50 protein-coding genes and 1 tRNA gene (1 of these 51 running past the window's edge) are annotated in these 57,671 nt (G+C 67.7%); 25 read left to right on the top strand and 26 right to left on the bottom strand.

Features of this window, described 5'->3' with window-relative positions:
- Window positions 1–33 precede the first annotated feature (33 nt).
- Window positions 34–477: a pyridoxamine 5'-phosphate oxidase family protein gene (locus AC5WS7_RS33305; protein WP_495958586.1), complete on the top strand. Its 444-nt coding sequence runs from the start codon at window positions 34–36 to the stop codon at window positions 475–477.
- A gap of 27 nt (window positions 478–504) precedes the next feature.
- On the opposite strand, the gene AC5WS7_RS33310 is transcribed toward AC5WS7_RS33305, so the two are convergent.
- Together AC5WS7_RS33310 and AC5WS7_RS33315 are read right to left on the bottom strand one after the other, a co-directional pair.
- On the bottom strand, window positions 505–1,425 hold the full coding sequence (locus AC5WS7_RS33310; protein ID WP_495958587.1) for an MBL fold metallo-hydrolase: 921 nt from the start codon (window positions 1,423–1,425) through the stop codon (window positions 505–507).
- A 306-nt stretch (window positions 1,426–1,731) separates the two neighbouring features.
- Complete coding sequence (locus tag AC5WS7_RS33315; protein ID WP_495958588.1) at window positions 1,732–2,994, bottom strand: cytochrome P450; 1,263 nt, start codon at window positions 2,992–2,994, stop codon at window positions 1,732–1,734.
- Between the two features lie 176 nt (window positions 2,995–3,170).
- Here AC5WS7_RS33315 and AC5WS7_RS33320 point away from each other — a divergent pair, with 176 nt between their 5' ends.
- The 6 genes from AC5WS7_RS33320 (at window position 3,171) to AC5WS7_RS33345 (ending at window position 10,945) form a co-directional block, all read left to right on the top strand.
- Window positions 3,171–4,283: an ABC transporter substrate-binding protein gene (locus AC5WS7_RS33320; protein ID WP_495958589.1), complete on the top strand. Its 1,113-nt coding sequence runs from the start codon at window positions 3,171–3,173 to the stop codon at window positions 4,281–4,283.
- 3 nt (window positions 4,284–4,286) lie between these two features.
- Window positions 4,287–5,414: a spirocyclase AveC family protein gene (locus AC5WS7_RS33325; protein ID WP_495958590.1), complete on the top strand. Its 1,128-nt coding sequence runs from the start codon at window positions 4,287–4,289 to the stop codon at window positions 5,412–5,414.
- Window positions 5,411–7,081, top strand: a complete 1,671-nt coding sequence (locus AC5WS7_RS33330) for a nitric oxide reductase activation protein NorD (protein WP_495958591.1) — start codon at window positions 5,411–5,413, stop codon at window positions 7,079–7,081. The genes AC5WS7_RS33325 and AC5WS7_RS33330 overlap by 4 nt, the downstream gene beginning before the upstream one ends.
- A gap of 63 nt (window positions 7,082–7,144) precedes the next feature.
- Window positions 7,145–7,933 (top strand): CbbQ/NirQ/NorQ/GpvN family protein, encoded by a 789-nt coding sequence (locus AC5WS7_RS33335; RefSeq protein ID WP_495958592.1) that lies wholly within the window; start codon window positions 7,145–7,147, stop codon window positions 7,931–7,933.
- 45 nt (window positions 7,934–7,978) lie between these two features.
- On the top strand, window positions 7,979–9,463 hold the full coding sequence (locus tag AC5WS7_RS33340) for an aldehyde dehydrogenase family protein (protein WP_495958593.1): 1,485 nt from the start codon (window positions 7,979–7,981) through the stop codon (window positions 9,461–9,463).
- 360 nt (window positions 9,464–9,823) lie between these two features.
- A complete protein-coding gene (locus AC5WS7_RS33345; RefSeq protein WP_495958594.1) occupies window positions 9,824–10,945 on the top strand; it encodes a PucR family transcriptional regulator in 1,122 nt (373 codons plus the stop codon).
- Here the strand turns inward: AC5WS7_RS33345 and AC5WS7_RS33350 are convergent.
- Window positions 10,897–12,162: a TetR/AcrR family transcriptional regulator gene (locus tag AC5WS7_RS33350; protein WP_495958595.1), complete on the bottom strand. Its 1,266-nt coding sequence runs from the start codon at window positions 12,160–12,162 to the stop codon at window positions 10,897–10,899. The two genes, AC5WS7_RS33345 and AC5WS7_RS33350, sit on opposite strands and share 49 nt — an antisense overlap.
- A gap of 175 nt (window positions 12,163–12,337) precedes the next feature.
- On the bottom strand, window positions 12,338–13,624 hold the full coding sequence (locus AC5WS7_RS33355; protein WP_495958596.1) for an amidohydrolase family protein: 1,287 nt from the start codon (window positions 13,622–13,624) through the stop codon (window positions 12,338–12,340).
- Window positions 13,625–13,805: 181 nt separating this feature from the next.
- On the opposite strand from AC5WS7_RS33355, the gene AC5WS7_RS33360 reads away from it, so the two are divergent.
- Together AC5WS7_RS33360 and AC5WS7_RS33365 are read left to right on the top strand one after the other, a co-directional pair.
- The gene (locus AC5WS7_RS33360; RefSeq protein WP_495958597.1) at window positions 13,806–14,690 is read left to right on the top strand and encodes an SDR family oxidoreductase; all 885 of its coding nucleotides are present in this window, start codon (window positions 13,806–13,808) and stop codon (window positions 14,688–14,690) included.
- A gap of 202 nt (window positions 14,691–14,892) precedes the next feature.
- Window positions 14,893–15,897, top strand: a complete 1,005-nt coding sequence (locus AC5WS7_RS33365; protein WP_495958598.1) for an ABC transporter substrate-binding protein — start codon at window positions 14,893–14,895, stop codon at window positions 15,895–15,897.
- Window positions 15,898–16,350: 453 nt separating this feature from the next.
- Here the strand turns inward: AC5WS7_RS33365 and AC5WS7_RS33370 are convergent, their stop codons facing one another.
- A complete protein-coding gene (locus AC5WS7_RS33370; RefSeq protein ID WP_495958599.1) occupies window positions 16,351–17,388 on the bottom strand; it encodes an epoxide hydrolase family protein in 1,038 nt (345 codons plus the stop codon).
- Window positions 17,389–17,426: 38 nt separating this feature from the next.
- Between AC5WS7_RS33370 and AC5WS7_RS33375 the strand changes: the two genes are divergently transcribed.
- Together AC5WS7_RS33375 and AC5WS7_RS33380 are read left to right on the top strand one after the other, a co-directional pair.
- Window positions 17,427–17,987, top strand: coding sequence for a TetR/AcrR family transcriptional regulator (locus tag AC5WS7_RS33375; protein WP_495958600.1), 561 nt, complete (start codon window positions 17,427–17,429; stop codon window positions 17,985–17,987).
- Window positions 17,988–18,268: 281 nt separating this feature from the next.
- On the top strand, window positions 18,269–19,687 hold the full coding sequence (locus tag AC5WS7_RS33380) for a wax ester/triacylglycerol synthase family O-acyltransferase (protein WP_495958601.1): 1,419 nt from the start codon (window positions 18,269–18,271) through the stop codon (window positions 19,685–19,687).
- On the opposite strand, the gene AC5WS7_RS33385 is transcribed toward AC5WS7_RS33380, so the two are convergent.
- Window positions 19,672–20,502, bottom strand: coding sequence for an HpcH/HpaI aldolase/citrate lyase family protein (locus AC5WS7_RS33385; RefSeq protein WP_495958602.1), 831 nt, complete (start codon window positions 20,500–20,502; stop codon window positions 19,672–19,674). The genes AC5WS7_RS33380 and AC5WS7_RS33385 overlap by 16 nt on opposite strands.
- A gap of 191 nt (window positions 20,503–20,693) precedes the next feature.
- On the opposite strand from AC5WS7_RS33385, the gene AC5WS7_RS33390 reads away from it, so the two are divergent.
- The gene (locus AC5WS7_RS33390) at window positions 20,694–21,350 is read left to right on the top strand and encodes a GntR family transcriptional regulator (RefSeq protein WP_495958603.1); all 657 of its coding nucleotides are present in this window, start codon (window positions 20,694–20,696) and stop codon (window positions 21,348–21,350) included.
- A 169-nt stretch (window positions 21,351–21,519) separates the two neighbouring features.
- Here AC5WS7_RS33390 and AC5WS7_RS33395 read toward each other — a convergent pair whose 3' ends face one another.
- The gene (locus AC5WS7_RS33395; protein WP_495958604.1) at window positions 21,520–22,149 is read right to left on the bottom strand and encodes a TetR/AcrR family transcriptional regulator; all 630 of its coding nucleotides are present in this window, start codon (window positions 22,147–22,149) and stop codon (window positions 21,520–21,522) included.
- A 133-nt stretch (window positions 22,150–22,282) separates the two neighbouring features.
- Between AC5WS7_RS33395 and AC5WS7_RS33400 the strand changes: the two genes are divergently transcribed.
- Window positions 22,283–23,422, top strand: a complete 1,140-nt coding sequence (locus AC5WS7_RS33400) for a VOC family protein (RefSeq protein ID WP_495958605.1) — start codon at window positions 22,283–22,285, stop codon at window positions 23,420–23,422.
- Window positions 23,423–23,618: 196 nt separating this feature from the next.
- Here the strand turns inward: AC5WS7_RS33400 and AC5WS7_RS33405 are convergent, their stop codons facing one another.
- A complete protein-coding gene (locus tag AC5WS7_RS33405) occupies window positions 23,619–24,980 on the bottom strand; it encodes an amidohydrolase family protein (protein ID WP_495958606.1) in 1,362 nt (453 codons plus the stop codon).
- On the bottom strand, window positions 24,977–26,149 hold the full coding sequence (locus AC5WS7_RS33410; protein WP_495958607.1) for a nitrate ABC transporter substrate-binding protein: 1,173 nt from the start codon (window positions 26,147–26,149) through the stop codon (window positions 24,977–24,979). Before AC5WS7_RS33410 ends, AC5WS7_RS33405 begins: the two co-directional genes overlap by 4 nt.
- 136 nt (window positions 26,150–26,285) lie before the next feature.
- Here AC5WS7_RS33410 and AC5WS7_RS33415 point away from each other — a divergent pair, with 136 nt between their 5' ends.
- The 8 genes from AC5WS7_RS33415 (at window position 26,286) to AC5WS7_RS33450 (ending at window position 34,382) form a co-directional block, all read left to right on the top strand.
- A complete protein-coding gene (locus tag AC5WS7_RS33415; RefSeq protein ID WP_495958608.1) occupies window positions 26,286–27,221 on the top strand; it encodes an ABC transporter ATP-binding protein in 936 nt (311 codons plus the stop codon).
- Window positions 27,218–28,072, top strand: a complete 855-nt coding sequence (locus tag AC5WS7_RS33420; RefSeq protein WP_495958609.1) for an ABC transporter permease — start codon at window positions 27,218–27,220, stop codon at window positions 28,070–28,072. The genes AC5WS7_RS33415 and AC5WS7_RS33420 overlap by 4 nt, the downstream gene beginning before the upstream one ends.
- A complete protein-coding gene (locus tag AC5WS7_RS33425) occupies window positions 28,069–29,136 on the top strand; it encodes an isopenicillin N synthase family dioxygenase (protein ID WP_495958610.1) in 1,068 nt (355 codons plus the stop codon). The genes AC5WS7_RS33420 and AC5WS7_RS33425 overlap by 4 nt, the downstream gene beginning before the upstream one ends.
- Before the next feature lie 36 nt (window positions 29,137–29,172).
- Window positions 29,173–30,165 carry an isopenicillin N synthase family dioxygenase gene (locus tag AC5WS7_RS33430; RefSeq protein ID WP_495958611.1) on the top strand — a complete coding sequence of 331 codons (993 nt, stop codon included), beginning with the start codon at window positions 29,173–29,175 and terminating at the stop codon, window positions 30,163–30,165.
- Between the two features lie 41 nt (window positions 30,166–30,206).
- Window positions 30,207–30,860: a GntR family transcriptional regulator gene (locus AC5WS7_RS33435; protein WP_495958612.1), complete on the top strand. Its 654-nt coding sequence runs from the start codon at window positions 30,207–30,209 to the stop codon at window positions 30,858–30,860.
- A 90-nt stretch (window positions 30,861–30,950) separates the two neighbouring features.
- Complete coding sequence (locus tag AC5WS7_RS33440; RefSeq protein ID WP_495958613.1) at window positions 30,951–32,540, top strand: circularly permuted type 2 ATP-grasp protein; 1,590 nt, start codon at window positions 30,951–30,953, stop codon at window positions 32,538–32,540.
- Window positions 32,541–32,548: 8 nt separating this feature from the next.
- Complete coding sequence (locus AC5WS7_RS33445; protein WP_495958614.1) at window positions 32,549–33,523, top strand: alpha-E domain-containing protein; 975 nt, start codon at window positions 32,549–32,551, stop codon at window positions 33,521–33,523.
- A gap of 13 nt (window positions 33,524–33,536) precedes the next feature.
- Window positions 33,537–34,382 (top strand): transglutaminase family protein, encoded by an 846-nt coding sequence (locus AC5WS7_RS33450; RefSeq protein WP_495958615.1) that lies wholly within the window; start codon window positions 33,537–33,539, stop codon window positions 34,380–34,382.
- A gap of 26 nt (window positions 34,383–34,408) precedes the next feature.
- Here AC5WS7_RS33450 and AC5WS7_RS33455 read toward each other — a convergent pair whose 3' ends face one another.
- From AC5WS7_RS33455 to AC5WS7_RS33470, 4 genes are read right to left on the bottom strand one after another with little or no spacing between them, the layout of a single operon-like run.
- On the bottom strand, window positions 34,409–35,509 hold the full coding sequence (locus AC5WS7_RS33455; protein WP_495958616.1) for an ABC transporter substrate-binding protein: 1,101 nt from the start codon (window positions 35,507–35,509) through the stop codon (window positions 34,409–34,411).
- A 49-nt stretch (window positions 35,510–35,558) separates the two neighbouring features.
- Window positions 35,559–36,347, bottom strand: coding sequence for an ABC transporter permease (locus AC5WS7_RS33460; RefSeq protein WP_495958617.1), 789 nt, complete (start codon window positions 36,345–36,347; stop codon window positions 35,559–35,561).
- The gene (locus AC5WS7_RS33465; protein WP_495958618.1) at window positions 36,344–37,093 is read right to left on the bottom strand and encodes an ABC transporter permease; all 750 of its coding nucleotides are present in this window, start codon (window positions 37,091–37,093) and stop codon (window positions 36,344–36,346) included. Before AC5WS7_RS33465 ends, AC5WS7_RS33460 begins: the two co-directional genes overlap by 4 nt.
- Complete coding sequence (locus AC5WS7_RS33470; protein WP_495958619.1) at window positions 37,090–37,926, bottom strand: ABC transporter ATP-binding protein; 837 nt, start codon at window positions 37,924–37,926, stop codon at window positions 37,090–37,092. The genes AC5WS7_RS33465 and AC5WS7_RS33470 overlap by 4 nt, the downstream gene beginning before the upstream one ends.
- Before the next feature lie 1,178 nt (window positions 37,927–39,104).
- On the opposite strand from AC5WS7_RS33470, the gene AC5WS7_RS33475 reads away from it, so the two are divergent.
- The gene (locus AC5WS7_RS33475) at window positions 39,105–39,314 is read left to right on the top strand and encodes a hypothetical protein (RefSeq protein ID WP_495958620.1); all 210 of its coding nucleotides are present in this window, start codon (window positions 39,105–39,107) and stop codon (window positions 39,312–39,314) included.
- Between the two features lie 105 nt (window positions 39,315–39,419).
- On the opposite strand, the gene AC5WS7_RS33480 is transcribed toward AC5WS7_RS33475, so the two are convergent.
- The 6 genes from AC5WS7_RS33480 to AC5WS7_RS33505 form a co-directional block, all read right to left on the bottom strand.
- A complete protein-coding gene (locus AC5WS7_RS33480; RefSeq protein WP_495958621.1) occupies window positions 39,420–39,785 on the bottom strand; it encodes a hypothetical protein in 366 nt (121 codons plus the stop codon).
- A gap of 210 nt (window positions 39,786–39,995) precedes the next feature.
- Window positions 39,996–40,574 (bottom strand): class IV adenylate cyclase, encoded by a 579-nt coding sequence (gene cyaB, locus AC5WS7_RS33485; protein ID WP_495958622.1) that lies wholly within the window; start codon window positions 40,572–40,574, stop codon window positions 39,996–39,998.
- Entirely contained in the window at window positions 40,571–41,941 is a 1,371-nt protein-coding gene (locus tag AC5WS7_RS33490; protein WP_495958623.1) for a class I SAM-dependent methyltransferase, read from the bottom strand. Before AC5WS7_RS33490 ends, cyaB begins: the two co-directional genes overlap by 4 nt.
- A 182-nt stretch (window positions 41,942–42,123) precedes the next feature.
- Window positions 42,124–42,321 (bottom strand): hypothetical protein, encoded by a 198-nt coding sequence (locus AC5WS7_RS33495; protein WP_495958624.1) that lies wholly within the window; start codon window positions 42,319–42,321, stop codon window positions 42,124–42,126.
- Entirely contained in the window at window positions 42,318–42,629 is a 312-nt protein-coding gene (locus AC5WS7_RS33500; protein ID WP_495958625.1) for a hypothetical protein, read from the bottom strand. The genes AC5WS7_RS33495 and AC5WS7_RS33500 overlap by 4 nt, the downstream gene beginning before the upstream one ends.
- Entirely contained in the window at window positions 42,626–42,973 is a 348-nt protein-coding gene (locus tag AC5WS7_RS33505; protein WP_495958626.1) for a hypothetical protein, read from the bottom strand. The genes AC5WS7_RS33500 and AC5WS7_RS33505 overlap by 4 nt, the downstream gene beginning before the upstream one ends.
- 241 nt (window positions 42,974–43,214) lie before the next feature.
- Between AC5WS7_RS33505 and AC5WS7_RS33510 the strand changes: the two genes are divergently transcribed.
- On the top strand, window positions 43,215–44,579 hold the full coding sequence (locus tag AC5WS7_RS33510; RefSeq protein ID WP_495958627.1) for an NsdA family TPR-like regulatory protein: 1,365 nt from the start codon (window positions 43,215–43,217) through the stop codon (window positions 44,577–44,579).
- Here AC5WS7_RS33510 and AC5WS7_RS33515 read toward each other — a convergent pair.
- The 5 genes from AC5WS7_RS33515 to AC5WS7_RS33535 form a co-directional block, all read right to left on the bottom strand.
- A complete protein-coding gene (locus tag AC5WS7_RS33515) occupies window positions 44,563–45,099 on the bottom strand; it encodes an NUDIX domain-containing protein (protein ID WP_495958628.1) in 537 nt (178 codons plus the stop codon). The two genes, AC5WS7_RS33510 and AC5WS7_RS33515, sit on opposite strands and share 17 nt — an antisense overlap.
- Window positions 45,100–45,231: 132 nt before the next feature.
- Window positions 45,232–45,666: a hypothetical protein gene (locus tag AC5WS7_RS33520; RefSeq protein ID WP_495958629.1), complete on the bottom strand. Its 435-nt coding sequence runs from the start codon at window positions 45,664–45,666 to the stop codon at window positions 45,232–45,234.
- A gap of 75 nt (window positions 45,667–45,741) precedes the next feature.
- Entirely contained in the window at window positions 45,742–46,050 is a 309-nt protein-coding gene (locus tag AC5WS7_RS33525) for a hypothetical protein (protein ID WP_495958630.1), read from the bottom strand.
- A gap of 256 nt (window positions 46,051–46,306) precedes the next feature.
- Window positions 46,307–46,780: a hypothetical protein gene (locus AC5WS7_RS33530; RefSeq protein ID WP_495958631.1), complete on the bottom strand. Its 474-nt coding sequence runs from the start codon at window positions 46,778–46,780 to the stop codon at window positions 46,307–46,309.
- Window positions 46,781–46,834: 54 nt separating this feature from the next.
- Window positions 46,835–46,907: transfer RNA gene (locus tag AC5WS7_RS33535), tRNA-Lys, on the bottom strand.
- A gap of 250 nt (window positions 46,908–47,157) precedes the next feature.
- On the opposite strand from AC5WS7_RS33535, the gene AC5WS7_RS33540 reads away from it, so the two are divergent.
- Window positions 47,158–48,357: a L,D-transpeptidase gene (locus AC5WS7_RS33540; protein WP_495958632.1), complete on the top strand. Its 1,200-nt coding sequence runs from the start codon at window positions 47,158–47,160 to the stop codon at window positions 48,355–48,357.
- Window positions 48,358–48,996: 639 nt separating this feature from the next.
- Here AC5WS7_RS33540 and AC5WS7_RS33545 read toward each other — a convergent pair.
- On the bottom strand, window positions 48,997–49,965 hold the full coding sequence (locus tag AC5WS7_RS33545) for an acyltransferase domain-containing protein (RefSeq protein ID WP_495958633.1): 969 nt from the start codon (window positions 49,963–49,965) through the stop codon (window positions 48,997–48,999).
- Window positions 49,962–53,030, bottom strand: a complete 3,069-nt coding sequence (locus tag AC5WS7_RS33550) for an MMPL/RND family transporter (protein WP_495958634.1) — start codon at window positions 53,028–53,030, stop codon at window positions 49,962–49,964. Before AC5WS7_RS33550 ends, AC5WS7_RS33545 begins: the two co-directional genes overlap by 4 nt.
- Before the next feature lie 256 nt (window positions 53,031–53,286).
- Here AC5WS7_RS33550 and AC5WS7_RS33555 point away from each other — a divergent pair, with 256 nt between their 5' ends.
- Window positions 53,287–57,671: the 5' portion of an SDR family NAD(P)-dependent oxidoreductase gene (locus AC5WS7_RS33555; protein WP_495958646.1), read on the top strand. 2,014 nt of this gene lie beyond the right edge of the window; the window shows 4,385 of its 6,399 coding nt (coding positions 1–4,385); the start codon lies at window positions 53,287–53,289; its stop codon lies beyond the right edge, outside the window.

A 57,671-nucleotide genomic window follows, 5' to 3' on the forward strand; every position in this document is an offset into this window, starting at 1 on the left:
CCGCCGGCGCGGAATTCGCCTAGACTGCCGCAGGTGACCGATCTCGCGGATTTCGCCCGGCTGATCGCCGGTGATCATGGGCTCAGTGTGGTGTCGACCGCCCGGGCGGACGGCACGATCCATTCCTCGCTCGTCAACGCGGGCGTGCTGAAACATCCGCTGACCGGCGAGGATGTGGTCGGTATGGTGCTGCGCGGCGGCACCCGCAAGCTGCGGAACCTGCGGGCGCGGCCGCGGATGACGGCCGTCGTGCGGGTCGGCTGGGAGTGGGCAGCGGCCGAGGGGCCGGTGTGGATCGCCGGGCCCGACGACCCGGTCCCGGGCATCGACGCCGAACGCCTGCGCCTGCTGCTGCGCGAGGTGTTCACCGCGGCCGGCGGTACCCACGAGGATTGGGACGAATACGACCGGGTGATGGCCGCCGAACGGCGTGCGGTCGTCCTCATCGTCCCGGACCGCGTGTACGCCAACGGCTGAGCCGCTGCCCGGACGCGGCTGGAGAAGTCAGCTCGGCTCGCCGTGCGGATCGGTGGCTTCCCAGGCGACCGGCAGCACCACGTCCACGGTGTCGCGCTCGGCCAGTAACAGCACCATCTCCATCGTCGCGTCGAATCGATCCGCGAAGTACGGCAGCGGACGCAGCGGCTTGTCCAGTCCGATGAAGAAATCGTCCCAGTGCACCAACACGACTCGTCGCGCGCCGACCGCGCCGACGACCTCGTCCCAGTACCGCCGCACGAAGTCGCGCGATTGCCTGCCCAGGCCCCCGATGCCCAGGTAGACGACCTCGGCGCTGCGCCCGGCCAGCATCCCGGGGCGATGATTCGCGCTGGCGTGCAAGAGAATTCGCCCCGCCGGATGCTCGATGAGCACCGAGTGGGCGGTGCCGGTCTTCCATGCGCGGGTCCGCGCGGGCGGAACCAGCGGGCGCGTCACGACCCCCGGGTACCGATCGCCCGGACTGTGCACCGAATCCAGGAAGGTCAGCGTGAACCGCCCGTAGTCGAGCGTGTCGCCGTCACCCACCACTCGCAGCGAGGTCTCGGCGAGGCCGAGCCCGCGCCCGATGTTCGCGGTGGACTCGGATCCGACCAGCTCCGCACCGGTCTGCAGGCACCACACCGGGGCGTCGAGGGCGTGATCGTAATGCGAGTGCGCGCAGAACACCGCGTGCAGGGTCGCCACGTTCAGCCGCTCGATCGCGGCACGGACCAGCCCGGCGTCCGGCGCGATCCGCCCCAGCCCGACCCGCATCAGCCCCGGACGCGTGACGAATCCGTCGCACAGCACAGTGGTCGTACCGTCCGACAGCAGCAGCGAGCTCGTGCCCAGGAAGTGCGCGGTCAACCCGCCGGGCCGCACACCGGCGCGTTGCTGGTAGGCGCGGTAGGGCGAGAGATCGGGCCGACCCAACGGAGTTCTCACCCCGTCATCCTGCACCCGTGACCGGTCGATCGGGCACAGGGGGCGGCGGCCGGACTCGGGGGAGCGCCTGTCGGCGATCTTCGGCGGTACCCGCCGGTGAATCCGCAGCGACGGCTGGGTGAACTATCGGCCCGCGCCGGTCTGCGCCACCCGGAGGTACCGATCGCTTCTGCCGAGCAGCTGAATTGCGGTACCGGTGAGCATTCGCCGTGTCGGCGAGCCCGGACTTCGCCGGACTGGCCGGTCAGCCGCGCAATCATACGGGAAGTTCCGAAGCTGCTGCGGCGGTGGAAAATTCGCGGTCGATTAGCCGAACAGTACGGGCAGGGCGGTGGGGGAGCGGAAGACCTGGCCGCGGATGTGCGGATCGTTCGCTTCGGGGTCCAGCCGCAGATTCGGCAGTTCGTCCAGCAGTTTCTCCAGGGCCAGCCGCATTTCGGTGCGAGCCAGGTGGATGCCGAGGCAGTTGTGCGGGCCCTGCCCGAAGGACATGTGCGGACGCGGCGCGCGGAAGATGTCGAAGTCGTCCGGGTCGTTCCAGCGGCTCTCGTCGCGGTTGGCCGCGGCCAGCATGAGCATCACCGTCGAACCCTTCGGAATGGGCACATCGTGCAGGACCGTACTCGTGGTCGCCAGACGGGTGATGTTCAGCAGCGGTGTCTCGTACCGGACCGCCTCCTCGACCGCGCGCGGGATCAGCGCCCGATTGTCCCGTAGCGCATGCAGCTGATCCGGACGAGACAGCAAGGTGTACAACATATTTCCGGTCGAACGATAGGTCGTCTCGATCCCGGCGGGCAGCAGCAGCCGCAGGAAGGAGAAGATCTCCTCGTCGCTCAGCCGTTCGCCGTCCAGTTCGGCGCGGGACAGATCGCTGATGAGATCCTCGCGCGGTTCGCGGCGACGTTCGGCCAGGATGTCCGCGAGATACTCCTTGACCTCCCGCGAGGCGGCGATGGCGCGGTCGCGGTTCGAATGGAAGCCGAGAATGGCGATCGACCAGCGCTGGAACTGCCGCAGATCCTCCCGTGGCAGCCCCAGCATCCCGGCGGTCACATGGGTGGGGAACGGAAATGTGAACTCCGTGACCAGATCTGCGTGGCCGCGGTCGGCGAACCTGCCGATCAACTCGTCCGCGACCGGGGCGATGAGCCGTTCCTCCCAGTTCGCCAGGGCCTTCTGCCGGAACGCGGTGGACACCAGCGCACGGTAGCGGCGGTGTTCGGGATCGTCCATTCCCAGAATGATGTGCTTGCCCATGATGTCGCCCATGAGCATGTCGATGATGTGCGCCGAGGAATAGGTCGCACCGTCGCGCAGCACCGTGAGGATGTCGTCGTACCCGTAGACGAAGAACACCGCCGCGTCGTCGGCGTGCGGCATGTTCGAGGTGTCCAGACGCTGTACCGGATGTGCTCGACGGGCAGCGGCCAGTTCCGGATACGGGTCGCGGACATCGCCCGCGACGTCGTCGTCGAATACCTCGAAGGCGGTGTCGTCACCGGCCTCGCGCTCCCGCTCGGCCGAGGTCTCGACCTGGTCTGCGGCGGTCTCGGCGTGTGTGTCCACGAACCCTCCTGGGGAAGACCAAATATTCGTTCCGAAGCGTACGGAGCCTCTCGTGGTGCGTCAATACCCATGAGTACCGGTTTGTGTCGACCGTTGACGACAGCCGTGCGCACTCCGTAATATTTGGAACGAATTTTAGGTTCGCTGCTCGAGCGGCCTGGCAGACGGAGATGTACGTGGCCTATGAAAGCACTGCCGAGCCCGTCAAACTCGGCTATCTGTTCGACTTCCGCCTTCCCGACGGCTATCCGCCGGATATGCGGGACGATCTGACCCGCCCGTTCCATCTGGTGTTCGCCGAGGGCCGGCGGCTCGGCCTGATCGATCGCCCGGTGCAGATCGTCTTCCGCGAAGTGGAAGGGCTGCCCAAGGGCTCGGTGAAGGCGGTGATCGATGCGTACGGAGAGCTGGTGGAGGAGGGGTGTCTGGCCGTATTCGGCCCGCACATCACCGATAACGCCGTTCCGGTGCGCGAGGAGATCGAACGCCGCTTCCGCGTTCCGGCGATCAACGTCTCGGGCGCCGAGGACTGGCTCGGCGAATGGACCTTCGCACTGCCGCAGGGGTCGATGACCGACGAGCCGGTGTTCTGGGCGCAATTATTGGCCAACGGCGGGCATACCGAAGTCGGCGCGCTGGTGGAACGCTCCCTGGTCGGCGAGAGCTACATCCGGAACTTCCGGAAAGCCTGTCGCGAGCAGGGCATTCGCATCGTCGCCGAGGTGGCGATCCCGCAGACGGCGCAGGACATCGGCGACGAGGTACGCGCGTTGCACGAGGCGAAGGCGCAGGCGATCGTGCACTGCGGCTTCGGATTCGGCGTCGCGATGGTGAATCCCGCACTCGCGGCGTTGCATTGGGATCCGCCCCGATTCATGGGAACCGCGTTCCAGAACGCCTGGATCAACGCACTGCTGTGGAACGCCTTCCTCGGCTGGACCGGCGTGGACCAGTACGACGAGGGAAACCTTGTGGGACAACGGTTCCTGGACAGCTACGAGGCCGATTGCGGCCGTCGCCCGCAGTACTGCGTGCCGGTGGTCAACCACGACGTCGCGACCGTACTGCTGCACGCGTTCGCCGATGCGCATCCGCTGTCTCCGCGCGGTGTCGCCGAGGCGCTCGAACGGGTCAAGATGCTGCCCGCCGCCGCCGGCGCCCCGGGCACCCGGCTCTCGTTCGGCAAGTGGACCCGGCGCGGGTGGGTGGGCGCCGGGTATCTGGTTGCGCGGCAACTGGATCCGGATGGCGTGACATCGCATCTGGTCGCACGATTCGGCGAGGAGTAGGCCGTGAGCGCCCCGGAGGAACTCCGGACCGGCACTCGGCCGGATACCGCGCCGGTCGGTGGCTCGCGTCGCCTGATCACCGTGGGGATCACGGCGCTGGCCGTGGTGGTTCTGGCCGCGATCGCCGCCTACGCGAGCCGCGGTGCGGACGATCCGCGCATCGCGAATCCCGCGGTGAGCGGCGCGCCGCGCCCGGTGCCGCCGCTGTTCGGGTGGAATCACTGGATCGCGGTGCACGAGATCGGAACCGTCGTGATGATGGTGGTTCTGGTCGCCGCGGTCGTCGTGGCCTGGCGTCGTTATCCCGCCCATCCGGTCCTGCTGATGACGTTGGTGACCACCGCGATCGTCTGGCAGGACCCGATCATGAACTGGGCGCCCTACGCCGCATACAACCCGCAGCTGTGGCACTGGCCGGTGCACTGGCCGCTGGTGTCGCTCTCGCCCACGGTCGAACCGTTCATCGTGATCGGTTATGCCACTTTCTATCTCGGGCCCTACTTTCCCGCGATCCGGGTGCTGCGCCGGCTGCAGGCCCGCCGTCCGCACGACTCGTTCGTCACGCGGCATCCACTGTGGAGTCTGGCCGGGCTCACCCTGGTGATCGGATTCGTGTTCGACGCCATCCTGGAATGCGTTCTGGTGCGCAGTCAGCTGTACATCTACACGCAGGTGATCCCGTTCGGCTCGCTGTTCGCCGGTAAGCCCTACCAGTTCCCGTTGATCTGGGAATCGGCGCTGGTCACGGTCGTGATGATCCCGGCCGCGGTACTGCTGTACCGCGACGACACCGGCCGCACGGTCGCCGAGCGGCTCTCACACCGGGCGCGGATCTTCCGCAATCATCCCGCGCTGGGGGCATTCACGGTGATGTTCGTCCTGATCAATATCGCCTACTTCTGTTACGGCGGTGGTTTCGCCCTCATCCGGGACAGCCGCGCGGCCACCTCGGTCGCCTGCCCGTGGCCGTTCCCGGAGGCGAAAGTCTATGACCCGCAAGGGTTCTACGAGAAGAACGGCCAGGCCGGGCCGTACTCGGCCGGGATCTGGTCGCGCTGGGAGAGTGCGCAATCGGGCCGCCCGGCGACAGCGATGCCCGTCGACGGCGGGCGGTGCGGGAGCACTTCGTGAGCGAGCCGGAGAGATTGGGTCTGCTGGCGGCCGGGATAGCTCGTCGCGCAGTGCGAGTGGCCGCGGCGGGCGCGGACGAGGCGCCGTGGACCGATGGGCGGGTGGTTTTCGTCGATCCCGCGGCGCCGGTGCACGATCAGGTCGTCACGCTCACGGTGCAGGCCTCGATGATCGCCGCGGGCAGTTACGAATCCGATGTCGTGCGACGGCTCGCGCGCCGGCCCGCCGCCGTGCTCGAGCGGTACCTGATGGTGGAGGGGCATCGCGCCCTGGCCGCCAACGCCGAGATCCTGCCCGATTCGGTCGCCGCGCTGATCGACCCGGATATCGCCGAACTGTCCGATTGCGCCGGGGCGTCATTGGCCCTCGCGACGAGCAGGGCCGCGCCGGCCGCCCCGCCCCCGGAGTTCGGTGCGATCCATCCGAAGCGTCTGCTGACCGAGCGGGAGAAGTTCGCCGAGCGCGGTTCGCAAGACACCCGCGTGCCCGGACCCGCCGACTCCGATGACGATTCGCCGGCCGACGACGATTCCGCCGGCCAGCTCCCCGCCCTGTTCGACAATGTCGTCGGCGGACAGGGACCGCTGGCCCGATTGTTCCAGCGCATGCTGAGCCTCGGCCGGGAGTCCGAGGGCGGCATCACCGGCGCCGGGGTGCCGAGATCGGCGCGGGCACTGGTGAAACCGGGCCGTAGCTACACGGGCGGTACCGGGACGCCGGCGGTGGCGGAGGCCGCCACCGAACCGCGGCGCGACGGACCGCGCTATCCGGAGTGGGACGTGCACCACCGCCGCTATCGCCGGAACTGGTGCACGATCGCCGAATCCGATCCTCGCGCAGGGGCTCACGCGATCCCGGTCACACCGGTGGACAATTCGCTGCTGCGCGCGCTGGCCCGGTTGCGCTCGAGTCTCGAACACCGGCATCGCCGGATGCAGGGCGACGACATCGATCTGGACGCGGTGGTGGACGAGCGCGTTCGATTACTCTCCGGCGCTTCGCCGGACGGTGCGGTGTACACCGAAAGCCTGAGGTGCACACCGGATCTGGCGGTGGTCGTCCTTCTGGACATCTCCGGTTCGGCCGCCCTGCCCAGCGCCCGCGGCGGCACGGTGCACGATCAGCAGCGCACCGCCGCACTCATGCTGACCTCGGCGCTGCACACACTGGGCAATCGAGTGGCGCTCTACGCGTTCTACTCCCAGGGCCGCGCCGCGGTCCGGATGCTGCGGGTCAAGCGATTCGGCGATCCGCTGGACGCCGCGGCGCTGCGCAGGCTCGCCGCGCTCGAGCCCGCGGCGTACACGCGGATGGGTGCGGCCGTTCGGCACGGCACGACGATCGCGAGTGAATACCGTTGCGCCGCGCGAACTCTGCTCGTCGTGCTGTCCGACGGGTTCGCCTACGACCACGGTTACGAAGGTTCCTACGCCGAGGCCGATGCCCGGCGCGCGCTGTCCGAGGCACGTCGCCAGGGCATCGGCTGCGTCTGCCTGAGCGTCGGGGCGGAGACCGAGATCACCGCGCTGCGAGGGGTTTTCGGCACTGCCGCCTATGCCGCCGTGGCGTCACCGCGGGAGATGCCCGGGGTGGCCGCGCCGTTGTTCCGGGATGCCCTGCGCTCCGCGGACCTGCGCCGCCGGACGGCGCGGGCGCGAGCCTCCTGAAGGACCGATAGTCCGGTCGTGCGAGCGCATCGGCGGAGATCACCCGAGAAAGGCGAGGTCGATATGGAAAATTCCGTTCGCCCCTACTACGTCCCGGTCGGCAACGAGGAGCGGGTGTTCCTCGCGGCGTTCCGCCAGGGATTGCCGATCATGCTCAAGGGGCCGACCGGCTGCGGCAAGACCAGGTTCGTGGAGGCGATGGCGCATCACGCGGGGCGGCCGCTGATCACCGTGGCCTGCCACGACGACCTGACCACCGCGGACCTGGTCGGCCGATACCTGTTGCAGGGCGGCGAGACTCGCTGGGTGGACGGTCCGCTGACCCGTGCCGTGCGCGAGGGCGCGATCTGCTACCTCGACGAGGTGGTCGAGGCGCGCCAGGACACCACCGTGGTGCTGCATCCGCTGGCCGACCACCGTCGTCAACTGCCCATCGACCGGCTCGGGACGACCCTGGACGCCGCCGCGGGCTTCTGCCTGGTGGTCTCCTACAACCCCGGGTATCAGAGTGTGCTGAAGGATCTCAAGGACTCCACCCGTCAGCGCATGGTCGCCATCGAATTGGGTTACCCCCCAGCGGAAATCGAGGAGAAGATCATCGCCGTGGAGTCCGGCGCGGACCCGCGCCTGGTGACCCAGTTGGTGCGGATCGGCCGTGCGGTCCGGCAGGCCGATGCGCCCGGTCTGCGCGAGGTGGCCTCGACCCGGGTCCTGATCAGCGCGGCCCGGCTGATCGCCGAGGGACTCGCGCCCCGGGAGGCCGCACTCGCCGCCGTGGCCGGACCGCTCACCGACGACCCGCTCGCCGCCGCCGATCTGGCCGCGGTGATCGATGCCTACGTACCGAACTGACCGGGGCGCGACGACGCCCGCATCTGGTAGAGAAAGCAGAGACTCATGTCCGACACGGCGGCAATCGATTTCGAATCCCGCATGCTCATCGACGGTCGCCTCACCGACGGCGGGGCCGGTCGTTTCCCCGTCGTCGACCCGGCAACCGAGCACGTGCTGGGCGAGGTGGCGGACGCGTCGGCGGCCGATATGCGCCGTGCGATAGCGGCCGCGCGGCGGGCGTTCGACAGGACCGACTGGGCGACCGACCGCGCGCTGCGCCGTCGCTGCCTCGAGCAACTCCAGGAAGCGCTGGAGAATGATCGAGAAGCGTTGCGGGAGGAGCTGATCGCCGAAGCGGGCTGCCCCCGGTCGATCACCTTCGGGCCGCAGCTGGACGCTCCGCTGGCCGACGCGGTGAAGGTTCCCGCCGCGCTGATCGACGAGTATCCGTGGGAAACAGATCTCGGCGATATGTTCGTGGCGGTGACCGGACGCCGGACCAAGCGTTTGGTGTGGCGTGAGCCGGTCGGCGTCGTCGGTGCGATCGTGCCGTGGAACTTCCCGTTCGAGGTGAGCATTCACAAGCTCGCGCAGGCGCTGGCCGCCGGAAACACGGTGGTCCTCAAGCCCGCGCCCGATACGCCGTTCAACGCGACCCGAATCGGGCGTCTGATCGCCGAAAACACCGATTTCCCAGCGGGAGTGGTCAATATCGTCACCGCCTCGGATCACCTCGTGGGGGAGGAGCTCACGCTCTCGCCGGACGTCGACCTGATCTCGTTCACCGGATCCACGGCGGTCGGTCAGCGCATCATGGAAAAGGGTGCGGCGACCATGAAACGCCTGTTCCTGGAGTTGGGCGGCAAATCGGCGAGCATCGTGCTCGACGATGCCAACTTCGGCGAGGCGCTCCTGCTGGGGATCGCGCCGTGCCTGCACGCCGGTCAGGGCTGTGCCAATCCGACCCGGCTGTTGCTGCCGCGCACCCGGTACGCGGAGGGGGTGGAGTTCCTGGAGGCGATGTACCGGGGCATCGAACCGGGCGATCCGCAGGATCCGGCGACGCTGTGCGGTCCGGTCATCTCCGCGCGGCAGCGTGACCGGATTCGCGGATACATCGATGCGGGCGTCGCGGAGGGTGCCCGGCTCGTGGTCGGCGGCAATGCCGCACCGAACCCGTCCGACCGTGGGTTCTGGGTCAGGCCAACGCTTTTCGCCGACGTGGACAACGGTATGACGATCGCCCAGGAGGAGATCTTCGGCCCGGTGCTCGCGGTGATCGCGTTCGACGACGATGACGACGCGGTCCGGATCGCCAACGACAGCCGCTACGGGCTGGCGGGCAACGTCATGTCCGCGTCCTTCGAACGTTCCATGGCGGTGGCCCGCCGGGTGCGCGCCGGATTCATCGGCGTGAACGGCGGCGCGGCGTACGGCGCCGACGTGCCGTTCGGCGGGTACAAGTTCAGCGGCGTCGGCCGCCAGAACGGCGTGGCCGGATTCGACCAGTACACCGAGATCAAGTCGATCGGCTATCCCGTCGACTGAGCGGGGAGATCGCTACCGCAGCGGATTCACGCCGAGACGCGCGCAGATCTCGTAGACCGCCTCGAAGGCTCACCACGCTACATCGGAGCGAATATTTGGTCACCGCTTCGGCGGTTCGCGCCGGACGGTGTGTGCTGCCCGATTGCCCGCTCGAGTCTTCGCAGGTATGCCCCGCCGTCTGCGGAAATGCAATTCTCAATTACTGCGAATGGCGTTGTACTTCGGGTCGTGATCCGTTATCGTTGCCGGACGTGGCCGAAGGGCGGCCGCGGGACGGTGCCACCCAGTGCCACCGCCGGGCGTCGGTGCTACGCCGCGTCCCACGGCAAGGCGAAAGCCTTTCTACAGCAAGCGATGTCAATGTCGACCAAAGCTGTATCCGCCGGTAGCGCGGCCGAGCGAGCGGTATCGGGCGCCTTCCGCGAACTGATCGACTGTATGCGCGGCGGTCACGGCATATCCGGCGCGATCCGGCGGCTCGAGGCCGCTGCCACCGGCTGGGCGGCCACCGGGGTCACCTTGCGCGCGTTCAACGCCGAGCTGCAGGACTGCCTGACCGAGGCCGTCCGCACGGTCGTGCGGTCGGCCGCACTCACCGGCGACGTCGAATCCGTGGTGGAGATCGTCATCTCCGCCATCGCGCTGGTCGCGGATATCCATCACCGGATCTGGTGCGACGGCCGGCTCGGGGAGATTCAATCGCTCGCGGGGGCGTTGCTGTCCGGTGAGAGTCCGCTGCGGCTGTCCCAGGAGAGCGGGATCGCCGTCGCCACATCCTATTGGGTGGTGGCCCTGTCGGTGCCGCCCGGTGCGGCGCCGGCCGCCGAGCCGGTGCTGCGGCGGATCCGGGTCGAGCTGACCGAGCGCTACGGTGACCGGGTGCTGCCCAGGCTGTCCGCGGCCGGTGGCACGGTCCTCGTTCCGGCCGTCGACGCCGAGGAGCCGCCGGCATCGCTGGTCTCCGAATTGTCCGTGGCGGCACAGGTTCCGGTCACCGCCGCCGGGGTGTGGGCCGCGCGGGCCGATATCCCCGGCGCGGCGCGGCAGGCGCACGAACTGCTCGAACTCGCACTGGCCTTCGGGCGCAGCGGCCGCTGGCACACCTTCGCGGACCTGGCCCTGGAATATCAGCTCACCCGGCCCGGCAGCAGCCGCGAACGCCTTGCCGCACTGCTGGATCCGCTGGAGGGCCACCCGCATCTCGAGGAGACGCTACGCCTGCACCTGCGCGGCGATCTCTCTCGCCGCCGCATCTCCCAGATGCTGACCATCCACACCAACACCCTCGACTATCGCCTCAAGCGCATCGGCCGGCTCACCGGCGTGGACCCGTTCAGCCCGGATGGGCAGTGGCACTTGCGATCCGCACTCGTCGCGCGCACAGCGTTGTCGAATCCGATTGCCGCACCGAAGCTCTCGGAATCGGCCGGTGATCACTCCGGGCGCGCGACGACACCGCGAAGCGTGGTGTCGCGCAGGTGAATCAGCGAGGCGCGGGTGCCGATCTCGCCCAGGATGTTCTCCGGAATCCAGGCCACGCCGATCATGCAGCGCGCCAGCATCTCGTCCGAGGGGCTCTGGATCGCGATCTCCCCCGAGCGAATCCCCTTGGCCAGCAAGGCTTTCATCTGCCGCACGCGCTTGCCGAAGAGCCAGCCCGGGTTCGGCGTGTCCGGCGGTGACTGCCGCATCCAGGCGAGCTGAATGCGGAACTCGTCGCCGAATCGGTCGAGCATATTGGTGTTGATCCAGCTCAGCGCGTCCAGCTTCTCGATGGCCGAGGAGTCCGAACGCAGCACGTCGGTCCAGCCGACCGCGACCTTCTCACCGAACGATCGCATGATCGAGGCGAGCAGTTCCTCCTTCGAACCGATCACCCGGTACACCGATCCGGTGCCCAGCCCGGCCGCGGCGGCGATATCGCGGATGGTCGTACTCTCGTAGCCGCGACGGCCGAATTCGGCCCGCGCGACCGCGCGGATGTGCGCGGCCTTGGAGTCGTCCGCCTGATCGCCGGGCCAGGTCCGCACGACCGCGTCGGCGGCCAGGAATGCGGGGGAGGCATCGAGTTCGGCGTCGGTGTGGCTCGCGGCGGCGATCCCTTCCAGCAGAATCCGGCAGAACAGCCGCGCCACCTGATCCGCCGGTGCGTTGTGCCGGATGATGTCCAGTCCGACGTGCAGCATGGTCTGGGTGATCCGGTCGGCCAGCAGGTGCAGATCGATGTCGGGCCGCAGATACCCGGCCCACCGCGCGGCGCGCAGGGTCTGGAACATGGCCTCCAGGATCGCGGTCGGGCGCTGCCTGGTCAGCTCGATCAGGGTGGGGTTCGAACTGGGGCCCTCGTAGAACGACATCTGCAGGGCCGCACGGTGATCCACCGCGCAGGCGGCGATCTGCGCGCCGAGGTCGGCGATGCGATCGAACGGCGTGCGCGAGTCGGGGCGGTCCAAGGTGTCCAGGGTGCGCTGGGCGACCTGGTCCAACGCGGCGTGATAACGCTGCAGCAGCCCGACGAGAATCGCTTCCTTGGATTCGAAGTGGTGGTAGAGGCTGCCGGGCAGGATGCCGCAGGCGTCGGCGATCTCCTGCAACGACGTGCGCAAACCCGAGGACGCGATGAGCGACGCGGCGGTCTGGAGGATTTCGGTGCGGCGGGCGCTGTCGTCCTCGACACGGCTCACCTGACCACGCGCCACAACACCTCCACAGCATCTCGGCCCTGGTCATCGGACGGGGGCGAGCCCGGCGGTCGATAATACCAACTCTTTGATCCACGGTATCATCAGGCGTGGTCCCGTACCGGCCGGGGATTTCGGCGGCGGTACGGGTTTCGTGCCGGGGCGACAATTCCGGCCGTGCGGCCGTATCCGTTCAGGACGAGGTCGGCAGCTGCCGGGCCAGATCCATGACGGTCACCGTATCGGTGCCGGTCTTCTTGAGCCGCTCGGAGGAGCGGTAGCCCAGATCCACGTCCGTCGCCTGCGCCCGCAGCGCACCGACGGTCAGCTCGGCCTTGGGCAGCTGCCCGAACATGTCGAAGGAGTAGAGCCGCAACGCATTCCGGTGGGTGATCTTGTCGATCTCGTCGTCCGGGACACCGTCGAGGTGGATCGCCAGGGTCTCCGGGGCAACCGGCCAGGTGGAATCGGAGTGCGGATAATCGCATTCCCAGTTGAGCATGTCGAGATTGAGTCTGTCGCGGGCCTGGATTCCGAATCCGTCATCGATGAAACACAGCGCGATGCGATCCAGGAACACCTCGCTGGGAAGTTCGTCACCGAAATTCTGGTGGGTCCAGGCGCGATGCATCTTGTACACCCGGTCGATGCGCTCGAGGAAATACGGCACCCAGCCGATACCGCCCTCGGACAGCGCGAAGGTGAGATCCGGGAATTTCCGCAGCATCGGCGACCAGATCAGATCGGCCGCGGCCTGCACGATACTCATCGGCTGCAGAGTGACCATGACGTCCACGGGTGCGTCGATCGAGGTGATGACCACGCTCGACGACGATCCGATATGGAGGTTCACCACCGTGTTCGTATCGCTGCACGCTTTCCAGAACGGATCCCAGTGCGGATCGTGCAGGGACGGGTAATTCAGCTTGGTCGGATTCTCCGAGAACGTGACCGCGTGGCAGCCCTTCGCGGCCACGCGCCGGACCTCGGCGGCCATCAGTTCCGGATCCCAGATCGGCGGCAGTGCCTGCGGGATCATCCGGCCCGGATACGCGCCGCACCACTCGTCGATATGCCAGTCGTTGTAGGCGCGCAGGACGGCCAGCCCGAGGTCCTTGTCCTTGGCCCGCGCGAAGTACTGGCCGCAGAATTGCGGATAGGACGGGAAATTCAGCGCGGCGGCGACCCCGTTGGCGTTCATATCGCGAATGCGCTCGTGAATGTCGTAGCAGCCCTCGCGGATCTCGGCGAGTTTGGTCGGCTCGGCGCCGTATTCGTCCGGCGGTCGGCCCGCCACCGCGTTCAGGCCGACGTTGGTCGCCTCCTGGCCCTCGAACACCCAGGCGTCGGTGCCGTCCGCGCGCTGGACGAGTTTGGGCACGTCGGCGGCGTATCTGGCCGGGATATGGCCGTCGAACATATCGGGTGGTTCGACGAGGTGATCATCGACCGAGACGAGCACGAGGTCGTTCATGTCCATGCTGCACTCCTGTTCGGGCTCTGCGGGTGGTCCCGTGGCGCGAAATCCGAACACGACCCGTTCGCGGACCGCCGCTGATCTGGACTGTAGTCCGGAACAGATATTTGGTCAACAGGCTATTGTGCTGTGCCGGAAGTGAATAGAATCCGGACATCAGCAGATCCGGGCTAGGAGTGAGCACATGGCCGAGTCGCGCACCGTCGTCGTCACCGGAGCCTCGCGGGGGCTCGGGCTCGCGTCGGCTGTCCACCTGTACCACCGGGGCTGGCGAGTGATCGCGGCCATGCGCTCGGTCGACGCGGGGTTGCATAGCCTGCGGGAGCGGACCGGCGCGGCGCCGGGGGACGCCCGGCTGATCGGGGTCGCCCTGGATCTGACCCGACCGGCCTCGATCGAGCGGGCCGGGAAGGAGATCCTCGCGGTGGGGGCCCCGGACGCACTGGTGCACAATGCCGGCATCTCGGCGGCCGGAATGGTCGAGGAGACGCCGATCGCGTTGTGGGAGAAGATGTTCGCGACCAACCTGTTCGGCCCGGTGGCGCTCACCACGGCGCTGCTGCCTGCCATGCGCGCGGCCGGGCGCGGGCGCATCGTGCTCGTCTCCAGCGTGGCCGGCGTGCGCGGAATGCCTACTACCGCAACGTATTCCGCGGTCAAAGGTGCGCTCGAGCGGTGGGGTGAGGCGATGGCGGGTGAGGTGTCGCCGTTCGGCATCGGCGTCACGGTCCTCATCACGGGCACGTATGCGACCGACATCATCACCGACGCGGGCACCACCGACACTCGCGACCTCGACGGACCCTACGCCCGCCTGCATCGCACGATCGATCGCCGCGGCCGCCTGCTCATGGCGCGCGCCGCCCGGCCGCCGGAACGTTTCGTCGGCGGCCTGGCCGCCGCGCTGGCGGACACCCGCGCGTACGTCCGCCGCCCGGCGGGTCCGGATGCCCGAATGCTGTTGCTGGCCAACGCGCTCGCCCCGGGCGGGGTGATGCACCAGATGACGCGGTTGCTACTGGGGATTCCGCGCTTCGGAAGCCTGCGGCCCGGATCGGGCAGGCTGTAACCAAATATTTGATTCCAGTTGGCGGGTCTGGGATCCGGCTCGGAGCGGGGTTCGGATCAGGCTGAATACAACGGGCGGGCGGGGCCGGTCGATCGCCCTACCATGAGCCGGCGTGCCGACGAACCGCACTCGTCGTCGGCACGGCGTATCGAGAGGAACTGTTGTGAAGCCGAACCGTTTTCGGAACTCCCGTCTCCGGGCCGTGGCCGTACTGGCCGCGGTCGCCGCCCTGGGGCTGCCGCTGACCGCCTGCGGGAAGGGAGATTCGGTGCATTCGGAAAACGGTGTCACCACATTGCGATACCTGGGCTGGACCGATCAGGTGACCCTGCCCGAACTGGCCGAGAGCCTGGGTTTCTTCGACGGCAAGGTCAAACTCCAGTGGTCGGGCAATACGATCAGCGGGCCGCAGGAAATCCAGACCGCGGCCACCGGGCAGGTCGATTTCGGCGGTGCGTTCGCCGGCGCCGTCGCCAAGCTGATCAGCGCCGGTGCGCCGATCACCGCGGTGATCAACTACTACGGGTCGGACGAGAAGTCGTTCCAGGGCTACTACGTGCCCGACAACAGCCCGATCCACACCGCCGCCGACCTGGTCGGGAAGAAGATCGGCGTGAACACGCTGGGGGGTCAGAACGAGGCCGACATCCACGACGCGCTCGCCAAGGCCGGGCTGAGCCAGGATCAGATCAAGTCCGTTCAGTTGATCGCGTTGCCGCCACCGAATATCGAGGATGCGGTCCGCAAGGGCCAGGTCGACGCCGCGTCGCTGAGCGGGCAGTTCCAGCAGCGCGCGCTCGCCGTGGGCGGCCTGCGGCCGGTCTTCACCGAACTCGACGAATACGGTGGCCCGATCAACGGCGGGCCGTACGTCTTCCGCAACGACGTGATCGCGAAGAACGCCGACGCGGTGCGCACCTTCACCACGGGCGTGGCCAAGGCGATCGAATGGGAGCGCGACACCCCGCGCGAACAGGTGGTCGCGAGGATGACCCAGATCATCGAGGGCCGGCACCGCGCGGGCGAGAACACCTCGACCCTGAAGTACTGGCTCTCGGTCGGCGTCCCCGCGAAATACGGTGTCATCTCCGACCAGGACTTCACCCGCTGGGAGAGCTGGCTCCGCGACACCGGCGCCGTCCACGGCCAACTCGACGTCAGCAAGTTCTACACCAACAAGTTCAACACGCTGGCCCAGCATTCGTGAGGTTTTCCGGGTCGGTGCGCACGCCCGCGGACCCGAGGCCGACCGATCATCGTGATCGATCGGCACGGCAGACTTCTCGTCACCGCAATTCCGTTGCGCGGTAAGTGGTTCGGCCCGGTCACTCCGGTGGGCTCAGCCCGCCGAGCCGGTCCACGGCCGCAGTGGGCGTAGGTTGTCGGACTCCGCCGACTGGGGGTGCGCATCGACCGCGTGGCCCGGCGCTCACTTGTCGTGGTCCGCGCGGCTGCGGCCGCTGCGGCAGTAGCCGACAGGGCCGTCCTCTCGTGTGGGCTGATCAAAATCGGTGTTGTCCACCAGGTCGTCTGCTGCCGGCGCCGGATAGTTGCAGACCACGTCGTACTTGATCTTGTGAGTGTCGTTGGTGCTGTTGGTGCAGAACGACCTGTCGCAATCGAGACCTGCTGCGAGATGAGCGGGCTGACTCGCGGCATTTCAGCCCAGCGCGACCGCGCGGCGCAGGTCGGCGACGTATGCCTCGGGTTGTTCCCAGGCGGCGAAATGCCCTCCGGCGCTGTGCGATACGTAATCGCGGAGGTTCACGAAGGCCTCGGCGTAGCTTCGCGGCTCCGGTTTGATGTCGTGCGCGAATACCGACAGCACCGTCGGAGTGTCGATGTAGTCGGGAAGGGGGCAGGGTTCGGTGTAGGTGGTGAAGGAGGTGCCGATCGTGCCGGTCACCCAGTATGCGCTGACCCAGGTCAGCAGCTCGTCCAGGGTGAAAGCCGTTCCGTCGGACCAGGATTGGAGTTTCTCCGCGATCCAGGCCGCGAGTCCGGCGGGGGAGTCGCCGAGGGCGACGGCGAGCGTGTTCGGCCGCGTCGACTGCTCCGCGATATATCCGCCCTCGGTGCGGAACCACTGTGCCGCCCGGTCCAGGTAGGCCACCGCATCGGGGGCGAGCTTCGTCCGGTCCGCCGTGATCGCGCGCTGCGGAGCGATATTCGTCAGGTGCAGGGAATTCACCCGATCGGGGTGCGTCGCCGCGAGCAGTTCGGCGACCGCGCCGCCGATATCGCCGCCGGACACCGTGTACCGCGAATAACCGAGCACGTCCATGCCCTCGGCGATGATTCCGGCGATCCGGCCGGCCGACATGCCGGGTTCGGTCAGCGGCGCGGCGAAAGGGAATCCCGGCAGTGCGGGGATCACCACGTGCATATCCGTGAGCAGGGGGAGCGCCCGCTCGTAGCGCAGCACCGAATCCGGCCAGCCGTGCAAGAGCACGACGACCGGGGCGTCGGGCGCCGCGGACCTCCGGTGGATCGACCGCAGTTCGGTGTCGCCAGCTTGCACTGTCGCCCAGGGGAATTCGCTGATCCGGTGTTCGTGCACGCGCCAGTCGTATCCATTCGCCCAGCGGTCCAGCAGATCGTCGAGGCGAGTGCTGGTGATGCCGCGCGCCTCGTCCGCGCGCCACGGTGTCACCACCCGTCGCGTCCGCCGCAGTCTTTCCCGCATTTCCTCGTCCATGTGTATCAGCGTACACATAGATGTGTATGCTCGTACACATGACTTCCCGCAACGCGGCCGCCACCAGGCAACGGATCCTGGAACACGCGCGCCACCACTTCGCCCGGTACGGGTACGCGGCGGTCACTGTCAAGGGCGTGGCCGATGCGGCGAGTGTCTCGCCGAATCTGATCACCCGCTATTTCGGCGGCAAGGAGGGGCTGTTCCTGGCGGCGACCCGGGTGGAGATCCCGGTCGAGCACTCCTTCGACGGCGATCGCCGCACGTTCGGCGCACGGCTGGCGGCCAGCATCGTGCAGCGCTGGTTCGGCACTCCCGGGCAGGATCCGCTGCTCGTGCTGCAGCGCGCGTCCGGCGAACGCCCGCAAGCGGCCGAGGCGCTGGCCGCCTTCCTCGACGCCAACTCGCTCGACCCGCTGTATCGCTATCTGCGGGCGTCCGGTTCGGACGAAGCCGACGCTCGAAACCGAGCCGCGGCGATCGATGCCTTCGTCCTGGGCGTCTCGACCCGCCGCCGCGTCCTGCGCGCCGAACTCGGCGATCCGGCCGAGCTCGAGGCATGGCTCGGGGTCACCATCCAGCGCCTCGTCGACGGCTGAACAATCCGCTCGGTAGTAGACCGCACCCGGCACGCCGCCGCCCGGCGCGATCGCGTCACCGGTGATGGCGACGCCGCGCGGTGCGGCGAGGAAAGCCACCAGGTCCCGCACCTCGATCCGGCCTCGCCGGTGACCTCGGCCCGGCCCGGTGTCGAACGTCCTTTTCGGCGGTTACTTCGGCATCTTCCGTCCGGAACCGGCAGGGTCCGAGGATTTGGATGGAGCGGCAGTTCCGGTAGTCGCGGCAGGCCGGTCGCGGCGGCTGTCCGACAGGCGTTTCTATGACCGAACCGAGCCCATTGGATATGGGATTCATGGAGCTGGAGGATGCCGATCGGCGGATCAGTCTGGCGATCGCCGCGGTGGCGATAGTCGAGGGGCCCTGTCCGGGGCGGGCGGAGTTCCTGGCGGGCGTGGCGGCGGGACTGCCACGTGATCCGCGGCTGCGCCGCCGCATGCGTCGGGCGCCGCTCGACATCACCTCTGCCGTGTGGGAGGACGACCCGAATTTCGATCTGGCACACCACATTCGATGGGTCGCGCTACCGGCCCCCGCGGACGAGGCGTCGTTGCGCGAGTTGGTCGCCGCCGAGTTGACCCGGCGACTCGACCGGGATCATCCGCTGTGGGAGATCGTCGTCGTGGAACGCTTGTGCGACGATCGCTGGGCGGTGCTCATCAAAGCACATCACAGTATGGTGGACGGGGTTTCGGGCATCACGCTGTTCGAGAGCTTCTGTGACAGCCCCGACGGCCACGACGGCGCCGCCCCGGGTGTTCGCGCGGTGACGGGAAACCATTCGCGCCCAGATGTTTTCGGTGCCCTAGCGACGGCCGCGCGAGTGTCCTTCGCGGTACCCGGATGGGCTGCCGCGACCGTGCGCACCCTGGCGCCGGTGCTGTACGCGGTGGTGCGGCCCGCCGTGCGAACCTCGCTGAACGGGCCGATCGGACAGCAACGCCGCTACACCCTGGCGCGCACGAGTTTGTCGGAGGTGCGCGAGATCGGCGCCGCCTTCGACGTCAGTGTCAACGATGTGGCCGTGGCGGCCATCGCCGCCGCCTACCGGCGATTGCTGCTCACTCGCGGCGAGCATCCGGCGGTGCACGGACTACGCGTCCTGGTCCCGGTGGCGACCCGGAGCGCGGACGCGAAATACACTCTGGACAACCGTATTTCGGCCATGATCCCGCACCTGCCGGTCGAGATGGACGACCCCGTCGAGCGGTTGTTCTCGGTGCACGACAGGATCGGACGGCATCGTGCCCGCGGCGAGGCCGAAGCCGAGAAGTCGTTGCTGGCGCTCGCCGACCGGATCCCCTTCGGGGTGGTGGCCTGGACGTTCCGGCTGGCGACGCGGTTCCCGCAGCGCGGCATCGGCGCGTTGGCGACCAACGTCCCCGGCCCCCGGCATCCCCTGACGTTGCAGGGACGCAAGGTGATCGAGATCTGGCCGTGTGTGCCGATCGCCATGCGGCTGCGGACCACGATCGCCATCCTGAGCTACGACGGCCGCTTGACCTTCGGTATCACCGGCGACTACGACAGCACCCCGGACATCGAGGCATTGGCCACCGGTATCGCGACCGAGATCGCGGTGCTGCTGGCCCACGCCCGCGGGCACCGCGGCCGGGGCGGGGCGCCTCGCCGCGGCTCCGCCCCGGCACGCTCGAGCCGCGCTGATCAGGCCCCGGTGTAGACGTCGGCCATGTGGTTGATGCGATGGGCGCGAGCGAGTTCGGGCAGATCGCTGCCGTCGGCGACGTTCTCGCCCGCCGGCCCGAGCCGGTCGATCGTCTCCGCCGCCCAGGCGACCTCGTCGGGCTGCGGGCTCAGCGCCCGGTTCACCACCGCGGTGTCGCGGGCATGCATGCAGAGCTTGCCGCTCATCCCCATCGACTTGGTCACCGCCAGTTCCGCGGGCAGGTCGGCCGGGCCCGTGACGCACGGACCATCGATCGGTCCCGCGATCTCCGCGGCCCGGCTGGCGACCACGAGCCGGCTGCGCGCATAGGCCAGCGCCTCCGGGCCGACGTTGGTGTCGCGACGGAAATCGCCTGTGCCGAAGGCCAATCGGATCGTGGCATCGGCCGAGGCGATGTCGAAGGCGAATTCGATGCCGCGCGCCGATTCGACCAGGGCCAGAACCGGGACGCCGGGAAGTTCGGCCGCCGTGCGATCGACCTGCTCGGCGGATTCGGTCTTGGCGAGCATGACGCCGCACAGGCCGGGAACGTCGCGCAGGGCGGCCAGATCGGTGCTCCAATCGGCGGTGGTGATGTTGTTGATCCGCACCCAGCCGATGCCGCCGGCGGTGAGGAACTCGGTGACATGTTCGCGGGCAACGGATTTCGCGGACGGGATGACACCGTCCTCCAGATCGAAGATGACGGCGTCGGCTGCCGAATTCGTGGCGTCGTCGAACCGGTCCGGGCGCGAACCCGGGACCAGAAGCCAGGAGCGAGCGTGGATCGCCGGGACTGCAACGGTCTGCGGCGCGGACGTACGGGTCATTCGGTTTTCTTTCCTCTCGGCGCTCAGCTGTCCCGCTGTGCGGATTAGATTCGGTACGCCAACCGCGTCGAACAGTACACCACATCCAATATATTGGATGTGGACAGCGTCACTCGACGCCATGTGTATTTCGGGGGTTTGCCGGACGTACAGTATCCAATATGTTGGGTGACCGGGTGGAGCGACGACGCATGAGCGATGTGGCGTTCGATCGGATCTGTGATGCGATCGTCACCGGTCAGCTCGCCCCCGGTTCGAAGGTTCGCGACAGCGACCTGGCCGATCAACTGGGCCTGAGCCGAACCCCGGTTCGCGAGGCCCTGGCCCGGCTGATCGATACCGGGCTCGTCGAGGCCAAACCCGCCGCCTTCACCCGGATCACTCCGCTGCACCGGGCGGATGTCGAGGCGACGCTGGCGGTCCTCGAGGTTCTGGACCAGTTGGCCGTGCGAACCGGAGTCCCGAACCTCACCGCCGACATGATCGCCCTCATGCGCACCGCCAATGACGATCTGGCGCAAGCGATCAAGGCCGACAACATCGGCGCCGCCCTCGCCGCCGACGACATCCTGCACGGCGTGATCGTCGACGCCGCGGGCAACCCGCTGCTCAAACGGCTGATCCAGCAGGTTCATCCGCAGATCCACCGCATCTACTACCGCAAGTTCTCCAGCCTGCGCGGCTGGCAGGACGCCCTCGAGCATCACGACAACCTGATCAGGCTGTGTGCCGCGGGCGACAGCGAGGCCGCGGCCGAGATCTCCTCCCAGCACCGCCGTTTCCTCGGCGGCCTGATCGGTGAGCTCTTCGACATCGACGAGGACAGTTCCACCGCCCCGGTCGGCTGAGCGGGGCGCGTCGTCGTCGGACAACGTCCCGGGGCGCGTACCGTCCCGATTCGGCGAGGATGTGCTATCGCTGCTGGAACGAATTGTGCGGCAGTTGTTTTCGGCGTGTGGTCACTAAGCCGATGCCCGCGTCCGGGCTGCGCGGATCGAGACCGGCTGCGCGCCGCGGTTACTCGACATCGGGGAGTGGGAGCGAACACAGTCGCTCGATGTCGCGCTCCGGCAATCCCAAGCCGCGCAACACCTGTCGGGTCACCGCGTCGGTGGTCTCGCTGATATCGCGCTCGGGCTGTGAGATCAGCAGTTGCGCGAGAGCCAGGGACGCGCCGACAGCCACGGTGATCGCGGCCTCGACGTCCTGGACCTGGAACCGGCCCGCGTCGATCGCTGCCCGCAGGTCCCTGGTGGCCCGCGGCACCAGGCCGTGATCCGAGTCGAGCACCCGGGTGCCGCGCTGCAATAGGACGAGGGTGAACTCGCGGTCGCGGCGGTACAGCCGTCCCGTCATCCGGTAGCTCTGTGTGAACGCCTCGGCGGGATCGTCGATCCGGGCGGTCAGCTCGTCCATGAGCGTGCCGTGGGCCTCCAGGACCGCATCCACGGCGGCCTCGAACAATTCGTGCTTGCTGGTGAAGTGGTTGTAGAAGGAGCCGTTGCCCACGTCCGCGACCGAGGTGATCTCGAGAACCGACGCGTTCGTCCGGCCCTCGGCGAGGAGCTTCTGCCCGGCACGGATCAACGCCGCCCGTGTGTTGGCCTTTCGTCGCTCGGTGCGACTGGGCCCGTCGGGGTGAACCACGTCAACCACCACCTTCCGCGCACACCCATCGTGAATAGAACACGGTACCACTGACGATTTCGTCAGAAATTTCATTGACTGACGTCGCCGCCATGTGTGACGATATCGTCAATCAAGCCTGAGGAGGATGGCGATGAGCAGGTCGGGAGACGTACACGAGGGGCTGCATTCCGAAGTCGGGGCGGCCCGCGGCGAGCATCCGGGACGACATCCGAATCCGGTTGTGAAGGTGGAAGATCTGGCGTGGCTGGAGTTCGAGAAGCCCGATCTTTCGCAGACCGCCGCGTTCGCCGCCGACTTCGGCTTCACGCCCGTCCTGCAGACACCGGATGAACTGCATCTGCGTGGTACGCGGCCAGGCCCGCCCTGCGTGATCGTGCGCAGATCGAATCGCTCGGCCTTCCTCGGCCCGGCGTTCCGGGCGGCCTCGGCCGATGATGTCCAGCGATTCGCCGACGCCGCCGGCGTCCGGGTCGAGCCACTGCCGGAAACTCTCGGTGGCGTCGCGGTGACCACGCGCGATCCCAGCGGGGCGCGGGTGCGGGTGGTGACCGGCGTCGTCGAGCATCCCGCGCTGCCGTCGCAACCGACCTGGACCGACTACAACGTGGGCGATCAACTACGCCGCGTCAATCGCGGTCAGCGAGCGCCCCGCGAGCCCGCGCGGATCGAGCGCCTCGGACACGTTGTGCTGCAGTCTGATCGCTACCGCGAAGCGCTCGACTGGTACCTCGAACACCTGGGCCTGATCGTCAGCGACTTCCTGTTCTACCCGGGGCAGCGGGACCGCGGACCGGTGATGAGTTTCCTCCGCTGCGACCGCGGCGGCACCCCCGCCGACCATCACACGCTCGCGATGATGCTCGGCCCCTCGAACCGCTACGTCCACTCGGCGTATCAGGTCCGCGACCTCGATGTGCTCGCGGCCGGCGGCGAGTACCTGCGGGAGCAGGGGCGTTGTCGGTCCTGGGGGATCGGGCGGCACATCCAGGGCAGCCAGATCTTCGACTACTGGCGGGACCCGGACGGCCTGCTGGTCGAACACTTCACCGACGGCGACCGTTTCGACTGCTCGGTCGAACCCGGATGGGCGCCGATGCGCGCGTCCGGCCTGTCCCAGTGGGGCCCGCCGGCGACCGCCGACTTCCTGGGAACCGCCCCCGGCAAGGAGTTGCTGCGAGAAATCCGCTCGATCCTCACCGCATTGCGTTCCGCCGACAACGAATTCGACACCCAACGCCTCATGGGCATGCTGAAAGTCACCAGGTCGTAAGCCTTTTCGTGCTCTCCACCCGGAACCGGCTGCAGCTCCTCGCCTTTCACACAGCGCCGCGCCGTTTCCGTCGGATCGACGCGGGTGTACGGCTGCTCACCGGAACGGGCGGGATCGCCCTCGTCGCGGTCGAAACCCATCGAGATCGTTCGACCGGCGGCTCCGCAGGCCGGCACGGCCGCACCGGTGCGCACGGTCACCCGGGCGGGCCGAGCGCGACGAGCGCCGCCGTCAAGGCCTCGACGTCGATCCGCGCGCTACGGCCGTCGGTAACCACCACGTTGCCGTCCACCAGCACCGTGTCCACGATGCGTGGTGTACCGCAGGTCAGCAGTGTCGCACCGGGGTCACTCACCGGCAGACAGGCGAAGTCCCGATCGAAACGCAGCAGCGTCAGATCGGCGAGGCGTCCGACGCTCACCCCGCCCGGCGCGGGCACGACGGGCAGCCCGAGTGCCCGCGCCGCGCCATCGCAGGCGATCGCGAGCATCGACCCGATGTCGAACAGGTCGGCGCGGCGCGCGCAGGCGCGCTGGACATATGCGCCCGCGCGCAGCGTTTCCAGCATGTCCTGACGGTCGTTGGAACCGGCGCCATCCACGCCCAGTCCGACGGCGACCCCGTCCGCGAGCAGTTCGCTGATGGGGGCGACCCCGGATCCGAGTCGCATGTTGGACACCGGGTTCCACGACACGGCAGCGCCCCCAGCGGACAGCGCCCGGCGTGCGTTCGCGTCGAGTTCGACACCGTGCACGGCGAGCAGGCGCTCGCCGATCAGCCCGCCTTCGTCGAGATAGTCGATCGCGGACAGACCGGCATTCGCACGGCACATCGCGTCGTCGGTGCCCGTCTCGGACAGGTGGATCATCACGGTGAGGTCGCGGTCCCGGGCGAATGCGGCTGCGGTGCGCATACCCCCGATCGTCATCGAGCGGGCGTTCGGGATGGCCAGTCCCAGGGCGATGCGGTCGCCGGCCGCTGCGGCGAGCCGGTCGGTGTCGGCGAGCGCGGTGTCCAGCGGCTGGATCAGCCTCGGGTCGAAACCCCAACGGCGAGTGGGGTCTTCGCGGTCGGCGACACCTCGGCCGAGAACGGCCCGCACCCCGACGTCCGAGAGCGCGGCGAGTACCGCGTCGTGTACCTCGGGGTCGGGATGCGGCCACATGTGCTCCACGAGGGTCGTGGTACCGGACAGCAGGCCCTCGAGTGCGGCGGCCACGGCGGCGAGGTATGCCCGCTCGGGGGTCACAGCGGTCATCGCCTCACCCACCGCGAGCAACCACTCCAGCAGCGGTCGGCCCTCGCCAACACCGCGGCACAGCGACTGCTGCACATGCGTATGGGTATTGACGAACCCGGGTATGAGGTGGCCGCCGACGCCATCGAGCACGCCCGGCCCGGCGGCGCCCGGGACGTGCTGGCGGACCGCGGTGACGACCCCGTCGGTGATCAGCACGTCGGTGTGCGGGCGCCAGGCGGCCCCGGTCCACACCGTCACGTCGGAGATGGTGTGGACCTTTGTCGGCGCGGCGTCCGGCCGCAGCACGACGGACCTCACCGGATGCCGATCGAGCGGTCGGCGAACCGCGGGTCGAACAGTGCGGCGGGGTCCACCTTCGGGTCCACTTTGGCGCCCTGCGCGGCGAGCAACGGTGCCAGGTCGCTCACGAACGCCTGTACGCGCGCGGGGTCGTAGCTGCCGACCGAACCGTTCTCGTTCGCGATGATGTTCTCGGACTTCAGGATTCCCGACGCGTACTCGGCCTCGGCGAGCGAGTACGTCGAGTAGGTCGGGTCCTTCGCGACCACGTCGGCGATCAGCTTGTCGGTGGCCGTGGGCGCGGTGACGAAGTCGGCGTCGGCCTGCTGGACGATCGGCACCAGCTTCTGCAGACACGGCGTCAGCCGGGCGAGCCGGTCGGCCCGGACGGACAGGTTGGACGCGTACGGGTCGAAGCCCAGCTCCGAGAGCAGACCGTGGGCGACGGGCTTGTTCCAGGCCGGGGTGTTGTGCTCGTACTCCCACGGCTCGGCGTCCGCGTATCCCTGCTGCACGATCGACGAGTCGCCCACGAACCGTGCGGGGCTGCCGTCGTAGCTCTTGTCGAGCTGCGATTTCGTGACGTAACCCTCGGCGAGCAGCCAGGTCGGGAACGCCTGCTCCTTGGACACCACGACGGTGGCGTGTGTCGCGGCGAGCCCGCGCAGGGTGAGCCCGGGGTGCTTGGCCGGGTCCCACATCAGGATCGCCGGGTTGTGCGTCAGCAGCGGTGTGACCCCGACGACGCGCTGATCCGCACTGGCCGAGACGATCTGGTCGCCGTGCACCAGCCCGAGGTCGATCGACGAGTCGACGTACATCTGGGATGCGACCGACTGGAACCCGATGGCGGAGCCGCCGGACTTCAGCCGCAGCTTGATCCCGGTGTTCTTGCCCTGCGCCACCAGGGTTCCGGTGACCGACTTGGTGGCGGTGTCCACGGTGTAGTCCGGTCCGAGCAATTGGAACATCCCGCCCATGTCGGCCTGCGGTTGCCATTGCAACTGCACGGTGAGCGTGTCCGGGCAGACGCCGGCGAGGCGTTGCGCGGCGGGCGCCGGGGCGAGCGAGATCGACGGGGCGGGGGTGGTCGACGAGCCGCATGCGGTGAGGGTGCCCAGACCCACGGTCAGCACGGCGGTGAGACCGGCCGCGCGTCGCGCGATGCGGTTGTGGAATGGGGACATCTGTTCTCCTGCAACGTGTTCGGGAGGGGGTACGAGGGGACCGGAGGCGGTCGCGGGTGTGGCGGCTCGAAGAGGCGAGCGGCGTCGGGGGCGTTTACACGGTCGCGTACCGGACGATGGTCCACAAGCCCGGACGATGCATGTAACAAGATGTTCACGGCGGCGTTCACGCATTAATTACATGCAATTTAGAAGCTTGATGCACAACGCCGGCCGAATCTGCCCGCAGATCGTTCCCATATCGGAGGTTCCCTTGCCGTCCTTCGCCCCGCTGGTCGACACGCGAAACGATGTCGACGCGCGGCACCTGAGAGCGGACGACCAGGTGTCGTTCCACGAGGTGTCGATGACCTACCCGACCGGAACCACCGCGCTGTCCTCGGTCTCGCTGTCGGTGCGACGCGGCGAGTTCGTCGCGATCGTCGGGCCTTCGGGCTGCGGCAAATCCACCCTGCTGCGCCTGGCCGCCGGATTGGAGCGGCCGTCCGCCGGCACGGTCGCCGTGGACACCTCGTCGGTCGGCTTCATCTTCCAGGAAGCGACGCTCCTGCCGTGGGCCTCGGTGCGCCGCAACGCATCTCTGCTGGCCGAACTCGCCGGCATGCCCGCCGGCGAGCGCCGCGCGCGGGTCGATGCCGCACTGGCCGCGGTCGGGTTACACGACTTCGCCGACCAACTGCCCAAGGCGCTGTCCGGCGGCATGCGGATGCGGGTGTCGCTGGCTCGTGCGCTCGCGCTCGAGCCCGAGCTGATGCTTCTCGACGAGCCCTTCGGCGCGCTCGACGAGCTCACCCGGCAGGAGATGCAGCTCCAACTGCTGGGCCTGTGTGAGCGCGGCGGTTTCACCGCGGTGTTCGTGACCCACTCGGTGTCCGAGGCGGTGTTGCTCGCCGACCGGGTGGTCGTGATGTCGGCCCGGCCCGGCCGGATCGCGGCCGAATTCGAGGTCGATCTGCCGCGGCCGAGAGGTGCGCGCGGCGACGGCGGATCCTGGGGCGCGGAGCTGCGGTTCGCGCCCGAGTACACCGACACCGTCGCGCGGATCTCGGCGCTGCTGCGAGGTGTGGCATGAGTACCGTGCTGAATCTGCCGATCGCGCCGGTCGCACAGGCGAACCCGGTCGCCTCGCGGCGGCTCGCGGCCCGGTTCGGGCGCGGATCGGTGGCCGTCGCCGCGCTGGCCGCGGGTGTCGGGCTCTGGTACGCAGTGTCCTATCTGGTGCTCAGTCCGCAACGCCGGTTCCTGCTGCCGCCCCCGCACGCGGTGCTCGCGCAGTCCCTGCTCGACTCCGTGCACCTGCGTCCCATGCTCGTTGCGCTGGGTATGACCGCCGAGGTGGCCGGGATGGGGTTCGTGGCCGCGGCCGTGATCGGCATCGCCGTCGGCGCGCTGATGAGTCAGGCCTGGTGGCTCGAACGCGTGATCTTCCCGTATGCCGTTGTGCTGCAGGTCGTTCCGATCCTCGCGATCACCCCGCTGCTCGGGCTGTGGTTCGGCTACAGCACCACCTCGCGGGTGGCCGTGTGCGTGATGATCGCACTGTTCCCGATCATCACCAACACCCACTTCGGGTTTCGTTCGGTCGACCCGGGATTGCACGAGCTGTTCACGCTGGGCCGGGCATCGCGCCTGCAACGCCTCGCCCGGCTGGAGCTGCCCGCGGCCTCGCCCGCGATCCTGACCGGACTGCGGATCGCATCCGGCCAGGTGATCATCGGCGCCATCATCGGCGACATGTTCTTCGCGCAAGGTGAGCCGGGCATAGGCACTCTCATGGACGACTATCGCGCCCAGCTGCGTTCCACCGACCTGATCGCGGCGATCGTGCTGGCCGCGGCGTTCGGCGTGGCCGTCTTCGTCGTCTGCTCCGTGGTGTCCCGGCTCGCCGTCGGGCGCTGGCACGGCTCGGGGAGTGCGCGATGAGCGAAATCGCCACTCCCGAAATGGATTTCGTCGTCCCGACCGTCGACATCACGCCCTACCTCGACCCGGCTGCGTGCGCCGCCACGGACGCGGCCTGCGAAGCGGTCGCGGCGAGTATCGATGACGCCTGCCGCACGGTCGGCTTCCTGCAGGTCGTGGGACACGGCGTGTCCGCATCCGCGATCGACGGGCTGGCCCAAGCGATCGATGGCTTCTTCGAGGCACCCGCGCCGAGCAAGCGACAACTCCATCGCCCCGGTGAGAATCGCGGTTACACGCCACCGAAATCGGAGTCGCTGAGTATGAGTCTCGGTGTGGCCCCGGCGAATCGGATGCACGATTACTACGAGTCGTTCACCGTAGGGACCGAGGCCGCCGCATATCCCGGGCTGGACCTGCCCGAGGCCGACTACCCGGCGAACCGCTGGCCCGAAGTGCCGGGCTTCCGTACCTCGGTGGTGGCCTACCTGCGCGAGGTGACATTCCTGTCCCGGGCGCTGCTGCGGGCCTGCGCGGATGCATTGGGGCTGGGCCCGCAGCATTTCGACGACCTCGTCGACCACTCCATCGATACCCTCAAGATGAACAACTACGCGTTGGCGCCGGGCGCGATCGAGCTGGACGGGCCACTCACCGGAATGGGCGCACACACCGATTTCGGGATCCTCACCGTGCTGTGGGCGGACCGCGTCCCCGGGCTGGAGGTGCTCGGACCCGATGCGGTGTGGCACCCGGTCATCCCGGCTCCGGGAGCCTTCCTGGTGAACCTCGGCGATGCCTTCGCGCGCTGGACCAACGACCGGTGGCGATCCACCCTGCACCGGGTGGACCCGCCGGTGGTCGACGGCCGGATCGAGCGACGCCGGTCCGCGGCCTTCTTCTTCGACGGCAACCACGATGCGGTGATCGAGCCGCTGCCCGGCACCGTGGAGCCTGGGGCGGAGGCCTACCCGCCGATCACCATCGCCGCGCACCTGCAGGCCAAGTTGGCCGGGATGAAGCTCGGCGCCGCGCCCGCGGGGGCCGACCGCGAAGCCGCCCGGGTGCGCGGCGCCCGCAGCTGACTTCGACAAGCCCTTCCCGACAGGAGAAGACACACGATGACCGAGCAGTACCGCATGCAGGAACTGGTCCGGGAGAGCCGGATGGGCGGCGCTGGAGTGGAGACGGCGCGCAGCGTCCCGCGGATCGATCTGACCGACCGCGAGGCACGGCGCGCCGAGATCACCGATCAGCTGTGGCAGGCTGCCACCGAGATCGGCTTCTTCCAGCTGGTGAATCACTCGATCCCGCAGCCTCTGGTGGACGCGGCGTTCGCGCGTGCCGCACAGTTCTTCGCACTGCCCGGGCCCGCCAAATCCGCACTGCCGCTGGACAAACCGAACAACGCGGGCTGGGAGTACTCGAGCCAGATCCGCCCGTCGGTGGGCACTCCGGACCAGAAGGAGTCGTACCAGATCACCCGCCCGCACATGGCCGGGCTGTGGCCCGTCGAGCAGGAGTTGCCGGGGTTCCGGGACTTCATGCTGGAGTTCGAGCGGCACTGCTGGGAACTCGCGATGTGGGTGCTGTCCTGCTTCGCCGACCGGCTCGGGTTCGATCGCGAGTTCTTCACTCGCGCACACGATCCCGGCTCCGCGCAGTACCAGTCGACGCTGCGGCTGATCCACTACTACGCGCTGCCCGACGAGCTGCGCGGTCGCCCCGGCACCTGGCGGGCGGGCGCGCACACCGACTTCGACTGCCTCACACTGCTCTTCCAGCGTGACGGGCAGGGCGGCCTGCAGGTCTGTCCCGGCCGCGAGGCGGCCGCCCAGGAGTGGACTCCGGTCCTACCGTCCGATGACGTGATCACCTGCAACATCGGCGACATGCTCATGCGATGGAGCGACGACGCGCTGCTGTCGACGTTCCACCGGGTCCGGGTGCCCGGCGCGGGCGAGTACGCCGGGCCGCGCTACTCGATTCCCTTCTTCGCCCAGGCCAACCGCGATGTGGTGATCGCACCGCCGCGCGGCAGCTACCCGCCGATCACCGCGGCCGAGTACCTTCGACAGCGGGTTGCCGCGAACTACGCGGGCCGCACAGCGTGAGCGCGCCGGTCGAAGCCGGGCGGGGGAGGAGGACGTCGCTGATGGGCGACGGTTCGGACTCCCTGCTCGGGGAGGCGGTCTACAAGCAGCTGCTGGACCGCATCTTCACCGGCGAACTGCCGCCGGGCGCACCGCTGAGCGTCCCCGCCCTCGCCGCCGCGCTCGATGTGAGCCGCAGCCCGGTGCGCGATTCGGTGCAGCGGCTCGTGGCCGACGGGCTGGCGGTGCACACCCCGCACGCGGGGGCGCGCGTCGCGCATGTCGACGAGCGCGAAATCGCCGACGTGCTCGCCGTGCGAGAACTGCTCGACGGGTACGCGGCGCGGGAGGCGACGCTGCGGGCGTCGGCGTCCGACGTGCGACGGCTGGCCGCGCTGGTCGAGGGCCAGCAAGCACGGCTGGCCGAACCGGCCGACGCGCTCGCCGAGGCGCGCCACGACCTCGAATTCCACACCGCCGTCCGTGATCTCGCGGGCAACCGCGCGCTGAGCGATGCGCTGCACCGGCTCGACGCGAAGGCGCACCTGTACAACACCGGGCTGTGGTCGGACGAGGCCGGACGTCGATTCGCGGTCGCCGAGCACGTCGCGATCGTGCACGCCATCGAGATCGGAGACGCCGCCTGCGCCGAGCGGGCCGCGGCCGCGCACGTCGCGGCGCTGGGCGTGCGAATGCGTCGGCTGGCGCGGGGATAGCGCCGAAAACCTTTGCGGCGAAACATGGTTGGTTCGAAAATTTTACCTGTGTGACGACACCGGGGCCGTGCGATGCGGGACCATCGGACAATGACAGCGGTCGCCAAGCCCATGCAGTATCCACCGGGGATTTTCGACGGCTACCACGTCGAGCAGCACTCGGATGCCCACGATGAGATGTTCGACCGGGTGGGGCGGATTCGTCAGCCCTACCGCGGTGTGCACAAAGGATTGATGCGGATGGGCGTCGGCGAGCTGGTGTCCCGTTCGGATGCCCTGAGCCGGGCATTCATAGATCAGGGCATCACCTTCTCCCTTTCCGGACAGGAACGGCCTTTTCCGCTGGATCTGGTGCCACGCGTGATCGCGGCGTCGGAGTGGTCGCTGCTGGAAAAGGGTTTCGAACAGCGGGTGAAGGCGCTGGAGATGTTCCTGGCCGATATCTACGGTGAGCAGAATATCCTGGGGGATCGCGTGATACCGCGGCGGCTGATCACCACCTGCCCGAATTTCCATCGCGAGGCGATGGGTATCGCACCGCCCAACGGCGTGCGTATCCATGTCGCCGGAATCGATGTGGTGCGTGACGAACACGGAGTGTTCCGGGTACTCGAGGATAATCTGCGCTCACCGTCCGGGGTGTCCTATGTGATGGAGAACCGACGCACGATGGCCAGAGTTTTCCCGGACTTGTTCGCCTCTCATCGGGTGCGTCCGGTGGGGGATTATCCGAGCCATCTGCTCCGGGCGCTGCGCGCCTCGGCGGCCACCAATGCCGCCGATCCGACCGTCGTGGTTCTCACGCCCGGAGTGTTCAATTCCGCGTATTTCGAACATTCACTGCTGGCCCGCCAGATGGGCGTGGAGCTGGTCGAGGGCCGGGATCTGTTCTGCCGCGACAATGCGGTCTATATGCGTACCACGCACGGTGAACGTCAGGTCGATGTGGTCTATCGGCGTATCGATGACGATTTTCTCGATCCCATGCATTTCAACCCGGATTCGGTGCTGGGCGTGGCCGGAATCCTGAACGCGGCGCGGGCGGGCAACGTGGTGATATCGAGCGCGGTCGGCAATGGTGTCGCCGACGACAAACTGGTCTACACATATGTGCCGGCCATGATCGACTACTACCTCGGCGAACGCCCGCTGATCCCCAACGTCGACACCTTCCGCTGCTGGCTCGACGACGAACGTGCCGAAGTGCTCGACCGGATCGAGGAATTGGTGATCAAGCCGGTCGAGGGCTCCGGCGGATACGGCATCGTCTTCGGGCCCGATGCCTCCCCGCGGGAACTCGAGACCGTGCGCGCCAAGATCCGCGCCGAGCCGCGCAATTGGATCGCCCAGCCCGTGGTTCAGCTCTCGACGGTGCCGACCAAGATCGGCGACTCGCTCTCGCCCCGGCACGTGGACCTGCGGCCGTTCGTGGTCAACGAGGGCAACGACGTGTGGGTGCTGCCCGGTGGCCTCACGCGGGTCGCGTTGCCGGAGGGCTCGCTCGTGGTCAATTCCAGTCAGGGCGGCGGCAGCAAGGACACCTGGGTGCTGTCCGCGCGCACCATCGGGGAGCGGGAGGAGGCCGCCCTCGAACTCGTGAGTGAACCCGACGTGACCGATCACGCCGAGCAGAGCCCCGCCCTGGCGGTCACCCAGTCGCAACAGCAACAACAGCAGTAGGAGGCGTGATGCTGGCGCGGAACGCGGAATCACTGTTCTGGATCGGCCGCTACGTGGAACGAGCCGACGACACCGCCCGGATCCTCGATGTCACGGTGCACCAACTCCTCGAGGACGTCACCGTCGATCCGGACCGGGCGGCCCGAAAACTGTTGCGGGTACTGGGAATCGACCTGCCCGACGGGCAACTCGACGTCTGGTCGCTGACCGAACTGGTGGCCTTCGACCATGGCCAGCCGGCCTCGATCGTCGCGTCGATCTCGGCGGCCCGGGAGAATGCCCGGGGTGCGCGGGAGGCGACCTCGGCCGAACTGTGGGAATGCCTGAACACCGCCTACAACGGGCTCGCCGGCGCGATGCGCGCCGCACGAGATCTGGGACCCTACGAATTCTTCCGCTACGTCGAGGACCGCGCTGCGATGTTCGCCGGTCAGGCCGACTCCACCCTCAGCCGCGACGACGGGTACCGCTTCCTGCTGCTCGGGCGTCTGCTCGAGCGCGTGGATATGACTGTGCGCCTGCTGCTTTCGCGCGGCGGCGAGCCCGCGAATTCCCCCGCGTGGGTCAGTGTGCTGCGTTCGGCCGGGGCACACGACGCGTATCTGCGCACTCATCGCGGTGTGCTCGACGCACGTCTGGTGGCCGAGTTCATCCTGCTGGACCGGCTCTTCCCCCGTTCGGTCTTCCACTCGGTGCAACTGGCCGAGATCTGCCTGCACGAACTCGACCATGTCCCCGGCAGCCGGGTCGGGCCGCACAACGAGGCACAGCGCCTGCTCGGCCGGGCCCGCAGTGAACTCGAATTCCTCGCTCCCGGACTACTTCTGGAAACCCTGCAGACCCGGCTGGCCGATCTGCAGCAGACCTGCCGGGAGGTCAACGAGGCCATCGCCCTGCAGTACTTCCATGCCGCGCCGTGGGTCGCCTGGACCGACGCGCGCCACCGTCTCGGCGCCACCGCCGTGGTGGACGGGGAACTGTGAGAGAGGAACAGCCATGGGCCGGCGTATGAGGGTGGTGCACACCACGGGTTTCGCGTACGACGACGCGGTCACCCGCTCCTTCAACGAAGCCAGGCTCACGCCGCTGACCGACGGCCGGCAGAACGTGATCCTGAACCGCATCGAGACCACCCCCGCGACCCGTCCGTACCGTTACACGGACTACTGGGGTAGCGCGGTCACCGCTTTCGATCTGCACGTCCCGCATTCGGCCCTGGCGGTGACCGGACTCTCGGTGGTGGAGACCGAGTCCGGCGCCGCTCCCGCGGGCCCGCACTGGTCCTGGCAGGAGCTACATTCCGACGACAACCTCGATCTCTACGCCGAATTCCTCGTTCCCACCGGGTATGTCCCCGCCGACAGCGAACTGGCCGGTGCCGCGGAGGAACTCGCGCGCGAGGTGGATCCGCACGAGGCGGTCCTGCGCGCCGCCGACTGGGTGTACTCGCAGATGACCTACGTCCCCGGCACCACCTCGGTGCACACCTCCGCGGTGCAGGCGTGGAGCGATCGCAAAGGCGTCTGTCAGGACTATGCCCACCTGACGCTGTTGTTGTTGCGCGCCATGGGAATTCCCTGCCGCTACGTCTCCGGCTACCTGCACCCCGACCCCGACGCCGGTATCGGTGAGACCGTCGCAGGCCAGAGTCATGCCTGGATCGAGGCGTTCACCGGAACGTGGTGGGGCTACGACCCCACCAATGCCACCGGCATCGATGAACAACACATCTCCGTCGGCGTCGGCCGCGATTACGCCGACGTCCCGCCCCTGAAGGGGATATTCCACGGCGGTCGCTCCACCGATCTGGATGTGATCGTGGAGATCACCCGGCTGGCCTGAAACGGCCGCGCGGAATCGAACGAGTTCTACTTCAGCTCAGGGTGTTCGGCGTAGAGCTCGCGCAGGACGGACAGGTCGAACAGCTGCTCGGCCTTGATGTCGATCTTGGCTTTGGACAGGGCCTCGATGTTCTGCGCGATCAGGTGGTCGGTCATGGAGAGCAGGCCGTTGGCGTCGGTGTCGCCGGAGACGACCAGATCGTTCTGCGCCTTGGCCTCGTCGGTCTGCTCAGCGAGGTCGAGGCGCTGGTCCTTGCCGTAGATGTCGACCGCGAGCTGTGCGCTCTGTGCCGGGTCCGCGACCGCGGCTTTCCACCCCTTGATCTCCGCGGTGAGAAATGCCTTCAGCTTGTCGCGCTCGGAGTCGATGGTCTGCTGGCGTACGGTCAGCGTTTCGGCGGTCAGCGGCAGGCCGTAATCGGCGAACAGGAAGTGCGCGGTCGGAAAACCTTTGGCCGCCAGGGTGATCGGCTCGTTGGTCACGTAGCTGACCCAGCCGTCCACCTCACCGTTGGCCAGCGGGGTCGGGTCGAATTGGGCAGGCACGATCCGAACATCGCCGGAGGTCATGCCGTTCGCGGCGAGCAGTGCCTGGAAGATCAGCTGATTGGTGTCCTGCACACCGATCTTCCGGCCTTTCATCTCCGTCGGCGAGGTGATCGGTTTCGCCGCCGAACTCACGATGCAGAACGGATTCTTCTGATACGTCGTGCCGACGATCTTGGCCTTCAGCCCGTCCAGGACCGCCGGCGCGGTCGTCTGCGGCGCCGAGGTACCCAGCCAGATCTTGCCGGTGTCCAGGCCCGCCTCCACCGAGGTGCTGGCAGCGCCGCCGGAGATCAGATCCACGTGCCCGAATCCGGCGTCGCGATAGTAGCCCTTGCTGTCGGCGAAGTACTCACCGGCGAATTCGATGTTCTTCAGCCAGGACAACTGAATCGCGACGGTTCCGTATTTCGATCCGTCGGCGGTGGTGCCGTTGTTCCCGCCCGACGAGCTCTTACCGCAGGCCGCTGATACGCCGGTGCCGCCCAGTGCGACACCGGCGAACGCGGAGAAGCGAAGAAAGGACCGGCGGTCCAGGGATGGAAACTTCTGGGCCGAGGAGAGGCCGTTCGAGCGTGTCATGTCGGAAATGTAAGGTGCTTCGATTTCGAATACTTTGCCGCTGCATAAACTAGGCCGCCGGACCGAAACGAGCCAGGATCACGTTCTCCACCACGCCGACGATCGCGTACAGCAGGACCGACACGATCGTCACCAGCACGATGGATGCCCAGAGCTTGTTGTACTGGAACGTGGGGATGGCCCGGATCAGACCGGCGCCCAAACCCGTTCCGCTGCCGAGCCACTCGCCCAGCAGCGCACCGATCAGCGCGCCCGGCACCGAGACTCGTGCCGCAGCGAACACCGAGGGCAGCGCGGCGGGCACCGCGACCATCCGCAGCCGAGTCCAGCGTGAACCGCCGTATACGGCAACGAGTTCCATCGCCTGCCGGGAGGCCGAGCGCAGGCCGGTGATGATCATCACCAACGCCGGAAAGAACACCACGATCCCCGCCAGCGCCGTCACGCCGAGGATCCCGCGCCCGAAGACGAGCACGACGATCGGTGTCAGCGCCACGAGCGGAACCGACCGCAACAGCATCGCCACCGGCATGAACGACTGCTCGACCGAGGGCAGTGTGACGAACAGTGCCGCCACCACCAACGCCGCGGCCATCCCGCCGCCGAACCCGACCGCGGCATCGCGCAGGGTGATTCGTAGATCGGACAGGATCGCCTGGCGCGCGGTATCGGAGCCGGGGCCGGTTACCAGATAGTTCCACACGTCGCCCGGAGACTTGCCGACCCGGGGCCCGACCTGCGGGAAGGCGTTCAGGAACGCATACCAGATCGCCAGCATCAGGATCAATGAGATAACCAGCGGGAGAAGGAATTTCACAATCCGCCACAGCGCGCTCACGAGCGCACCTCCTGTGCTGTCCAGGGCGCCACCAGTCGCGCCACCAGGGCCACCGCCGCATAGCCGATCCCCGCGAGCGCGGCGGCGGCCAGGGCCATGCCCCAGGTGCGCGGCACATTGTAGGAGGTCTGCGCCGCGGTCAGGGCGACGCCGATGCCGCTGTCGATGCCACCGAGATACTCGCCGATGATCGCACCCAGCACCGCCGAGGGCGCGGCGATCTTCAACGCCGCCAAGGTATTCGGCAGTGCGGCGACGAGCTGGACGCGCCGCAGCTGCTGCCAGCGCCCGCCGCCGTAGGCTCGGACCAGATCCAGGCTGGTGCGGTCGGCCGAGCGCAGGCCCGACACCGTGCCGACCATGGTGGTGAAGAAGCAGTACATGGCGGCGAGGAAGACCGTCGGCGTGCGGCCGCCGAAGACCACCAGAATGATCGGCCCCAGCGCCAACAGCGGTGTGCAATAACTGAGTATCGCCAGCTGGGTGGCCAGTGACTCGATCGGCGGCACCAGCATCACCAGGATCGCCAGCGCGATCGCCAGCCCGTTGCCCCACGCGAACCCTTGCAGCGCACCGGAAGCCGTGATCCGGAAGTTCGGCCCGTAGAGGGCCCAGCCGTCGGTGTACATGACGTGCAGCACCCGCCACGGGCTCGGTATGGTGCCACCGCCGACCCCGAGGTCGGCCAGCAGCCACCACAGCGCGAGCAACAGCACCAGCCCGAGCAGGCCGCCGGCGCGCCTCATTGCGCAGCCCCTGGAACATCCAGCGCGGCTTCGGCTTCCGCCTCGATTCCACCGTGCCCGCCGCGGCCGAACAGCAGCTCGGACAGGTGGTCGTGCAGCCGATGGAATTCGGGACTGCGCATCATCTCGGGTGTCCGGGGCCGGGGCAGGTCGATCTGCACCGTCTCCACGACCCGGCCGGGCCGGGGACTCATCACCGCCACCACATCGGACAGGAACACCGCCTCACCGATGCCGTGCGTGACCATCAGTGTGGTGGCGGGTTTCTCGGTCCAGATGCGCAACAGTTCCAGATTGAGCCGCTGCCGGGTCATATCGTCGAGGGCTCCGAACGGCTCGTCGAGCAGCAGCACGCTCGGCTCGAGCACCAGTGCCCGCGCGATCGAGACCCGTTGTCGCATACCGCCGCTGAGCTGCGCGGGCTTGGCCTTCTCGAAGCCTTCCAGCCCGACCAGCGCGATCAGTTCGGCGATCGTCGCGGGATCCACCGTCAGCCCGGCTACCTGCAACGGCAGCTTGATATTGGATTCCACACCGCGCCAGGGCAATAGCGCCGAATCCTGGAATGCGATCCCGAATCCGTGCCGCCGCCGCAGTTCCGCCGGTGTCGCCCCGTCGATGCGCACCGCACCCGCAGTGGGTGTCTCGAGTCCGGCCAGGATCCTGAGCACCGTCGACTTGCCGCACCCCGAAGGGCCCAACAGGGAGGCGAATGCGCCCTGATCGGTATGCAAGTCGACCGTATCCAGCGCCGACACCGTGCGCCGCCCCGCTCGAAACGTCTTACTCAGGCCGCTGATGTGAATCCCGGTTCCCGCGGCTTGCTTGCTCATGCGGCCACCCTAGGAGCGGTCGGTTGCGCCGATATTGCATATCGGCACACCATGTTTCGGCCGCATTACGGTGCCGTTCCATCGCGTCTCGCCCGCGGCCACATCGCTGCGGGCGAGACGCGCCGACCGACGAGCCGCGGCCTTCCGGGACCGACTCGCCACCACGGGAACCGTGTGCCGCACCATCCGGATCGGTTCAGCGATCGGTTCGTTCGCAGGCTGCCGCCGCGCGCAGCACAGTGCCGTCGGCGAGGTGTCGCCCGATCAGCTGGATGCCGATGGGCAGGCCCGCGGCGAGGCTGATAGCCGGCTCTGACCGGTGAGGTTGGCTATCGGGGTGAAGCTCTGCCAGGCGGTCGCCTATACCGCCCGGCCGTCGATTTCGGTGAGGTCCTCGATGCCGAGCGGTAAGGGGGACGGCCGCAGTGGGCGTCAGCAGTGGGTGGCCAGGACGTTGCTGACACCTGCCTGTAGCCGCGACGCCGGCGGTCTCCGTCGACCGTGCTGTGTGGCCGGTGGTAGTCGTGTTGTCCTGGGGGGTGGCTGGTTGCAGAAGGGCTAGTGCGGCAACGCATTTCGCTGATGCAACGGCAAAGCAAAACCGGCTGTGGCCTCAAAGCGTTCGACGTCGGCCTTGCACGGCCGGTGGTATGAATCCTTTCGCTCCAGGCGGTTGTCAAGTGTGGAGACGTGTCCAGGATTCGACTCGTGTCGCCCGCTATCGCCACTTTCTACTGTAACTAGTTGCCGCACAACGATTTCGGCTCGGCCGGACGCATCGGGAGGTTGCACGACGGTCAAGCCGGCGTCGGTGACCATACTCAGGTCCAGGGTCTAGTCACGCGCTTCCTGAGAGGGTCGATGATCTGCATCCTCTGCTTGTGGGTTTGTCCGATCTCGCGGCGGTTTTTGACATTTCAGCGTCGCTGGTGCCGCAGTCGCAGAGGATTATGCACTCGATTCTGGTCGATGCCGCAGCGCTGGGATACGCGGTCGACTAGGCAGCGAACCCGTGACGGCGCCGAGATCACGGCCTGCGATCTGGTGTTCCGGGTGTCTTTGGCGGAGGAGGGTGAGGAACGCGAGGTCCTGCCCAATCCGGATGAACTGACCGGTCGGAAAGGTACGAGTGGCAACGATATCGGCCGGCCAAGCGCACGATGCCCTCCGGACGGCTGATGCTGTCGCTCACCCAGGTGGGTGACGCGGACTACCCGTATAGCAGGTGGTGGGCGGATCGGAAACGGTGGTGCGTCGAGGATCGCGTGTCGTCGTTGTTGGAGGCGGTGTCCGGGCTCGACTATGCGCTGCTGACCTGCGATGGCACCCATCCGAGCTATCAAGGGTCGTCCGAGCTCGCCGATGTGATGCTGGCATCGATTCCATAGGTAGATCCGCCAACGGCCGTCCCCTCGAAACTGGGTCGTGAGGGACGGCCGTGATAGACCTGCCTGCCGGTGCTCCCCATAACAGCGGGTACCGACAGATCCGGATCAGTGCGTGCAGCCGCCCTGGGTGCGCATCGACCACGAGGCGATCTGCCAGGACAGCGCCCCGATTCCGGCGCCGATCAGCGCGCCTGGGATCGCACCGACGATGAAGATCGGGAGTCCGGCTATCGCGCCTATCACCGCGCCGATGGCGGCGCGGACTTCCATCGTGTCGCCGTTCATCAGGCACAGCTCGACCTGCGTGCCGACCGGCGGCACCACCGCGGCGGGCTCGTTCGCGGCGAGCACGATCACCGGCGCGGCGACCGGGGCCGGCGGAGCCTCGGCCGAGGCCGAGGACGCGAATCCGGCCGTGAGGCCGATCGCCAGCAGGACACCGACAACCAGAGAGATGAGCTTCCCGCCCATAGGTTTTCCCCTCGAAGAGTGTGGAACGGCGCGACCCGGTAGCGGCCCGGCGGGGCGACTCCCCCCGACTGGAGACGTCGCGCGCTGCATCATCTTGGCGGCGAATCGCAACCGGCACAATCGATTCGAGCGTACTGAGGACTCAAGTCCCTCGACACAGCAAGCGCCCCGGCCGTATTCGGCCGGGGTGCTCTTTTCATGTGTGTGCGATCACGCGCTGAGTTCGGCCATCACGAGGTCGCGGTACGGCAGCGTAACGACGGCGTAGTCCTCGATGCCCAGTTCGCGCTCCACCTGCTCGAGGTGTACGGCTGCGCTGTCCCGATCGGGTCCGGTCACCTCGGTCTCGACGAATTCTCCTGCACCGGTAACGCGGTCGAGTGAGACGACGGTGTCGCTACGTTCGGGATGCCGGAAGATGCGGCGATCCTTCTCCACCTCGACGAGTTCGACCATGCCGATCGCCTCGAGCAGCGCCCGCGCGGCCTTGGCGTCGACGGCGCTGGCGAGCGTGGCGTTGATTTCCTGCTTCGCGATGATGTGGCCGGCACCGTGAGTGCTGGGGTTGGACGGCGGTTTATAGGTGATCTCGGCGAAGTCGCCGCGGCTGCGGATACGCAGACACTCGACCGTCTCCATGTAGTCGATATCGCTGCGGCTGTAGTAGATATCGGTTTCGGTGACCTGGTCGTCCTTGCGGTAGCCGAGTGCGACGAGTCTCCGGTACAACTCGTCGTCGTCCGGCAGAGCGCGTTTGCGCTCGACCTCGATCAGGGGCATATGGTTCATCCTCTCCAGTGGATCGCGGTGTGCAAGCGAGCGAAGTTCGACTTTGAGCACACACCTTGCAGCGTGGTCAGCGCGCGCTGAAGCGTGTGAACATCGTCGATCGGGATGTTCTGGAACAGCACGAACTGTTTCGCATCGAGTAGCGGGTTCGGGAGCCGCTTGGCGAGAAACCGATTGTAGTAGCGGCGATCCCGGGTGAATACGTCCTCGGTCGACACCGGCATCAACACCGAATCCTGGTCCGGCGGCCCTTCAAGGCTGTTGACCGCGAACGCGGTGAGCAGATCGTTCACGGTGAGGTACGCGTAGGTTTCTCGGCCCTCGCGGGCGAGCCACGCGTTCCAGGCAGGTTCGCATCGGACGTCGGCGAACTCGGCGCCCGTCAGGAACGCCATCAGCGCAGTGTCGGAGACGGCGTCGAAAATATCGCCGTCGATCACGTGATGGTCGAAGTACGGTTCGCTCACCGCGATCAACGCTGTCCGCTGCGGCGACGATGCCGCGGTCTCGGTGAGCGTGTAGTGGACGCGTTTGTGGCCGGAGCGGAAGTCGATCCAGTCGGCCGCCTGTGGGCCGTCCAGGATCGGCCGGAAGCCGAGAACCCCCGAGCGCCACACGTGATCACGGAACGTGATGTAGTGCCGTTGCACTTCGCGGAACAGCCCGATCGGCCCCTCGATCACCGCGCACACGTGCGTGTCGAGATCCGCTATCGGCACGATCCGCGAATTCTGCCGCGCCACAAGCTCATCGTCGTGCCGGTGGTACGGGTGCGCGCCCTCGGTGAGGTAATGCGGCACGAACATCCGCAGGAACTGTAGCCACGACCGGGAGCTGTAGCAGTGCACGACCCGCTCGTGCAGATCCGCAGCCTCGACGGCATACACGTCACGGTAGACGAAGAACCCGTAGTGCCGGATAACTGTCGGCAACGTGCGCATCATCGTGTGCAGGCCGGCGTAAGCACCGCCGTAGGAATAGACCTCGTGCATAAGGGCCGACGCGCTGATCACGTCGACAGGTTCGGGCAACAGGCTCGGAAGGTCGTGCGCCCAACCGGAGACGAGGTAGCATGCCCCGACCGCGGCGAATGAATCCATCGCCCGCGCGAGGGATTGCGATGCGACGCCGGGAGCTTCGATCAGTGTCAGCCGGGCACCGGTGTCGGCGGCGAGCTTGGTCGCGAGATACTGCACGGCCGCACCACCCCCCGGACCGATCTCCACAATGTGAGGCTCGTCGGTCCGCAGGCGGGTGATGGCGCGGTGGACGAGCGCGCCCTTTTCGTCCCCGTGGTCGTTGGTGGCGACGTCCAGGTATGTCGTGGCCGTTTTCTGTTGGTGGGCAAAGTTGTTCGGCGATGCCATGCGGTTCCCCCTTGGCTGGCGGGGCTATTCGGATTTCGATGGCCCCTGGTCATGCCGGTCGCGCTCGGCCCACTGGTCGAGGCCGGTCGCGACGCGGATCAGCAGCGCGAACGATGCCGATCCGGCTCGGTGTGGTGTCTCGGGTGTGCTGGGCCTCCGTTGCGGCAGGTTCTCGTGCGCCGTCAGCTCTCGATCTCGCGGGAGATCTCGACGTCCAGCACGCTTACCGGCTCGACGTCGATCGCCGGAACGTCCAGAGTGGCAGGCTGAGAATCGGATTCGAGATCGGCCGCGGCTTCCTCCTGAGCGCGAGGCCAGCCGTCCGGGCCGACGATCTGGTATCCGCTGTCGGTGACGTAGTACCTCAGGTAATCACTCATGCCCGGATCCGCCCTGCCGCTCGCAGCGCCTGGTACGCGGCGTTCTTGCGACCGCACTCGTCTCGGGAGCAGAGCCTATGCAACTGCATGTCGCGATGCGCCTGGGGAATCGTCGGCGGGTCGCTGGGCGCGGCGTGTAGCCACACGGTCGGGTATTCCGGTGCCCTGTGGTGCGCAGGCTCGGGCCTGGCGGGTATGAAATCGCCGCGCGGGTAGCGCACATCGCGGACCACCATCACAGTGATCGATCCGAACGCGGCGAATACGAGCGCGCCGACGATCACCCAGGTTGTCGCCTCGGCGCTCATGCCGGCGCACCCGCGCGGAGGTGGATGCGCTGCAGAACTCGTTCACCCGCCAACGTGATCAGTTGCGCGCGCTCCCGGATGAGCGTCTCGATCCCCTCGACATGCGTGAGATCTGGGACGATGACGTCGGTGGCATGCGTGGTGCTGATTGCGTTCGCGATGGTTGCCCAGGGGCCCTCACGCGTGGGATCGATGATCACCGTGGTGAGGTCGACGGCGCGGCCAAGCCGCGTGCCGAGCTCGGTCATCTCCTGCTCCACGCGGGCGCGGTCAGGTGTGGGAATCAGATCCGGGCGCAGGCAGCAGATCGCAAGGCGTCCCGGTGCTGTCGTGGTTGTCGTCATGCCCCTCGGTCTCCGTGTTCTGTCGCGTGCTGTCGGCGCGATTGATGCGATGAGCTATCTCCGCGACTGCATCGCGAAGAACCTGCGCCACGTCCATGACTTTCAGGAGACCGGACCTTGTAGCCCTGCGGAAGGCATGCGTAATGGGTGAATGTGTGCAGGTGGGGTGGGGGTGTGCAGAGGGGGTGTGAGAATCGAATGGGTTGTGGCGCTGCTGGGTTGCGCGTGCCACACTCCGACTATGGGACGCCAGCCCAAACAGCCCAATCGGGAACTCGACGATCTCCTCGACCAGTGCGGGGTGAGTCGCGCCGGTCTAGCGCGGCGCGTGGTCGATCGCGGACACGCGATCGGCCTCGAGCTGGCCTACGATCACCGTTCGGTTGGGCGATGGCTAGCTGGAGAACGGCCTAATTCGCCAGCGCCGGAACTGATTGCGGCGGTGATGTCCGAAATGCTCGGCCGCAGAGTGTGTCCTGAAGATTGCGGGATGCCCGGCGCGGCTGATCCTGTCGATATCGGCCTGGAATTCGCACTGAGCCTCACGGAAGCAACGGCCTCGGTGACAACATTGTGGAGGAGTGACGTGGAACGCAGGAGGTTCCTGCTTGGTGCCTCGTATGCGGTGGCGGTCTACCCTGCTGCTTCGATGCGGTGGCTGACGCTACCCGGGCCCGAACATCCTGTGTCCGCGGGGAATCGCCGCGTTGGACAGAGCGACGTGGATGCCCTGCGTACCATGGCCGCCGCATTCCGCGATCTCGACAACAAGGTCGGCGGTGGCCGCGTTCGATCGACAATCGTGCAATACCTACACAGTTCAGTCTCACCGCTATTGCGCGGTCAATACGCCGAACCCGTAGGTCGCCAACTCTTCGCGGTGACTGCTGAGCTGACCAAGCTCGCCGGATGGGCGGCCTACGACCAAGAGGAACACGGTGTCGCGCAGCGGTACCTGATCCAGGCGCTACGGCTGGCCCGTGCGGCTGGCGATCCTGGGCTCGGTGCCGAGATTCTCGCCGCGATGAGCCACCAAGCTACCTATGTCGGTCGACCGGGCGATGCCGTAGACCTGGCGCGCGCCGCCCAAATCTCGGCCCGCAGTGCGGGATTGGCCGCGCTCGAATCTGAATGCCACATGGTCGAAGCACACGGGCACGCCGCTCGCCGAGATGATGCGTCGTGCGCGGTGTCGTTGAACGCCGCGGAACGAACATTTTCTCGGGCAGAGTCCTCAGATCGTCCGGAATGGCTGGCCTACTTCGACGCTGCCTACATGTCCGCGAAGGTCGCGCACTGTTTCCGAGATCTCGGCGACGATGTGCGCACAGCGCGGTTCGCCGAGCAGTCCCTGGACATGTCCGAAGGCTATCCGCGAGGCCGCGCATTCAATCTGTCGCTCCTCGCGGCAGCCCGGGCAGCTGAAGATCCGCGCGAAGCCCTCCGAATCGGCCGCGAAGCGGTTGACCTGGCAACCGGACTGTCATCGCGCCGCAGCTATGCCTACCTCCGCGATCTGCGCAGGCGACTCGCCCCTTACGACGCGATGCCAGACATCGCAGATTTCCGTCAGCAGGTAGGCGTGCTCACTACCCGACGAGACTGAGGGCCCGGTAGACGCCGACGACGGTTGCGGCGCCGACGATCTCGCCTCGGTCGATCATTGCGACCGCTTCGGCGAGCGGGAACCACCGGACATCTTCGGCTTCGTTGATGTCCGGTGCGGTCTCGGTGAGTTCCGCGCCGCGTGCGAGATAGATCTCCTGCGGCTGGTCGAGACTTCCGATCGATGGCTGATAGGTGACGAGGTGCTCCATGGACTCGGGCCGCCAGCCGGTCTCTTCCTCGACCTCGCGCGCCGCAGCGGCGGCCACATTTTCGGCGTGGTCGACGTAACCCCCGGGCAGCTCCCACACCCATTGATCGATGATGAACCGGTGCCGGTACATGAGCAGCACCTCGCGGTTCTCGTTGAGTACCAGCGTCATTGCGCACCGCGGCATCCGCGCAACGTACTGGGTGAACTTCACGCCGTCCGGTAGCTCGACATCGACCGTCGACAACCGGATGTGGCGGTTCTCGTCGACCAGATTCTCGCCGTGAATCTTCCATTGGGTGCGCTTCACCGCTCGACGGTATCGCGTCCGAGGGGCTCTCGGCATTGCGCGCGGTTCGGCTCGCTCTGCGCCGCCCCGAGGCATTTGCGTCACGTACAGATTCGACGCACCGTGGTGCGCTCTGGTTCCACTCCTTCGCGTCTACTCGGGCGGGCCCGCGTCCGGCACGATGGCGAGAGTGGCCGCCGCGCCAGATCGATTGCCCGGCTCAGCGATAGGCGCATGTCCGGGCGCACCGTCGTCCTTGCGGCCGTTCGCCCTCTTGGATGCCGGCCTTTTGAGCCGCTCGATCTCGGCGGCGTGCGCCCGTTCCTCTTTCAGGTGCACGCGTCGCTCTTGCTCGAGGGCATCCTCGGCAGCCTCGGCCCGTCTCTCGGCCTCCTCAGCACGCTCACGGTCGGCGCGAGCCTGGATGCGCATGGCCTCGATCTCGGCCTCGGCCTCGAGCGCGCGAACCTCGGCGGCCAGCCGGGCCCGCTTCGCGTTGGCGAGCTTGACCGCGGTCGTCGCCTTGTCCAGATCGGCGCGCGCCTTGGCGAGCTGATCTGCGACCGGCGTATCGGGTGTCGTATCCATCGGAGATTCCTTGTCGGACTGGCGGCCTGGTGGTCAACACCGCGTCCACCGGAGTGGTGGGCGCGGCGCAAACGATCAGGGGCAGCAGGGGCACGAGTCGGTCAGAAAGTAACCGTGACCGCAGTCGGTCTTGCTGGCGATCTGACGGCCCCGACCGCTGATGAAGTACGCGGGGAACTGGTGGACGATGGCCGCGGTCAAGGGCTGCGCGAGCACATCAGCGGGCGGTGCGGGCATGTCGCGGTGCGCCGCGAATGCTGCGAGGGCGTCGGCCTGGGTCCAACCGCTACAGGGCACGTCACAGGTGGTGCAGCTCGCGCTGTACCGGTCGTGGCCCGCGAGGATGTAGGGCTTTATCGTGTAGGTGCAGGCCGCGGTCGTCATCTCCTTGTGCGAGTGAGGTTCTGATGGTCAACACCGGGCCCGGGGTGTTCCGGGCTTGGCGCGAACGATCAGTGCCGCGTGAGTTTCCGGAAGATCCGGGCGAGCCATCCTGGCGAGGTGGAGCGGTACCGCACGCACAGGCACACGCGCCCTGAGAGCGGTGCCGTGCCCGCGACCGCGGCGAAAGCGGTGGGTGCCTTGCAGATTCGCAGAATCCAGCTGTGCTGATTGCGGGGGTGGCCGCAGGCGCACATCGTCACCGCTGGGCCCACTTCGTGGTTCCGGGCGCGGCGGTCAGCGTGCCGAGCAGATCGGTACCGGCGAGTGCCAGCGTGGGACCGCCGACGACGATCGTGCCGACGACGCCGCCGACACCCGCACCGGCCGCGGCACCGGCGAGGCAGCCCACCGGGGTGGCCATCAGCGCGGTCGGGACCGCCACGATGCCCGCGCCGACCAAGCAGCCGACGCCGGCGCCGACTACGGTGCCGCCGAATCCGCCGACCGCGGTCGCGGTGTCGAACTGAGTGGAGAACGCCGCCATGGCGGCCTGGTCCTCCATGGGGGAGGCGACGGGATGCGCGGCCGGGATCGTGTCGGCGTGCGCGTTACCGGCCCATCCGGCTGCGGTTCCCCCGAAGGCGAACAGCGCGAGAGCGGCGGCAACGGCCCGGATTCCGGCCTTCGCCCGTGCGGGCCGATAGTGTGCAGTGAAGTGTGTAGTAGCCACTGTCGGGAGATTCCTGTCCCGAGCTTATGGGCTGATGAAAGATGGTTTTTCGAGTGCGCCATCAGGGACTCGAACCCCGAACCCGCTGATTAAGAGTCAGCTGCTCTGCCAATTGAGCTAATGGCGCTTGTGCAGTGTTCCGTTCCGGGGCCCTTGGGCTCCGTTCCGGTGCGAGGGAAACCATAACAGTTCGGCTGTCGGAACGTGAAATCGCCTGGTCGGAGGGGGGTGGGATGTGGGGTATTCGTGTTTTGCGGGGTTGGGGTGGTTCCGGCTGGCAGTATGAGGGGCGCGTGGTCTCGGTTCATCCGTGTGGGTGTCTGGTGAGTTGCGCAGCCGGGGCTGCCCGGGTGCGCCCGACTGGAACGAGGTTGCCTATGGGCAGGGATCGGCAGGGGTGTCGGGGGCTGTCGTATCTGGTCGCGGTGATGTCGGTGGTTGCGCTGGTGGCGGGGTGTGAGGCGCAGGCGCGGGGGCCGGGGGCGGGCATCGAACGGCAGCCGTTGCTCGCGATGATCACGCCGAAGATCGTCGTGCCGGTCCCGGACGGCGCGGTGAACGTGCCGGTGGCCGATCCGGTTCGGGTGCGGGTGGATGACGGCCTGCTCACCGACGTATCGCTGCTGACACCGGACGGGAAGCCGGTGCCGGGGCGGATCGCGCCGGACGGGCGGTCCTGGCAGGCCGATGAACAGCTCGGGTTCGGGCGGACCTACCGGCTGCGGGCCACGGCGATCGGCATCGGCGGCGCGGGCACCAAGGCGTTGAGTTTCACCACGATGCAACCGGCGAACCGCACCCATCCGTGGCTGCTGCCGGGGGAGAACGAGGTGGTGGGCATCGGCCAGCCGGTGGCGGTGCAGTTCGACGAGGACATTCCGGATCGTCACGCGGTGCAGAATGCGATCAAGGTGACCACGACGCCGCCGGTCGAGGGCGCGTTCTACTGGGTGAACAAGCGTGAAGTGCGTTGGCGGCCAGAGCATTTCTGGATGCGCGGCACCCGGATCACCGTCGATGTGAACACCTACGGCCAGGATCTGGGCCGGGGGCTGATCGCCGACAGCGATATCCACTCCAATTTCACCATCGGCGATCCCATGGTCTTCACCGCCGACGACAACACCAAGACGGTGACCGTCGAACACAACGGCCAGGTGGTGCGGACGATGCCGACCTCGATGGGCAAGGCGTCGTCGCCGACCAACAACGGCGTCTACATCATCAGCGACCGCTTCGACCACATGATCATGGACTCCTCCACCTTCGGCGTCGCCGCCACCGCGCCCGGCGGCTACCGCAGCCGCGTCGACTGGGCCACCCGGATGTCCTACAGCGGCATCTTCATGCACTCGGCCCCATGGTCGGTGGGCCAGCAGGGCTACGTCAACACCAGCCACGGCTGCCTGAACCTGAGCCCCTCCGACGCCCGCTGGGTCTACCAGAACGCCAAACGCGGCGATATCGCCATCGTGAAAAACACTGTGGGAAGCACCCTTTCGGGCGTCGACGGCCTCGGCGACTGGAACGTCCCGTGGCCGGAATGGAAGGCCGGCAATGCCGACGCCGGCCATTGAGCGTGTGCCGTCGCCCTGACGCCCGCGCTCCCAGCGTCCCATCACTGGCGGCGTTATACGGACAGGACCTGGGATCGGGCTACCGGCAATCCGTCCACTTCCCTCCGGACCGCTCTCGCCCTCGGCTCCGTCGGCTCGGCGATGTGCGCGGTCTGGCAAACTTGTCGTGAGGATCTCGAGGGCGGGGCGCTGATCTGCGCGGGAGGGCGGGCGGCATGTCGGATCGGGAGAGCGGTCGGGCTCGGGCGGATGGCGGCATGTTCGGTGACGTCCTCATCGAACGTGCCGAATCGAGAGTGACGACCTGGCTCGAATCGAATGCCTCGCGGGTGTTCGCGATCGAACGCCGGGGGCCGAGGACTCGGCGTGGTGTGCCGATCGGCACGCGAGACGAGAAGTTCCTGGCCGCCGATCTGGCCGGAGAGCCGATCATCGTACGTCCGGGCAGCGGCAGGATCATCAAGCGGACATATCGGATCGTGGTCGAATGCGGTTCCAGGACCGTTGGTTTCGGGCCGAGGGACCTCACGACGTGCAGGTTCGTCGACGGAAACCCATGGGAGACAGAGAAACAAATCTGCTCGCATTGTGATGGGACTCGTCTCGTCGGTGTTTCCAACCTGAGCGGGGGCGGGCGGGTCATCCCGTGTGCGCCCGGATGCGGTCCGCTGCCTCGTCGAGTGCGGTTTGGCCGGGTTTGTGGCGGGTCAGGGTGGGCAGGACCAGGAGGCGTTCGCCGTCGGGGCGGCGGTGGGTGCGCAGGGGGGTTTGCAGATGGGGGCGAGGGCCTACCTCGAGGAAGATCCGTTCGGTTCGGGCGGCGCGCTCGGCTGCTTGGCGCAGCAGCGTGGTGGTGACGAAATGTTGTGTCCAGTAATCGATGTCGAGGTCGGGGCCTTCGACGTGGTCGCCGGTCACGGTGGAGATCATCGGAGTGGTGGCGGGGGTGGTGTGCACGGAATCCATCTGCTGACGGAACAGGGTGCACACACCCGCCATGAGGGGTGAGTGGTAGGGGTAGGGGAATTCGTCGAGCATGCGGTAGTAGACGCCCTCGCGGGCCAATCGGGTGCCCAGCTCGTCCAGTGCGGAATTCGTCCCCGCGAGCAGGACGCCGCCCTCGGACATGACGACGGCGATCTGGATATCGCCGTTCGAGGCGGCGGCGATCTCGTGCGCGCGCTCCTCGGAGATGGCCGCGGTCGCCGTGCCGCCGATTCCGTTGGCGGCCTTCAGCGCGAGCGCCGACGCGGCGACGAGCCGGCATGCCTCGGGGAGTGCCAGGATGCCGGAGGCGGTCGCGGCGGCGTACTCGCCGAAGCTGACCCCGACGGTCACCGCGGGCGCGATATCGCGTTCGGCCAGCGCGCGGATCAGCCCGAACTGGATCGCGAAGATCGCCGGTCCGCCGACGGTCAGGTTCCGGTAGTCACCGGTCCGCGCGGATTTCAGCTGATCCTCGACCGACCAGTCCAAATGGTTGTCGAACTGTCCGGACACCTCGTGGATCGCGGCCCGGAACGTCGCGTCCTCGTGCATCAGGGCCACCCCCATGCCTTCCCACAGGGCGCCGTAACCCGAGAAGACAAAGGCGACATCGGCTGTCATGGCTCGATACTCCTTCGAAATATCATGTGATGTGGCCACCAGTTCCGCGGCCCGAGCACTGCCGCGATCGCCGGCACGACGATGGTCCGCACGACCATCGTGTCGATGATCAGACCGAGACCGATGGTGAAGCCGACCTGTGCGGTATTGCCGACCGCGGCCGCGGTGAGCGCCAGCATGGTGATCGCGAAAACCGCACCGGCAGTGGTGATCACGCCGCCGGTCGAGGTCACCGCCTGGATGATGGACGATCGGGGCGACCCGCGCAGACCAGCACTGGACTGCAACATCCGATCGCGCACGCGTGAGGTCAGCAGCACGTTGTAATCGGCTGCCACCGCCACCAGGATGATGAACGCCAATGACGGTACAGCCCAGTGCAACGGCCGATGCAGCAGGTGCTGCCAGATCGCGACGCTCACCCCCAGGGCCGCGCCGAACGACAGGATCGCCGAACCCACCACGTAGAGGGGCACCACGAGGCTGCGCATCAGGACCGCGATGACGATCAGGGCGAGCAGACTCGCGAGCACGACGATGGTGGCGAAATCGCGCAGCGCCATCGCCCGCAGGTCCCGATAGGTGGGTGTCAGGCCGGTGATCTCGACCGCCGAGGCGTGTAAATCCGTGCCCCGCACCGCCTGTCGCGCGGTGTCCAGGATCGCGCCGGTGCGGGCCATCGCCTGCGTGCTGAACGGATCGCCGGAATCGGTGACGATCATCCGGGCCATATGGCCGTCCGGCGAGATGAACAGCCCGATGGCGGTCTGCAGATCGGGGCGGGACATGGCCCACTGCGGAATGTAGAACCCGCCGGTGTTACCGGCCGCGGTGTTCCGGCGCAGCTCGCTCAGATAGTCCGACGCGGTCTTCAGCCCGGTCTGCAACCGGGACAGCTGCGAGGTCATCAGGTTGACGCCGTCGTCGACCCGGGTGGAACCGTCGGCGAGCAGGCCGCTGCCCGCCACGAGTTGGTCCGCGCCCGCGTCGAGTTGACGCAGGCCGGTGTCCAGGCGGCGCTGGCCGTCCAGCAGCGCGCCGGCGCCGTCGCTCGCCCGGGTCAGCCCGTCGTCCAGCTGGGCCAGGCCGTCGGCCAGCCGGCGGTTGCCGTCCGCGACCTGCTGCACCCCGTTCCGCAACCGCTCGGCGTTGGTCAGGGCCTGTCCCGCCGGGGTCGAATCCATGAATGCCAGTAGCGATTTCGACGCCGCGCACATCGGCTGCGCATCGCAGTTCGGCGTCGCGGCCGTTTGCTGGCGGAGCGCCGCGAGATTGCTCTGCGGGGTGTTCAGGAAGGACAGCGCCTGCCCCACACCGTCCGCGAGCTGACGTGAGCCGTTCGTCAGCTGATCCGCGCCGTCGCGCAGTTGCTTCGTGCCCGAACGCGCTGCGTGCAGCCCGTTGTCGAGCTGAACGTCCCCGTTCACCAGCTGTCCCGACCCGGCGACGGCCTGTTTCAACCCCGCGCTGAGCTGCTGTGAGCCCTCGTGCAGGGTCTGCGCGCCGTCGGCCAGGCGGCCGGTGCCGTCGGTCAGCTGATGGATCTGCGGCTGTGCGGCGGCGAGTTGGACCACGCCGCCGGACAGCCCGTCCGCCACCACCCCGGCCTGATAGCCCAGCGAGCTCTCGGCGATCGTCGTGCCCAGCGGGCGGCTGATCGACTGCACCGAAATCACTCCGGGCACCTTCGCGACGGCGGCCGACACCGATTCCAGCGCCGCGAAGTCCTTGGTGTTGCGCAGGTCGTGATCGGCTGTGACAGTGACGTATTCGGGCAGCAGGATATTGCCGTGGTAGTGCTGGGCGACGATGTCGTAGCCCCGGTTGCTGTCGGTGGTGGCGCGCTGGGCCTGCCGTTCGTCGTAGCTCAGATGGATGGTCGGGATGACCGCGGCGAACAGGATGAGACCGCCGAGCGAGAACGCCAGCGCGCGACCGGGCCGCCGCACCGTGTGCACCGCGATCCAGCGCCAATAGCGTGCTCTGCCGGACTGTTTGCGCGGTTCGAGCATGCCCATCCGGATCGCCAGAGCGATCATCGCGGGGGTCAGCGTGAGTGCGGCCAGCAGGGTCACGAAGACGCCGATCGCGCACGGCAGCCCCACGGTGCGGAACAGGCCGATCCGGGTCACCGACATACCCGCGCAGGTGAGCGTCACGACCAGGCCCGATGCCATGATCACCGAGGCGATCCGCGGATAACTGGATGTCATCGCCTCGGTCGGGGACACACCGGACCGACGGGACTCGTGGTAGCGGCTGATCAGGAAGATCGCGTAATCGGTCCCCGCCCCCAGCACGATCGCCGACAGCAGCGACACCGAGAAGATCGACAGCGGCATCCCGTGCATGCCGAGAAAGGCCGCCGCTCCGTTCGAAACCCCGAGGGCCAGGCCGATCGTGGCCAGCGGTATCGCGACCGCCGCCACCGAGCGGTAGACGGCGAACAGCACCAGCATGATGCACAGGACGGTCAACGCGGTGACGTACGGGAGCGAGGACTCGATACCCGAGAACTCGTCGGAGATCGTCGCGGCGGGGCCGGTGGTCAGGACCGTGAGACCCGGCGGGCGCGCGAGGTCGTGGATGGTCGTACGGATGGAGTTCACCGACGCGATGGACGCGGAAGTGCCCGAGTCGCCGACCAATCGAACGAGTGCGTAGGTCGTGGTCTTGTCGGCGCTCAGCGCCGCGGGCGCGGTCGTCGGATCGCCCCACAGATCCTGGAGGGACTGGACGTGGGCGGTGTCGTGCCGCAGGGCGGCGACGAGTTTGCGGTAATAAGCGCGGTCGGTATCGTTCAGGCCCCCTGCGTGATTCAATACGATGTACGCGGAGCCGGACGAAGTGGACTCGTGGAACGTGATTCCCATGTTCTGCAGCGCGCGTACCGCCGGTGCATCCCTGGGGATGAAATCCGCCGAATGATTCGAGGCAACCGAGCTGATTTGCGGGACAGCGATATTCAGTATGCCCGCGACGGCGATCCAGGCGCATATCACGAACAGCGGTCGTTTGCGAGCTAACCGACCGAAACTCTCGATCAGGTCGAATGAGACTTTCATGATATTCCCACCATTGGGGTTATCGATAGCCCCGAAGCGTCGATGACCGGGCTATGATCGCTTGTTGCGGATGCTGTCAGCAGCACGTATGCCCAAGTGCGACAGCGATCTTGGCACAGCATGGTCATCACCATACGTGAGAACGTTTGCGTTTGTCGCCTGCTGAGCGAATTCCGTGGAACGCCTGGACAACACAGGGCTACCCGCCCCATAATTCTGCCGTCATCAGTTTCCAGACACTCTCTAAGTGGGGGCCATGGTTGCCATCGCCATAATCGGAATCGGGTGCAGGTATCCCGGGGGTATCGTCGACTCGTCGAGTTTCTGGGATTTCCTGGTGCGCAAGGGAGATGCGGTCACCGAGATCCCGGACTCGCGATGGGATGTCGACCGTTACTACGACCCTGATCCGGAAGCTCCGGGCCGGATGTACACCCGGCACGCATCATTCGTCGACGAACATTTCGCGCGTTTCGACTCGGACTTCTTCGGAATCTCCCGGCGCGAGGCCGCGACCCTCGATCCGCAGCAGCGGCGCTTGCTGCAGGTGTCCTGGGAGGCGCTCGACGACGCGGGCGTCGCCGGACATGTCACCGGTTCCACGGTGGGCACGTTCATCGGCGGCTTCACCAACGACAACGCGGTGGGCAAGGCCGGCTCGCACGCGCTGGACCGGATCGACAACTTCGCCGCCACCAGCTCGTCACAGACGTTGCTGTCCAACCGGATCGCGTACACCTTCGACCTGCACGGGCCCAGCCTGACCGTGGACACCGCGTGCTCCTCCTCGCTCGTGGCCACCCATCTCGGCGTGCGCGCGATCGTCGACGGGGAGTGCGATATCGCGCTCGTCGGCGGCTCCAACGTGATCTTCCAGCCCGAGACGTTCATCACGATGTGCAAGGGCCGGTTCCTGTCCGTGGACGGCCGCTGCAAGTCGTTCGACGCCTCCGCCGACGGCTACGGCCGCGGTGAGGGTGTCGGTGTCGTCGTGCTCAAGAACCTGGAACATGCTGTGCGCGACCGGGATCGGATCTACGCGGTGATCCGCGGCAGCGGCGTGAACCAGGACGGTCGCACGCTGGCGCTGCCGGTCCCCAATCCGGATTCGCAGTTCGCGCTGGCCCGCAGGGTCGTCGAACAAGCCGGAATCGACCCCGCCCGAGTCGGTTACGTCGAGGCGCACGGCACCGGCACCGGCGTGGGCGATCCGCTCGAGGCCTCCGCGCTCGGCCGCGCCTACGGGATGGCCGAGGGCCGCACCCGTCCGCTGCGGATGGGCTCGGTGAAGAACAACTTCGGCCACACCGAGGCGGCGGCCGGGGTGGCCGGCCTGATCAAGGCGGCGCTCACCGTGCGAGAGGGACGCGTCGCGCCGCAGGCGTATCTGGAGAATCCGAACCCCGAGATCGCCTTCGACGATCTGGGCCTGACCGTGCCGCTCGAGGTCGAGGATCTCGACGGAATCCACGCCGGTGTCAACAGTTTCGGGTACGGCGGCACCAACGCGCACGTCCTGGTCGAGCGTGCTCCCGAACCGGTGCACGGCGACGAGGGCCGCGATACGGTCCGGGTGTTCCCGGTCTCGGCCCGCAGCGAGGAGTCGCTGCGACGGCTCGCGCGCGGGTACGGCGATCTGCTCAGGTCGCCGTCCGGTGCCGCCGAGCCGGTGTCCCCGACCGTAGATGCGGCCAGTGGCGGTGGCGCGATTGATGTTTCGCGGGTCAAGGCCGCGGTGGTGCAGCGTCGCGCCCATCACCACCTGCGCCGGGGCTTCGTCTTCTCCGATACCGAAGACCTTGTGGCGCAGCTGGATTCGTTCGCCGCCGGGGAGGGCAAGATCGGCGACCGGGTCCTGGTGGAAGGCCTGCGCACCCCGGTGTTCGTATTCAGCGGCATGGGGCCGCAGTGGTGGGCGATGGGCCGGGCCCTGCTGAGTCGGCCGGGCCGGTTCCGCGATACCGCCCAGCAGATCGATACCGAGTTCCGCAAGATCGCGGGCTGGTCGATCCTGGACGAGGTGCTCGCCGGCGAGGACGACTCCCGCATCGCGCGCACCGATATCGCGCAGCCCGGTAATTTCCTGATTCAGGTCGCGCTCGTGGAACACCTGGCGCAGTGGGGAATTCACCCCGCCGCGATCGTCGGACACAGCGTCGGCGAAGTATCCGCGGCGTACGTCAGCGGGGCGCTGTCGCTGACCGACGCGCTCACCGTCGCCTATCACCGCTCCCGGCTGCAGGCGCGGACCGCGGGCAGCGGCGGCATGCTCGCGGTGGGACTTGGCCCGGACGAGGCGCGTGCGCGCTTCGAGCGATTCGGTGACGCGGTGTCCATCGCCGCGGTCAACGGCGCCACCGCGGTGACGCTCGCGGGCCTCGAGGGGCCGCTCGAGGAGTTGCGCGAGGAGCTGACCGGCGAAGGCATGTTCGCGCGGCGGCTGCGGGTGGAGGTGCCGTATCACAGCCATCTGATGGATCCGATCCTCGACGAACTGCGGCAGTCGCTGGCGGGGCTGACGCCGCGCGAGCCCTCCGTACCGGTCTACTCGACGGTGACCGGAAGCCTGTTCGACGCAAAGGAATTCGCCGATCCGGACTACTGGTGCCGCAACGTTCGCGAGACCGTCCGATTCGCCGATGCGATCGACGCGCTGATCGAGGAGCGGTTCCGGGTCTTCCTCGAGGTCGGACCGCATCCGGTGCTGGTCGGCAACATCCGTGAGGCGTTCGTGCGGCACAGTGTGAGCGGGGCCGGCATCGGCACCCTGCACCGCGACGAGGACGCCGAGTCCGCGGCGCTGACCGCGCTCGCGGAGCTGTACCGGGTCGGCGCCGTCGACGTCCCGGGCGATGCCGAGATCTACCGGAACACGAAGATCGCGCACCTGGACCTGCCGCCGTATCCGTGGCTGGATCTCGAGGTGTGGGAGGAGAACATCCGCACCCTCCGGGCGCGGCACGGCGACCCGAACCGGTACGCGCTGCTCGGCGACCGCACCGATTCGCTCGAATCGGAGTGGGAACTCACCCTGGCCCCGGCCAACCTGCCGTGGCTGCGCGACCACAACGTGGGCGGTGCGGTGGTGCTGCCGGGTGCGGGATATATCGACGCGGCCCTGGCCGCGGCGCGGCAGCGCAGCAGCCGCGACCAGTGCGGTGTGGACGCCCTCGCGTTCATCGCGCCGCTGATCGTCTCCGAGCACGACGTGCCGGTGATGCGCGTCGCCGTCGAGAACGCCGCCAAACGCTTGTCGATCAAGTCGCGCTCGGGCCACGGGGACCTGTGGACCCAGCACGCCTGGGGCCGGCTCGTCGAGATGGAGTCCGGCGCGCACCGGCTCGACGTACCGGCCGAGGAATCCGGTGACATCGCCTTCGACCACGACGAGATCTACGCGGCGATGGACGCGCTCGGCCTCGCCTACGGGCCCGCGTTCCGGCGCATCCGGCGGGCCCGGGTGCAGGGCACGACCTGCGTCGCCGAGCTGGACACCAGGGGGCTCGTGGAAGGCGGCCTCGTGCCGGACGCGCCGCATGTGGTGCATCCGGCGCTGACCGACGCGGCGTTCCAGTGCGCCGCGGTACTGCTCGCCGCGAGCAGCACCGCGCAGAGCACCCGGGCCGTCGCGCACGTTCCCGCCGCCGTGGACCGGGTGCGGCTGTTCGGGCCGATACCGGACGAGCTGCTCGCGGTCGTGTCCGTGGTGTCGACCGAGCCGTTGCGGGTGGACGCGTTCCTGACCGATCGCGACGGCGAAGTGGCCCTGGCGCTCTACGGCGCGGAATTCGCGCCGATCGGTGTGGCGCCCGATCCGCTGGATGATCTCGAGCGCCTGTTCTACGAACGGCGCTGGGAGGACCTCGATCCGCTCGCCCCGAACGATCAGGGCCGGGCGATCAACGTCGCGGTCACGATCGGCTCGCCCGACGACACCGTTCTCTCGGGCGTGACGCGGGGACCGATCGAACCGCTCCGGCTGGCCTGGGACGCGGATCCCGACGACGCGGAAGCGGTGGGCGCGGCCACCGAACGGCTCACCGAGACCTTGGCCCGCGACGGCTATCTGCGGATCGGCCTGGCCGCCGGGCCCGGCTACGACGCCGCCGAACTCGCCTACCGCGTCGTGGCGTTCGCGCGGGTGGTCTCCGCCGCCTCCGCCGGCCGGCTCGACAGCGACCCGGGCGACTTCGACGTGCGCGTGGTCATCGTGACCAGGAACGGCATGGTCGGGCCGGGCGATACCGAACTCGATCCGGCGCACGCCGCCCTGGTCGGATTGCGCCGCACCCTCGCCAACGAGCAGAACCCGATCGGCTGGGCGTCGATCGACACCGACGGCTCGGTGAATGTGGATTCCCTTGTCGCGGAACTGATTCGGGGAACGACCGCCGAATCGGACGAGATCCGGCTGCGCGGGGAGAACCGATCGGCCGAACGGATGCAGCGTTCGGCCGCGGAATTCGTCGAGAAGTGGGACGTGCCGGCCGCATTGGCGAGCACCGAGGAGCCCTACGAGGTGGTGCTGCCGCGCACGCGGCTGCTGAAGGACCTCACCCTGCGCGCCTGCGACCGGGTGCCGCCCGGCCCGCGCGAGGTCGAGATCCGGGTCGAGACGATCGGCCTGAACTACAAGGACCC

It is taken from the genome of Nocardia sp. PLKS1-43, assembly GCF_059510335.1.

Bases quoted from the DNA above. Each gene is read 5' to 3' on its own strand.
- AC5WS7_RS33335 (WP_495958592.1), top strand. From the start codon at position 7,145: ATGGAAAATTCCGTTCGCCCCTACTACGTCCCGGTCGGCAACGAGGAG.
- AC5WS7_RS33340 (WP_495958593.1), top strand. From the start codon at position 7,979: ATGTCCGACACGGCGGCAATCGATTTCGAATCCCGCATGCTCATCGAC.
- AC5WS7_RS33345 (WP_495958594.1), top strand. From the start codon at position 9,824: ATGTCGACCAAAGCTGTATCCGCCGGTAGCGCGGCCGAGCGAGCGGTA.
- AC5WS7_RS33355 (WP_495958596.1), bottom strand. From the start codon at position 13,624: ATGGACATGAACGACCTCGTGCTCGTCTCGGTCGATGATCACCTCGTC.
- AC5WS7_RS33360 (WP_495958597.1), top strand. From the start codon at position 13,806: ATGGCCGAGTCGCGCACCGTCGTCGTCACCGGAGCCTCGCGGGGGCTC.
- AC5WS7_RS33370 (WP_495958599.1), bottom strand. From the start codon at position 17,388: ATGGACGAGGAAATGCGGGAAAGACTGCGGCGGACGCGACGGGTGGTG.
- AC5WS7_RS33375 (WP_495958600.1), top strand. From the start codon at position 17,427: ATGACTTCCCGCAACGCGGCCGCCACCAGGCAACGGATCCTGGAACAC.
- AC5WS7_RS33380 (WP_495958601.1), top strand. From the start codon at position 18,269: ATGACCGAACCGAGCCCATTGGATATGGGATTCATGGAGCTGGAGGAT.
- AC5WS7_RS33385 (WP_495958602.1), bottom strand. From the start codon at position 20,502: ATGACCCGTACGTCCGCGCCGCAGACCGTTGCAGTCCCGGCGATCCAC.
- AC5WS7_RS33390 (WP_495958603.1), top strand. From the start codon at position 20,694: ATGAGCGATGTGGCGTTCGATCGGATCTGTGATGCGATCGTCACCGGT.
- AC5WS7_RS33400 (WP_495958605.1), top strand. From the start codon at position 22,283: ATGAGCAGGTCGGGAGACGTACACGAGGGGCTGCATTCCGAAGTCGGG.
- AC5WS7_RS33410 (WP_495958607.1), bottom strand. From the start codon at position 26,149: ATGTCCCCATTCCACAACCGCATCGCGCGACGCGCGGCCGGTCTCACC.
- AC5WS7_RS33415 (WP_495958608.1), top strand. From the start codon at position 26,286: ATGCATGTAACAAGATGTTCACGGCGGCGTTCACGCATTAATTACATG.
- AC5WS7_RS33420 (WP_495958609.1), top strand. From the start codon at position 27,218: ATGAGTACCGTGCTGAATCTGCCGATCGCGCCGGTCGCACAGGCGAAC.
- AC5WS7_RS33425 (WP_495958610.1), top strand. From the start codon at position 28,069: ATGAGCGAAATCGCCACTCCCGAAATGGATTTCGTCGTCCCGACCGTC.
- AC5WS7_RS33430 (WP_495958611.1), top strand. From the start codon at position 29,173: ATGACCGAGCAGTACCGCATGCAGGAACTGGTCCGGGAGAGCCGGATG.
- AC5WS7_RS33435 (WP_495958612.1), top strand. From the start codon at position 30,207: ATGGGCGACGGTTCGGACTCCCTGCTCGGGGAGGCGGTCTACAAGCAG.
- AC5WS7_RS33440 (WP_495958613.1), top strand. From the start codon at position 30,951: ATGACAGCGGTCGCCAAGCCCATGCAGTATCCACCGGGGATTTTCGAC.
- AC5WS7_RS33445 (WP_495958614.1), top strand. From the start codon at position 32,549: ATGCTGGCGCGGAACGCGGAATCACTGTTCTGGATCGGCCGCTACGTG.
- AC5WS7_RS33450 (WP_495958615.1), top strand. From the start codon at position 33,537: ATGGGCCGGCGTATGAGGGTGGTGCACACCACGGGTTTCGCGTACGAC.
- AC5WS7_RS33455 (WP_495958616.1), bottom strand. From the start codon at position 35,509: ATGACACGCTCGAACGGCCTCTCCTCGGCCCAGAAGTTTCCATCCCTG.
- AC5WS7_RS33465 (WP_495958618.1), bottom strand. From the start codon at position 37,093: ATGAGGCGCGCCGGCGGCCTGCTCGGGCTGGTGCTGTTGCTCGCGCTG.
- AC5WS7_RS33470 (WP_495958619.1), bottom strand. From the start codon at position 37,926: ATGAGCAAGCAAGCCGCGGGAACCGGGATTCACATCAGCGGCCTGAGT.
- AC5WS7_RS33475 (WP_495958620.1), top strand. From the start codon at position 39,105: ATGCTGTCGCTCACCCAGGTGGGTGACGCGGACTACCCGTATAGCAGG.
- AC5WS7_RS33480 (WP_495958621.1), bottom strand. From the start codon at position 39,785: ATGGGCGGGAAGCTCATCTCTCTGGTTGTCGGTGTCCTGCTGGCGATC.
- cyaB (WP_495958622.1), bottom strand. From the start codon at position 40,574: ATGAACCATATGCCCCTGATCGAGGTCGAGCGCAAACGCGCTCTGCCG.
- AC5WS7_RS33490 (WP_495958623.1), bottom strand. From the start codon at position 41,941: ATGGCATCGCCGAACAACTTTGCCCACCAACAGAAAACGGCCACGACA.
- AC5WS7_RS33495 (WP_495958624.1), bottom strand. From the start codon at position 42,321: ATGAGTGATTACCTGAGGTACTACGTCACCGACAGCGGATACCAGATC.
- AC5WS7_RS33500 (WP_495958625.1), bottom strand. From the start codon at position 42,629: ATGAGCGCCGAGGCGACAACCTGGGTGATCGTCGGCGCGCTCGTATTC.
- AC5WS7_RS33505 (WP_495958626.1), bottom strand. From the start codon at position 42,973: ATGACGACAACCACGACAGCACCGGGACGCCTTGCGATCTGCTGCCTG.
- AC5WS7_RS33510 (WP_495958627.1), top strand. From the start codon at position 43,215: ATGGGACGCCAGCCCAAACAGCCCAATCGGGAACTCGACGATCTCCTC.
- AC5WS7_RS33520 (WP_495958629.1), bottom strand. From the start codon at position 45,666: ATGGATACGACACCCGATACGCCGGTCGCAGATCAGCTCGCCAAGGCG.
- AC5WS7_RS33525 (WP_495958630.1), bottom strand. From the start codon at position 46,050: ATGACGACCGCGGCCTGCACCTACACGATAAAGCCCTACATCCTCGCG.
- AC5WS7_RS33540 (WP_495958632.1), top strand. From the start codon at position 47,158: ATGGGCAGGGATCGGCAGGGGTGTCGGGGGCTGTCGTATCTGGTCGCG.
- AC5WS7_RS33545 (WP_495958633.1), bottom strand. From the start codon at position 49,965: ATGACAGCCGATGTCGCCTTTGTCTTCTCGGGTTACGGCGCCCTGTGG.
- AC5WS7_RS33550 (WP_495958634.1), bottom strand. From the start codon at position 53,030: ATGAAAGTCTCATTCGACCTGATCGAGAGTTTCGGTCGGTTAGCTCGC.